The sequence below is a fragment of the Saccharospirillum sp. genome (assembly GCF_040881935.1).
Lineage (GTDB): Bacteria > Pseudomonadota > Gammaproteobacteria > Pseudomonadales > Natronospirillaceae > Saccharospirillum.
Genome location: NZ_JBBECH010000046.1, coordinates 1 through 56872, shown reverse-complemented (window position 1 = coordinate 56872; position 56872 = coordinate 1). Strand labels below are relative to the sequence as shown.

At 56.3% G+C, this 56872-nt stretch carries 56 protein-coding genes and 1 tRNA gene (1 of these 57 cut by a window edge); 22 read left to right on the top strand and 35 right to left on the bottom strand.

The annotated features are described in order from the left end of the window. The 7 genes from WEB54_RS07600 to WEB54_RS07570 all read right to left on the bottom strand — a co-directional run. On the bottom strand, positions 1-375 hold the start of the coding sequence (locus WEB54_RS07600; RefSeq protein WP_368054706.1) for a branched-chain amino acid ABC transporter permease. It extends 681 nt beyond the left edge of the window; the window shows 375 of its 1056 coding nt (coding positions 1-375); the start codon lies at positions 373-375; its stop codon lies off the left edge, out of view. Further along, positions 372-1124 carry an ABC transporter ATP-binding protein gene (locus WEB54_RS07595; RefSeq protein WP_368054704.1) on the bottom strand — a complete coding sequence of 251 codons (753 nt, stop codon included), beginning with the start codon at positions 1122-1124 and terminating at the stop codon, positions 372-374. Before WEB54_RS07595 ends, WEB54_RS07600 begins: the two co-directional genes overlap by 4 nt. After that, the gene (locus tag WEB54_RS07590) at positions 1121-1909 is read right to left on the bottom strand and encodes an ABC transporter ATP-binding protein (protein ID WP_368054702.1); all 789 of its coding nucleotides are present in this window, start codon (positions 1907-1909) and stop codon (positions 1121-1123) included. The genes WEB54_RS07595 and WEB54_RS07590 overlap by 4 nt, the downstream gene beginning before the upstream one ends. Positions 1910-1982: 73 nt before the next feature. Continuing rightward, a complete protein-coding gene (locus WEB54_RS07585; protein WP_368054700.1) occupies positions 1983-3167 on the bottom strand; it encodes a substrate-binding domain-containing protein in 1185 nt (394 codons plus the stop codon). A gap of 87 nt (positions 3168-3254) precedes the next feature. Further along, positions 3255-4763 (bottom strand): class I adenylate-forming enzyme family protein, encoded by a 1509-nt coding sequence (locus WEB54_RS07580; RefSeq protein WP_368054698.1) that lies wholly within the window; start codon positions 4761-4763, stop codon positions 3255-3257. Further along, positions 4760-5362 carry a TetR/AcrR family transcriptional regulator gene (locus WEB54_RS07575; RefSeq protein ID WP_368054696.1) on the bottom strand — a complete coding sequence of 201 codons (603 nt, stop codon included), beginning with the start codon at positions 5360-5362 and terminating at the stop codon, positions 4760-4762. The genes WEB54_RS07580 and WEB54_RS07575 overlap by 4 nt, the downstream gene beginning before the upstream one ends. A gap of 314 nt (positions 5363-5676) precedes the next feature. Beyond that, positions 5677-6453 (bottom strand): ferredoxin--NADP reductase, encoded by a 777-nt coding sequence (locus WEB54_RS07570; RefSeq protein WP_368054694.1) that lies wholly within the window; start codon positions 6451-6453, stop codon positions 5677-5679. A 105-nt stretch (positions 6454-6558) separates the two neighbouring features. On the opposite strand from WEB54_RS07570, the gene WEB54_RS07565 reads away from it, so the two are divergent. Continuing rightward, on the top strand, positions 6559-7449 hold the full coding sequence (locus tag WEB54_RS07565) for a LysR substrate-binding domain-containing protein (RefSeq protein WP_368054692.1): 891 nt from the start codon (positions 6559-6561) through the stop codon (positions 7447-7449). A gap of 26 nt (positions 7450-7475) precedes the next feature. On the opposite strand, the gene WEB54_RS07560 is transcribed toward WEB54_RS07565, so the two are convergent. The 3 genes from WEB54_RS07560 to WEB54_RS07550 are packed head-to-tail and all read right to left on the bottom strand — an operon-like array spanning position 7476 to position 10601. Beyond that, entirely contained in the window at positions 7476-8654 is a 1179-nt protein-coding gene (locus WEB54_RS07560) for an acetyl-CoA C-acyltransferase (protein WP_368054690.1), read from the bottom strand. Positions 8655-8709: 55 nt separating this feature from the next. After that, the gene (locus tag WEB54_RS07555; protein WP_368054689.1) at positions 8710-9480 is read right to left on the bottom strand and encodes an SDR family oxidoreductase; all 771 of its coding nucleotides are present in this window, start codon (positions 9478-9480) and stop codon (positions 8710-8712) included. Positions 9481-9512: 32 nt separating this feature from the next. Next, on the bottom strand, positions 9513-10601 hold the full coding sequence (locus WEB54_RS07550; RefSeq protein ID WP_368054687.1) for an enoyl-CoA hydratase/isomerase family protein: 1089 nt from the start codon (positions 10599-10601) through the stop codon (positions 9513-9515). Positions 10602-11023: 422 nt separating this feature from the next. Here WEB54_RS07550 and WEB54_RS07545 point away from each other — a divergent pair, with 422 nt between their 5' ends. The 3 genes from WEB54_RS07545 (at position 11024) to WEB54_RS07535 (ending at position 14116) form a co-directional block, all read left to right on the top strand. Beyond that, a complete protein-coding gene (locus tag WEB54_RS07545; protein ID WP_368054685.1) occupies positions 11024-12001 on the top strand; it encodes an ABC transporter substrate-binding protein in 978 nt (325 codons plus the stop codon). 73 nt (positions 12002-12074) lie between these two features. Next, positions 12075-12941, top strand: coding sequence for an ABC transporter permease (locus WEB54_RS07540; protein WP_368054683.1), 867 nt, complete (start codon positions 12075-12077; stop codon positions 12939-12941). Next, positions 12941-14116: a glycine betaine/L-proline ABC transporter ATP-binding protein gene (locus WEB54_RS07535; RefSeq protein WP_368054681.1), complete on the top strand. Its 1176-nt coding sequence runs from the start codon at positions 12941-12943 to the stop codon at positions 14114-14116. The genes WEB54_RS07540 and WEB54_RS07535 overlap by 1 nt, the downstream gene beginning before the upstream one ends. 28 nt (positions 14117-14144) lie before the next feature. Here the strand turns inward: WEB54_RS07535 and WEB54_RS07530 are convergent, their stop codons facing one another. Genes WEB54_RS07530 through WEB54_RS07515 form a run of 4 tightly spaced genes read right to left on the bottom strand, consistent with a single transcriptional unit; the run spans position 14145 to position 17433 of the window. Next, the gene (locus tag WEB54_RS07530; RefSeq protein WP_368054680.1) at positions 14145-14636 is read right to left on the bottom strand and encodes an N-acetyltransferase family protein; all 492 of its coding nucleotides are present in this window, start codon (positions 14634-14636) and stop codon (positions 14145-14147) included. Continuing rightward, positions 14633-16456, bottom strand: coding sequence for an ABC transporter ATP-binding protein/permease (locus WEB54_RS07525; protein WP_368054678.1), 1824 nt, complete (start codon positions 16454-16456; stop codon positions 14633-14635). The genes WEB54_RS07530 and WEB54_RS07525 overlap by 4 nt, the downstream gene beginning before the upstream one ends. After that, a complete protein-coding gene (locus WEB54_RS07520; RefSeq protein ID WP_368054676.1) occupies positions 16446-17216 on the bottom strand; it encodes a pseudouridine synthase in 771 nt (256 codons plus the stop codon). The genes WEB54_RS07525 and WEB54_RS07520 overlap by 11 nt, the downstream gene beginning before the upstream one ends. Further along, positions 17209-17433: a hypothetical protein gene (locus WEB54_RS07515; RefSeq protein ID WP_368054674.1), complete on the bottom strand. Its 225-nt coding sequence runs from the start codon at positions 17431-17433 to the stop codon at positions 17209-17211. The genes WEB54_RS07520 and WEB54_RS07515 overlap by 8 nt, the downstream gene beginning before the upstream one ends. Positions 17434-17556: 123 nt before the next feature. On the opposite strand from WEB54_RS07515, the gene WEB54_RS07510 reads away from it, so the two are divergent. After that, the gene (locus WEB54_RS07510) at positions 17557-18117 is read left to right on the top strand and encodes a hypothetical protein (RefSeq protein WP_368054672.1); all 561 of its coding nucleotides are present in this window, start codon (positions 17557-17559) and stop codon (positions 18115-18117) included. 2 nt (positions 18118-18119) lie between these two features. Here WEB54_RS07510 and hda read toward each other — a convergent pair whose 3' ends face one another. Next, positions 18120-18815 (bottom strand): DnaA regulatory inactivator Hda, encoded by a 696-nt coding sequence (hda, locus tag WEB54_RS07505; RefSeq protein WP_368054670.1) that lies wholly within the window; start codon positions 18813-18815, stop codon positions 18120-18122. An 86-nt stretch (positions 18816-18901) separates the two neighbouring features. Continuing rightward, positions 18902-19975, bottom strand: coding sequence for a DUF2066 domain-containing protein (locus WEB54_RS07500; protein ID WP_368054668.1), 1074 nt, complete (start codon positions 19973-19975; stop codon positions 18902-18904). 248 nt (positions 19976-20223) lie between these two features. Here WEB54_RS07500 and purM point away from each other — a divergent pair, with 248 nt between their 5' ends. The 4 genes from purM to WEB54_RS07480 all read left to right on the top strand — a co-directional run bounded on the left by purM (position 20224) and on the right by WEB54_RS07480 (position 23715). Then, positions 20224-21264, top strand: coding sequence for a phosphoribosylformylglycinamidine cyclo-ligase (gene purM / locus WEB54_RS07495; protein WP_368054666.1), 1041 nt, complete (start codon positions 20224-20226; stop codon positions 21262-21264). Positions 21265-21266: 2 nt separating this feature from the next. After that, on the top strand, positions 21267-21917 hold the full coding sequence (gene purN, locus WEB54_RS07490; protein ID WP_368054664.1) for a phosphoribosylglycinamide formyltransferase: 651 nt from the start codon (positions 21267-21269) through the stop codon (positions 21915-21917). Further along, on the top strand, positions 21914-22630 hold the full coding sequence (locus WEB54_RS07485) for a DUF3108 domain-containing protein (protein WP_368054662.1): 717 nt from the start codon (positions 21914-21916) through the stop codon (positions 22628-22630). The genes purN and WEB54_RS07485 overlap by 4 nt, the downstream gene beginning before the upstream one ends. Before the next feature lie 86 nt (positions 22631-22716). Continuing rightward, positions 22717-23715, top strand: a complete 999-nt coding sequence (locus WEB54_RS07480; protein ID WP_368054660.1) for a 2-hydroxyacid dehydrogenase — start codon at positions 22717-22719, stop codon at positions 23713-23715. 105 nt (positions 23716-23820) lie between these two features. Here WEB54_RS07480 and rplT read toward each other — a convergent pair whose 3' ends face one another. The 4 genes from rplT to thrS all read right to left on the bottom strand — a co-directional run bounded on the left by rplT (position 23821) and on the right by thrS (position 27202). Further along, positions 23821-24177 (bottom strand): 50S ribosomal protein L20, encoded by a 357-nt coding sequence (gene rplT / locus WEB54_RS07475; protein WP_368054658.1) that lies wholly within the window; start codon positions 24175-24177, stop codon positions 23821-23823. 99 nt (positions 24178-24276) lie between these two features. Beyond that, on the bottom strand, positions 24277-24471 hold the full coding sequence (rpmI, locus tag WEB54_RS07470; RefSeq protein ID WP_368054657.1) for a 50S ribosomal protein L35: 195 nt from the start codon (positions 24469-24471) through the stop codon (positions 24277-24279). Between the two features lie 254 nt (positions 24472-24725). Beyond that, complete coding sequence (infC, locus tag WEB54_RS07465) at positions 24726-25268, bottom strand: translation initiation factor IF-3 (protein WP_368054784.1); 543 nt, start codon at positions 25266-25268, stop codon at positions 24726-24728. Continuing rightward, entirely contained in the window at positions 25265-27202 is a 1938-nt protein-coding gene (thrS, locus tag WEB54_RS07460; protein ID WP_368054656.1) for a threonine--tRNA ligase, read from the bottom strand. Before thrS ends, infC begins: the two co-directional genes overlap by 4 nt. A gap of 530 nt (positions 27203-27732) precedes the next feature. Here thrS and WEB54_RS07455 point away from each other — a divergent pair. Both WEB54_RS07455 and WEB54_RS07450 read left to right on the top strand, forming a co-directional pair. Next, positions 27733-28998, top strand: a complete 1266-nt coding sequence (locus tag WEB54_RS07455; RefSeq protein WP_368054654.1) for an efflux RND transporter periplasmic adaptor subunit — start codon at positions 27733-27735, stop codon at positions 28996-28998. Continuing rightward, entirely contained in the window at positions 28998-32078 is a 3081-nt protein-coding gene (locus WEB54_RS07450) for an efflux RND transporter permease subunit (RefSeq protein ID WP_368054652.1), read from the top strand. The genes WEB54_RS07455 and WEB54_RS07450 overlap by 1 nt, the downstream gene beginning before the upstream one ends. Before the next feature lie 9 nt (positions 32079-32087). On the opposite strand, the gene WEB54_RS07445 is transcribed toward WEB54_RS07450, so the two are convergent. After that, complete coding sequence (locus WEB54_RS07445; protein WP_368054650.1) at positions 32088-33893, bottom strand: ABC transporter ATP-binding protein; 1806 nt, start codon at positions 33891-33893, stop codon at positions 32088-32090. A 14-nt stretch (positions 33894-33907) separates the two neighbouring features. Further along, positions 33908-35125 (bottom strand): MFS transporter, encoded by a 1218-nt coding sequence (locus WEB54_RS07440; RefSeq protein ID WP_368054648.1) that lies wholly within the window; start codon positions 35123-35125, stop codon positions 33908-33910. 277 nt (positions 35126-35402) lie between these two features. Here WEB54_RS07440 and WEB54_RS07435 point away from each other — a divergent pair, with 277 nt between their 5' ends. Then, positions 35403-36656 carry a sugar MFS transporter gene (locus WEB54_RS07435; RefSeq protein ID WP_368054646.1) on the top strand — a complete coding sequence of 418 codons (1254 nt, stop codon included), beginning with the start codon at positions 35403-35405 and terminating at the stop codon, positions 36654-36656. On the opposite strand, the gene WEB54_RS07430 is transcribed toward WEB54_RS07435, so the two are convergent. Then, complete coding sequence (locus tag WEB54_RS07430) at positions 36594-37148, bottom strand: mechanosensitive ion channel domain-containing protein (protein ID WP_368054644.1); 555 nt, start codon at positions 37146-37148, stop codon at positions 36594-36596. The two genes, WEB54_RS07435 and WEB54_RS07430, sit on opposite strands and share 63 nt — an antisense overlap. A gap of 119 nt (positions 37149-37267) precedes the next feature. Here WEB54_RS07430 and WEB54_RS07425 point away from each other — a divergent pair, with 119 nt between their 5' ends. Continuing rightward, positions 37268-38002, top strand: coding sequence for a VC0807 family protein (locus WEB54_RS07425; protein WP_368054642.1), 735 nt, complete (start codon positions 37268-37270; stop codon positions 38000-38002). 152 nt (positions 38003-38154) lie between these two features. Here the strand turns inward: WEB54_RS07425 and WEB54_RS07420 are convergent, their stop codons facing one another. The 3 genes from WEB54_RS07420 to WEB54_RS07410 all read right to left on the bottom strand — a co-directional run bounded on the left by WEB54_RS07420 (position 38155) and on the right by WEB54_RS07410 (position 40173). Further along, a complete protein-coding gene (locus WEB54_RS07420; RefSeq protein WP_368054640.1) occupies positions 38155-38469 on the bottom strand; it encodes a hypothetical protein in 315 nt (104 codons plus the stop codon). Positions 38470-38627: 158 nt separating this feature from the next. Further along, positions 38628-39296 carry a hypothetical protein gene (locus WEB54_RS07415; RefSeq protein WP_368054638.1) on the bottom strand — a complete coding sequence of 223 codons (669 nt, stop codon included), beginning with the start codon at positions 39294-39296 and terminating at the stop codon, positions 38628-38630. A gap of 127 nt (positions 39297-39423) precedes the next feature. Next, on the bottom strand, positions 39424-40173 hold the full coding sequence (locus WEB54_RS07410) for an FCD domain-containing protein (protein ID WP_368054636.1): 750 nt from the start codon (positions 40171-40173) through the stop codon (positions 39424-39426). Between the two features lie 177 nt (positions 40174-40350). On the opposite strand from WEB54_RS07410, the gene WEB54_RS07405 reads away from it, so the two are divergent. The 6 genes from WEB54_RS07405 to WEB54_RS07380 all read left to right on the top strand — a co-directional run bounded on the left by WEB54_RS07405 (position 40351) and on the right by WEB54_RS07380 (position 45322). After that, the gene (locus tag WEB54_RS07405) at positions 40351-41124 is read left to right on the top strand and encodes a (Fe-S)-binding protein (RefSeq protein ID WP_368054634.1); all 774 of its coding nucleotides are present in this window, start codon (positions 40351-40353) and stop codon (positions 41122-41124) included. Between the two features lie 3 nt (positions 41125-41127). Then, positions 41128-42585 carry a LutB/LldF family L-lactate oxidation iron-sulfur protein gene (locus WEB54_RS07400; protein ID WP_368054632.1) on the top strand — a complete coding sequence of 486 codons (1458 nt, stop codon included), beginning with the start codon at positions 41128-41130 and terminating at the stop codon, positions 42583-42585. Continuing rightward, positions 42582-43238: a lactate utilization protein C gene (locus WEB54_RS07395; protein WP_368054630.1), complete on the top strand. Its 657-nt coding sequence runs from the start codon at positions 42582-42584 to the stop codon at positions 43236-43238. The genes WEB54_RS07400 and WEB54_RS07395 overlap by 4 nt, the downstream gene beginning before the upstream one ends. Before the next feature lie 307 nt (positions 43239-43545). Then, positions 43546-43965: a S24 family peptidase gene (locus tag WEB54_RS07390; protein ID WP_368054628.1), complete on the top strand. Its 420-nt coding sequence runs from the start codon at positions 43546-43548 to the stop codon at positions 43963-43965. A 481-nt stretch (positions 43966-44446) separates the two neighbouring features. Further along, positions 44447-44935 (top strand): hypothetical protein, encoded by a 489-nt coding sequence (locus WEB54_RS07385; RefSeq protein ID WP_368054626.1) that lies wholly within the window; start codon positions 44447-44449, stop codon positions 44933-44935. 310 nt (positions 44936-45245) lie between these two features. Beyond that, a tRNA-Val gene (locus tag WEB54_RS07380) sits at positions 45246-45322 on the top strand. Positions 45323-45414: 92 nt separating this feature from the next. Here WEB54_RS07380 and WEB54_RS07375 read toward each other — a convergent pair. The 8 genes from WEB54_RS07375 to tcdA form a co-directional block, all read right to left on the bottom strand. Continuing rightward, positions 45415-45618, bottom strand: coding sequence for a 2-hydroxymuconate tautomerase family protein (locus tag WEB54_RS07375; RefSeq protein WP_368054624.1), 204 nt, complete (start codon positions 45616-45618; stop codon positions 45415-45417). A 13-nt stretch (positions 45619-45631) separates the two neighbouring features. After that, positions 45632-46423 (bottom strand): alpha/beta fold hydrolase, encoded by a 792-nt coding sequence (locus tag WEB54_RS07370; protein ID WP_368054622.1) that lies wholly within the window; start codon positions 46421-46423, stop codon positions 45632-45634. 192 nt (positions 46424-46615) lie between these two features. Then, on the bottom strand, positions 46616-48634 hold the full coding sequence (uvrB, locus tag WEB54_RS07365) for an excinuclease ABC subunit UvrB (protein WP_368054620.1): 2019 nt from the start codon (positions 48632-48634) through the stop codon (positions 46616-46618). Positions 48635-48727: 93 nt separating this feature from the next. After that, positions 48728-49918: an amino acid aminotransferase gene (locus WEB54_RS07360; protein WP_368054618.1), complete on the bottom strand. Its 1191-nt coding sequence runs from the start codon at positions 49916-49918 to the stop codon at positions 48728-48730. Positions 49919-50030: 112 nt separating this feature from the next. Next, positions 50031-50843: a pseudouridine synthase gene (locus WEB54_RS07355; RefSeq protein ID WP_368054616.1), complete on the bottom strand. Its 813-nt coding sequence runs from the start codon at positions 50841-50843 to the stop codon at positions 50031-50033. A gap of 55 nt (positions 50844-50898) precedes the next feature. After that, positions 50899-52758, bottom strand: a complete 1860-nt coding sequence (locus WEB54_RS07350; protein ID WP_368054614.1) for a TIGR03545 family protein — start codon at positions 52756-52758, stop codon at positions 50899-50901. 12 nt (positions 52759-52770) lie between these two features. Next, positions 52771-53274, bottom strand: a complete 504-nt coding sequence (locus WEB54_RS07345; protein WP_368054612.1) for a TIGR03546 family protein — start codon at positions 53272-53274, stop codon at positions 52771-52773. 86 nt (positions 53275-53360) lie between these two features. Further along, a complete protein-coding gene (tcdA, locus tag WEB54_RS07340; protein WP_368054610.1) occupies positions 53361-54167 on the bottom strand; it encodes a tRNA cyclic N6-threonylcarbamoyladenosine(37) synthase TcdA in 807 nt (268 codons plus the stop codon). A 195-nt stretch (positions 54168-54362) separates the two neighbouring features. Here tcdA and WEB54_RS07335 point away from each other — a divergent pair, with 195 nt between their 5' ends. Continuing rightward, positions 54363-55511, top strand: coding sequence for a MalY/PatB family protein (locus WEB54_RS07335; protein ID WP_368054608.1), 1149 nt, complete (start codon positions 54363-54365; stop codon positions 55509-55511). On the opposite strand, the gene WEB54_RS07330 is transcribed toward WEB54_RS07335, so the two are convergent. Then, a complete protein-coding gene (locus WEB54_RS07330; protein WP_368054606.1) occupies positions 55475-55822 on the bottom strand; it encodes a DUF3024 domain-containing protein in 348 nt (115 codons plus the stop codon). The two genes, WEB54_RS07335 and WEB54_RS07330, sit on opposite strands and share 37 nt — an antisense overlap. Before the next feature lie 3 nt (positions 55823-55825). On the opposite strand from WEB54_RS07330, the gene WEB54_RS07325 reads away from it, so the two are divergent. Further along, positions 55826-56053, top strand: a complete 228-nt coding sequence (locus WEB54_RS07325; RefSeq protein WP_368054605.1) for a DUF3820 family protein — start codon at positions 55826-55828, stop codon at positions 56051-56053. Then, a complete protein-coding gene (locus tag WEB54_RS07320; RefSeq protein WP_368054604.1) occupies positions 56050-56745 on the top strand; it encodes a M48 family metallopeptidase in 696 nt (231 codons plus the stop codon). The genes WEB54_RS07325 and WEB54_RS07320 overlap by 4 nt, the downstream gene beginning before the upstream one ends. Positions 56746-56872: the final 127 nt, after the last annotated feature.

Below are 56872 nucleotides of genomic sequence, written 5' to 3'. Positions count from 1 at the left end.
CGCCGCCCCAAAGGCACCGAGGTTTAACCAGAGGGATTCGGACAAGCGCCAGCCATCCATACTGAGCATGACGCTGAAGCCACAGAAGGCGCCCAGAGAAATAAAAGCCCCATGGCCAAAGTTCAAAACATCCATCAGGCCAAACACCAGGGTAAAGCCCGAGGTCATGATGAACAGCATCATGCCCATGGCGAGCCCGGCCAGGGTAAGCGTCAGCCAGGCATTGAGATCCCCGATTAAAACCGCAGAAACCAGCGCCACCAGGGGTACCAGAGCAGCGGCCTGAACATCGCGCCGCTGGCGCCAGTGGGTTCTGGGTTTTAACGGCTGAGTGGGTGTTTCACTGGCTATGTCAGTCGAATTGTAAGCGGTCATACGCTGGCCTCCATGGACAGCCCCAGCCATTCGGCCTGGCGTTTTGAGTCGGCTGCGAACTCGGCCATGCTACCCTCGTGCAGGGTGCGACCGTCTTCCATTACAACAACGTGATCGCCCAGTCGCCGGGCCATGTGCAAATTCTGTTCGACCATCAGAATGGTCGTCTGTTCTGCTTTCAGGGCTTCAAAGGCCTGCATCAGGTTTTGAATGATGGCCGGTGCCAGCCCTTTACTGGGTTCGTCGACCAGCAGCAGATCGCAGGGCTCAATCACCGCCCGGGCGATGGCCAGCATCTGTTTTTGCCCGCCCGACAAATTACCGGCAGGCCAATGCCAGAAGGTGTGCATAGCCGGAAACAACTGCAGCACCCAATCGAGCCGTTCCCCTTCCAGGCGCTGGCTGCGACAGGCGATGCGCAGGTTCTCACCGACGGTGAGACTGGCAAAAATACCCATATTTTCCGGCACATAGTGCAGGCCTTTACGGGCAATGTTCATGGTGCTCTGGCTCTCAATATTCTCGCCGTCCAACGCAATGGTGCCACGACTCGCACGCCACAAACCCATGATGGTTCTCAGCGTCGAGGTTTTGCCGACACCATTGCGCCCGAGCAACATGGTGACCTGGTGGCGGGGCACCGAGAACGAGACGCCCTGCAAAATGTGATAGCCATCGACCTCGGTGTGCACGTCTTTCAGTGTCAGCATGGGCGGTGCTGCAGCGTCGGTTTGTTTATCGGTATTCATGACGCGACCTCCTCAGTTTCGCCACTTTCACCGAGATATGCCTGTCGCACATTGGCCATGGCCATGACCTCGGCGGGCCCTCCGTCGGCGATCAGGCAACCGTTATTCAGCACGACAATGCGATCGGCCAGTGAGCGGATGACGTCCATCTTGTGTTCCACCAGCAGGATGGTTTTACCACCCTCCTGGCGAATCGACTGAATCAGTTCCAGCACCACCGGTGCTTCATCGGCGCTCATGCCCGCGGTCGGCTCATCGAACATCATGACCTCCGGGTCCAATGCCAGCATGATGCCGACTTCCAACCGGCGCTGACCGCCATGAGACAACTGGCCGGCAGGCTCCCGTGCCCGGTCAGTCAGATCGATGCGCTGCAACAGCTGTTCAACGTCCGCATCCACCTGCGAAAGCTGACTGGCCGGTTGCCAGAACTGGAAGCCGTGGCCATGACGCGCCTGCACCACTAAACGCAGGTTGTCGGCCACGCTCAGCCTGGGGAACAGTTGCGTCAATTGAAACGCCCGGCCAAGCCCGGCCCGGGCTCGCTTCGAAGCGGACCAACCGCGCACCGACTGACCACCGAGCAGCACATCACCAGAGGTCTGCGGTAACTGGCCGGAAATAAGATTGAAGTAGGTCGTTTTGCCGGCGCCGTTGGGGCCGACAATGGCCGTAACGGTGTCACGTTCAAACCGGCAACTGACTTCCTGAACCGCCTGGTGACCGCCAAATTGCACCGACAACCCGACCGTCTCCAGCACGGGAGCCGAATTCTGCGAAAACATAAAGGTAACCCTGATTGGAAATGGCTAAAGACGTGGCGCGCGAACCAACCGCCACGTCATTCGGGAAATACGCTCAGCGACCGAGCGGAATGTCCATTTCATCCATGGTGATTTCACGCACCAGTTCAGGAATAGCCCATTCGACATCGTCTTCAACACGAATCTTGAAGTGATACATCGATTGCATGGCCTGGTGGTCTTCGGCACGGAACATCATTTCACCTTTGGGCGTATCAAAGCGCATGCCTTCCATGGTGCTGATCAGGTCTTCCGTATCGGTAGAGCCAGCCCGGCGGATCGCTTCAACGGCAGCAATACCGGCTGCCATACCACCAGCGGTGAAAAAGTCCGGTGGTGTGCCAAAGCGTTCGAGGTGCTGCTCTACCAGCCATTTGTTGATGTCGTTACTCGGATTTTCATAGTAGTAATAGGTGGCCCCTTCCATACCGACAAAGGGCTTGTAGCCAACCAAAGCCGACAGAATATTGCCGCCGGTCGCAAACTCGATGTCGTATCGCTCGGGGTTCATCGCCTGCAGTTTACCCATGGGGTTGCCACCACCGGCCCAGTAGAAAAACAGGATGCGCTCGCCTTCGGCGTCTTGCAATTCATCGAAAATACGCTGACCGGCTGCTGTGAAATCGGTGGTATCGGTCGCTACATATTCTTCATGCACAATCTCGGCACCGGTTCCGGCCAACGCATTGCGAAAGGCGGTTATGCCATCGCGACCGAATGCATAATCCTGTGCCAGGGTAGCGATTTTCACGCCCGGGCGACCAATGGCCACGGCGTTGGCGACTGCATCCTGTGACGAGTTGCGGCCGGTTCTGAAAATGTAGCGATTGCCGTTTTCACCGGTAATGGAGTCAGCAACGGCAGGCTCCACCAGCAGAATTTTTTCGTACTCTTCGGCAACCGGCAACATGGCCAAAGCAACCCCGGAGGACACCGGCCCGATCGCCAAATCCACATTGTCGTCGGCATAGGCTTCTTCGAGCAGTGAGCGACCATTGGCCGGGTCCAGCTGGGTGTCTTTTTCGATCACTTCGATGGCCCGGCCATCGATTTCGAAGGTACCGTTTGTGGCGTATTCGAGCCCCAGCATCAGGCCATCGTGGCTCTGCTTGGCGTATGCTTCGAGCGGCCCGGTTTTGCCGTAAACATGGGCGATTCTAATCGGTTCGGCCTGAACAGCGGCGCTGAGCATCAGTGGCAGTGCGGCCAGAGCCCAGCGGGCTAGTGTTAAAGGTCTCATGAGTCTCTCCTGTTCCTAAGAACGTTGTTATTGTCGTTATTGTCGTTATTGTCGTTATTGTCGTTATTGTCGTTATTGTCGTTATTGTTACAGGGTTGGTATGGCGTTCGGTGTCCGCAACCAGGATCGAATCCGGGTGCGGCGAACCTTGCCGGTGGGTGTTTTCGGCAATGCCTCCAGAAACACCCAGCGATGCGGTACTTTGTAGGGCGCCAGACGCTGACGTGCAAAGTGCCGCAGATCTTCCTGCGTTGTCCGGTCGCCCTGTTTCAGCACAATAAAAGCGACGCCAGTCTCGCCCCAGGTAGGGTCGTATTCTCCGGCAACGGCCACATCCTGAACGCCACGATGCTGCAGCAAGGCTTGCTCGACATCGGCCGGGAAGACATTTTCACCGCCGCAGATGTACATATCCGTTACCCGGTCGACAATGCGATATTGCCCGCTTTGCAGCTCACGCAGCGCCAGGTCGCCACTGCGGTACCAGCCATCGCTGAACGCCAATTGATTGGCGGACTCGTTGCACCAGTAGCCCGGTGTGACTGCCTGGCCGCGCACCCAAACCTCGCCGGTCTGACCATCGGCTACCGCATCTCCGTGCGGGCCGACCAGGCGGACCTCAGAAAGTGGCATGGGTAAACCGACACTACCTGACGCTTCACGGGCCTCTGCGTCGGTTTGGAAGAACAGCGTCGGGCCCGATTCCGTCATGCCGCAACCATTGCGTACCACCACGCCCTTCCCGGCCCAAGTGTCCAGCACCTGCCGGTCAATTGGCCCGCCACCGGAGGCAAGCACCCGGGCACACCCTTCCAGCGACGATTTTTCACTAAAACCACGCGTTTCCGTAAGGCGACGAAACTGGGTTGGCACCAGCAACAGCACCGACAACCGCTGCGTGATGATATCGGCCATAAAGGCTTCGGGGTCGAAGCGGGCATAAACCCGCACTGAACCACCCTGCATCAGCAGCGGCAAAGCAAACAGGTTGATGCCCGCGGTGTGGTATTGCGGCAATACCGATGCAGTAACCTCACCCGTGGCCGGTGATATTGCCGCCCGCACATTAGCTGCATTGGCTAATGCCATGGTTGGGGTGTAGATAACAGCCTTGGGAATACCCGTAGTGCCACTGGTAAACAACAGATACCAGGGCTGGTCTGCATTGGTTTCGCAGGCGTCCGGCACCGCTTCGTGGCCCAATTCGGGCCTGGAGGACAGCTCAAGCCGACCGGCTGAAGCCTCACGCTGCAGGCTGATCGCCACCGACTCGAATGCTGCTTCAAACACAACCAGCCGGGGGTTGATCACCTGATTTTGCTGGTGAAGCACTTCTATCGTTTCGCGCCAGTTCATCGGTACCAGCACCCACCCCTGACGATGGCAGGCCATCAGGATGGCGAAAAAATCGATGCGATTACGGGCCAGCCATAGAACCCGGTCACCGCGCTGAACACCCTGCTGTGACAGCCAGGCTACCCAGCTTAAAACCTGCTCGTGCAGTTCCTGAAAACCCCAGACTTCACCACTGTCGACGTCTTTCAACGCGGGTTGCCGGTCAAACTGTTCAGCCCACTGCTCCGTTGAGAGTGTCATGAGCCGGGCGCCTTCATGCCGTTAATCATCAGATCCATAACGGCATCGACAATATCGTCCCGTGGCCGGTCGTCGCTCCACAGAACATACCGCTGACCCACAAAATGCATGATGCCCATAATCGACCAGGCCCAGACTTCATAGTCTCCGTCACGAATCGTTTGCTGGAACCCGGCCTGGCTCAAAGCCGACTGATACCCTTCGGCAAAGGCATCGTAATAGGCGCGGTGAACCGCCGCATCAACAAACTGGCTTTCCTGCACGATGCGGTACAAATTCGGGTGTTCGGCGATGTAGTCCAGAAAAGCACGAAAACCGACTCGCTCGGCTTCAAGCCTGTCGTCGATATCAATCACCTGTTCAGACAAAAAGCGTCGCAATTGCCTGCTGGTGTACAGCACCAGTGAGCGCAACACATCTTCCTTGCTCTTGAAATACAGATAAAACGTACCCTGCCCGATGCCCGCACGCTGGGTAATACCCACAATCGACCCGTCGTGGTAACCACGTTCACCGAATTCGGCCTCGGCCGCTCTGAGAATGCGTTCCTGGGTCCGCGCGCCGCGGGCTGTTTTGGGGGTCAAATCGGGCTGTGTCATGGCGTACTTCAAACCTGAGACTTGATTCAGGTTCAATGTACGCGCTGTTCAAACATCGGGCAAGCGACTGGCTTCCTACTTTGGGAGGAGAGCCAAGTACGGAGGTCACTTTAAAAAAGTGTTGTCAGGAAGCCGTGCCGGATGTTGGGTAACAACCCTTTCTGAGTCGGGCGGGATGCGCCTACTCTACCCATCCATGTGGCCTGGACCGCAGCCGAGACGTCGGACCGATCCATACTGCGGACTCCCCCGGATAGGGTTCCCAACACCCAGCACTCAGCATGTGGTTATTACTAACACCTGAAGGTAATAAATTACTTCTCTACAAAAGCCCGCTCAATAACATACTCGCCAATGTGTCCGGCACGGGTCTCAAAGAAGCCCATCTCGTCCAGAATGGCGGTGGTGTCTTTCAACATGGCCGGGCTGCCGCAGAGCATGAACCGATCGTCTTCTTTGTTGGGTGCTGGCAGGCCCAAGTCGGAAAACAGCTTGCCACTTTGCATCAGGTCGGTCAGGCGGCCCTGGTTGCGGAAAGGTTCACGCGTTACCGTTGGGTAATAGAGCAACTTTTCCTGAATCACTTCGCCGAAGAATTCATGCTCGTGCAGTTCCTGTTCGATCATGTCGCGATAGGCCAACTCTGACACGTGGCGCACACCGTGTGTCAGAATGACCCGGTCAAACTGCTCGTATATTTCCGGGTCTTTGATGATGCTCAGGAACGGGGCCAGGCCGGTTCCGGTCGACAGCAACCAGAGGTTCTTTCCTGGCAGCAAATGGTCTGTTACCAGGGTTCCGGTCGGCTTGCGGCCTACATAGATCTGGTCGCCGGGTTTAATGTTCTGCAGTTGGGAGGTCAGCGGGCCGTCGGGCACCTTGATGCTGAAAAACTCGAGTTCTTCTTCATAGTTGGCGCTGGCAATTGAATAGGCACGCAGCAGTGGGCGGCCGGTATCCTGTTCCAGGCCGATCATGGTGAAATACCCATTTTTGAAGCGGAAGCCCGGGTCGCGGCTGGTCTTAAAGCTGAACAGAGTGTCGTTCCAGTGCTGAACGCTGGTAACCGTCTCTATATTCAAATTTGACATATCAACCTCTTAAAAAAGAATAATAAGTTATATAAGGTTACTATACCGGGCTCCTACTTATCGGCAAAATGCCTATTACCAATAAGCTTAATCGGTTTAACCAATATGAAATTTACCCTACGCCAGCTACAGGTATTTTTGGCCACTGCCCATCATGAAAATATCAGCAAGGCCGCGACCAGCCTGAACATGTCTCAATCCGCGGCTTCGGGTTCATTAAAAGAACTGGAGTCGCTGTATTCTGTCCGGTTGTTTGAACGGGCTGGCAAACGTTTAAAGCTGAATGAACTGGGCCGACAGCTTTGGCCTCAGGCCGAAGCCTTACTCGCCCAGGCGCTGGAGATGGACCAGGCACTGGCACATCATCAGGATCTCGGCTTGCTAAAGGTCGGGGCGACGCTGACCATTGGCAATTACCTGGCTGTGGGGTTGATGGCGCAATTCAAGGCCCGCCAATCTTCAGCGCGGGTACAACTCAAGGTCGCCAATACGCAGGCCATTGTCGACCAGGTACTGAACTTTGAGCTTGATCTGGGCATGATCGAGGGCGAAATCAACCACCCCGATTTGGATATCCAGCGCTGGCGCAGCGATACCCTGATCGCGTTTTGCGCGCCAGATCACCCGCTCGCCCGTGTTCAAGCCCTGAACGACCAACACCTGCTAGACGCACACTGGATCGTGCGGGAAACCGGTTCCGGTACTCGCCAGACTTTCGAACGCGGCATGCATGGGCTCTGGTCGGATCTGGCCATTGAACTGGAACTGGAACACACCGAAGCGATCAAGCGTGCGGTTGAAGCAGGGTTGGGTGTCAGTTGCCTGTCGTACGTCTCGCTGCAGGAGGCGTTCAAACGCGGCACTCTGGTACCGCTGTCGATACCCCATCGGGATTTCAGCCGGGACTTCTATCTGGTATTGCACCGTCAGAAGTACCGAAGCCCGGGCATTCAGGCCTGGGTCGAACTGTGCCAGAAGGGAAATGACCGGGGATAATACCGCACCCGGTCAATAACGCCTGATTAAGGCCGCTCAAGGCACATGGCTGTGCCTTCCCCGCCACCGATGCACAGCGCGGCCATACCCTTCTTCCGATCCAGCCGGATCATGTTGTGCAGCAACGTCACCAAAATCCGGGCGCCAGAGCAACCCAGTGGATGGCCCAACGCACAGGCACCGCCGGTGACGTTGGTGATCTCCGGGCTCAGGCCAACCTCCTGCATGCCCAGCATGGTAACCATGGCAAAGGCTTCGTTGATTTCGGCTACTTCTATGTCTTCTGCTTTCCAGCCAGCCTGTTCCAACGCCTTGTTCATTGCACCTATCGGGGCGCAGGTGAAGGTGCTGGGTGCCTGGGCGTGGCTGGCGTAGCTTCGAATTACGGCCAGCGGTTTCAGACCCAACTGCTCGGCCTTGCTGCGGCTCATCAGCGTCAGTGCAGCGGCGCCATCGCTGATCGAGCTTGAATTGGCAGCGGTAATGGTGCCGTCTTTGGCAAAGGCCGGGCGCAATTGCGGAATTTTATCCGGGCGGGCCTGGCCGGGTTGTTCATCGTGCTCCACCAGGGTGTCGCCCTTACGTGAGCTGACGGTTACCGGCACGACTTCGGCTTTAAAGTAGCCCTGTTCTATCGCCGTCCGGGCCCGGCTTAAGCTGCGCAGGGCAAACTCGTCCATCGCTTCACGACTGATCTTGAATTCGTTCGCCGTGGTTTGGGCATGCACGCCCATGGCGTTACCGTCGTAGGCGTCTTCCAGTCCATCCAGAAACATATGGTCGTATACTTTTTGGTGGCCCATGCGATAGCCAGAACGCGCCTTGTCCATCAAATAAGGCGCATTGGTCATCGATTCCATGCCGCCGGCGATGGCGATCTCGATCTGGCCGGTGCGAATCTGGTCGGCGGCCATCATCACGGTTTTCATACCCGAACCACAGACCTTGTTGACGGTGGTCGCCGGTACCGACTCCGGCAAGCCGCCACCGAGGGCAGCCTGGCGCGCTGGTGCCTGGCCGAGGCCGGCGGGCAACACACAACCCATCAGCAATTCCTGGACCTGATCTGGCGTAACACCGGTGTCGCTCAGGTTGGCGGCGATGACAGCAGCACCCAACTTGGTGGCTGACAGGCCACTCAGTGCGCCCTGGAAGCCGCCCATTGGGGTGCGTTTGGCGGCGACGATTACAATTTCTGTGGTCATAGCGGAAATCCTCTTGTGGCGCGACGTTCGGTACCGGGTAAGAACAAGGGATTAATCAAATGCGCAGCCCCCCGTCCACTTCCAGAATTCGACCCGAATAGTAATCGTTCGTCAGAATAAATGTGACTGCCTGAGCGATATTGTCCGGCTGCCCTACCCGGTTCAGGGGTACAGACTGCTTGACACGCTCCAGCGCCTCCGGCTTCATGCTGCCGGTCATTTCGGTCTCGATGAAGCCTGGTGCAATGCCCGCAACCCGAATCCCATAACGCGCCAGCTCCTTGGCCCAGGTGACGGTCATCGCCGAGACACCGGCCTTGGCCGCACTGTAATTGGTTTGCCCCGTGTTACCGGCCTGCGAGATTGAGCTGATGTTAATGATGACCCCTTCCGTTTGCTCAGCCACCATCCAGGCGGCCGCCTCCCGTCCACATAAAAAGACACCTGTCAGGTTGACGTCTATCACCGCCTGCCACTGAGCCAGGCTCAGCGTCTGCACTTCTCCATCCTTTACCTTGACCAGCAAGCCGTCACGCAATATTCCGGCATTGTTTACCAGACCATCCAGCTGCGGTTCGTCCTGTTTCAGCTGTGAGAACAGAGCTTGCACCGAGGCTTCATCCGCGACATTGCAGGTGTAGCCGCGCGCGCTATAGCCCTGCGCTTTCAGATCTGCCGCTGCTTGCTCAACCAACGCCTGATCAATGTCGATCAGCGCCACCCGGGCGCCTGCTTGTGCCAGCGAGGTGGCCATTTGCAAGCCAAGGCCGCGGCCACCGCCAGTGATAGCCAGGTGTTTGCCCGCCAGAGTTTGAAGTGTCGTCATGGTAAATTCCTGTCAGTCATTAAACGTCGTGTTTATTGGGTATCCGCTGATGCCTGACCTGGGTCGGCCGTAATCAGCGGCGCCCCCGGCATCGGCCGGTAAAAGCGATCGATCAGATTCATCGGCACCGAGATCACACTGGGGTACAACCAGGCTGGCGATTTGTCTTTGTCGACCAGCAAGGCGCGTACGCCTTCCAGAAATTCTCGCTCGGCAACCGCATGGGCACCTACCATCAAGTCCTGATTCAGTACCTCTACCCGGCTGGCACCGCGCAACCGCCTGAAATGATGCCAGGTCAGGGCGACGCTCAGTGACGAGCCGGTTTGCCACTGGGAAGCAGCCTGTTTAAACGGGTCGAACTCAGCCTGTGCTATATGCTGCATCCAGTCGCTCACACTGGGCTCGGGCAAGGCATTCAGTGCCGTCCGCCAATCGTCGCGACGCCGGGTCACCGCATCGGCGGGTGCTGGGACGGTCCAGTCATCGGGTTCGCCGCCCGCCGCCAGCCAGTCTCTCAGTACCCCGGCCGCAGCCTCATCCAGACAAGCATCCGCATAACCCAGCGCTACGGCGTCATCGGCGGTTAAATGGATACCCGAACAACCAATCACCGTCCCAGCTCGCCAGTCTGGCTGTTGCAGGAAATGGGCGGCGCCGACATCGGGAAACAGACCAATCTGCAATTCGGGCATCGCTAAACGGGCGCTGGCATCGACCAGCCTGAGATTGCCACCGGCAAACAAGCCCCAGCCGCCACCCATGATAAGACCACGCCCCCACATCACGATCGGCTTGGGGCTGTGTTCGATCTTTGCATCTAACTGATATTCTGCCGAAAAATACCGGGTTGCCTCGGCACGCTGGACATCGGCCCGCTGATTCACCGCAGCCTGGTACAGGGCTTTAACATCCCCGCCAGCACAAAAAGCCCTGGATTCAGTACTTTGCAGCCAGATACTGGCCACCGCATCGTCGGCGAAGGCATCAGACAGGGCCTTATCCAGTGCCTCTATCAGATTCAGGTCCAGCGCATTCAGTGCTCTGGGCCGATGCAGGCTGATCACTCTCAGAGCGCCCTGTTGTTCTATTTGCAGGGGTGGAATGGGGGTCTCGTTCATCGGGTTACCTTAGCAATTGACGCTGTTGACCCGCCATCGTGCATTGGTACGACGTGCTTCTCAAGCTTCGGAGTTCGGATCGGCTGGCTGCATTGGTCCGCGCCAGCTACCGGGTGTGCTCCTGTGGGGTCGGCGTAGATCCTTCCATGGAGCCTAGACCGCAGCATCCCTGCTGCGGACTTCCCCACAGGAGCACACCCGATAGCCGCCGCTTGTCTCCTCAGCGAACTCCGACACTTGAGTTCTTTAAATCGCGCGCGTCCGAACGCCATGAATCCGCGTAATCTGTTACTCCCGGTCACTGATGTCGGCCTCAGGGGTTGGAAAAACAGAGTTGGCTGGTCAATACTGTGCGCTCCTGATGTTGACTGGCTTCCTGACGACACGGCATTTACCTAATAACCTAGAATAAGGAAACATCCATGAAATACCTCACTTGGTTGGGGCTTGCGATTGTGAGCCTGATTGGAACGGCCCAGGCCTGTGAACTGGATCGAAATGTGCGGCTCGCAGGCATGAGCTGGATGTCGAATCTGATGATGGTCGAGATTGAAAAAGCCATTCTGGAAGACGGTTACGGCTGCGAGGTTGTCGTTGAATCCGGTGACACCGTGCCGATGATCGCCGCTGTGGTGCGAGGAGATGTCGACCTGTACAACGAGCTATGGATCGACTCAGCCCCCCAGGACTGGGTTGACGCCAGCGAAGCTGGCAAGGTTGTGTCTCTGGGCGATGTTTATTCCGGCGGCGTCGAAAGCTGGTGGATTCCCCGCTACGTCGCAGACGCCAACCCGGGCCTGACATCGGTTTATGATCTGCCGGACTACAAAGAGCTATTCGAAGATCGTGAAGAACCGGGCATGGGCCGAATCTACAATTGCCCCGAGGGCTGGGTTTGTGGCGCCATCAACAATAACCTGCTGCAAGCGTTCGGCCTGGCGGACGACTACATTATGTTCTCACCGGGCAGCGGAGCGGCTCTGGACGCTGCCATCGCCTCATCCTATGCGCGGCAGCAGCCCTTTGTGACCTATTACTGGTCACCCACCGCGGTGCTGGGGAAATACGACATGGTCGAGCTTGAAATGCCCGCCTACAACCCGGAAGGCCACCGTTGCAACATGGATCCTGAGTGCGAATCACCGGTCGCCGGTGCCTTTCCCAAGGCCAGTATTCAAAAAACCATACCCACTGCGTTGCAGAACGATGCACCCGAAATCGCCGCCTTTTTCTCAGAAATCAACATCCCGACCAATGAGGTTAACAATCTGCTGGCCTGGGCTGATGAACAGGATGCCGAGCCCGATCAGGTCGCTGAGTATTTTCTGGCCAATTACGAATCGCTATGGACCCAATGGGTACCGGCGGACGTTGCTGATAAAGTAAAAGCAGCCCGTTAATCGCACACCACTGAGCGGCTTTTAGAACACCGGCCGCTCATATCCCTTCCCGCTGTAATCAAAGGACGCTTTCGTGGCCTTTCCCGAGATACTTGATGCACGTGCCCTGCGCCAGGGCATCGACGGTTTTGTTAATCAACTGGTGATCAATTACGCCGATGCACTGGAACGACTGAGCCAGCCACTGTTGGACTTCCTGGTTTTTGTGGAACAATTACTAAGGAATTCACCCTGGTATCTGGTGATCGCCGTCCTGGCGGTAATCGCCTGGTATGGCAGCCGTCGCTGGACGCTGGCTATCGGCGTCGTTTTGCTGATGCTGTTTATCGGTGTTATTGGACAGTGGGATCGCGGCATGCAAACCCTGGCACTGATGATCGTTGCCCTGATCATGTGTCTGATCGTGGGGCTGCCAGTAGGCGTGCTGATGTCACTGTCGGAGCGGTTCCGCAAAGTAGCACTGCCCATTCTGGATGTTATGCAGACCATGCCCAGCTTTGTTTACCTCATTCCAGTGGTGATGCTGTTTGGCCTCGGAAAAGTTCCCGCGCTGATCGCCACCATCGTTTATGCGGTGCCACCACTTATTCGTCTAACCGATCTGGGTATCCGCCTGGTTGATCATTCCGTCATGGAGGCGGCAACGGCCTTCGGTGCGACCCGACGCCAGAAACTGCTGGGTATTCAATTACCGCTGGCACTACCCAATATCATGGCCGGTATCAACCAGACCACCATGATGGCATTGTCGATGGTGGTCGTGGCATCGATGATTGGTGCACGCGGCCTTGGCCAGGAAGTTCTGGCTGGCATCAACCGGCTGGAAGTCGGTCGCGGGTTGCTGGCGGGTCTCGCCATTGTCGCCCTGGCCATTCTGTTTGATCGCGTTACCCAGGCGTATGGCAAACGTCTGCAATATCCTAAGCAGGGAGACCAATAATGGCCAAGATCGAAATTTCGGGTATCTACAAGATTTTTGGTCCACACCCGAAGCGTCATCTTGAGGCCGTCAGAAAGGGGTTGGCAAAAGAAGACTTGCTGGCCGACAACGGCCACACCCTGGGGTTGCAGGACGTCAACTTATCTATTGAAGAAGGCGAACTCTTTGTCATCATGGGGTTGTCGGGCTCCGGCAAGTCGACGCTGATCCGGCACATCAATCGCCTGATTGACCCGACCGCGGGCAGCATTCGCATCGACGGTGAGAACGTACTGAATCTGCGACAGGATGAACTGATTCAGTTACGCCGGCACAAGATGTCGATGGTGTTTCAACGCTTTGCCCTGTTCCCGCACAAAACCGTACTCGACAATGTGGCTTATGGTTTAACGGTGCAAGGCATCGACAAAAAGAATGCCCGAATTATTGCCACCGACTGGTTGGAGCAAGTTGGCTTGCAGGGTTTTGGTGACAAGCACCCCCATGAATTGTCGGGCGGTATGCAACAACGCGTCGGCCTGGCACGGGCACTGGCAACCAACCCGGATATCCTGTTGATGGACGAAGCATTTTCTGCACTCGACCCGCTGATTCGTAAAGAAATGCAGGATCTGCTGATGAAACTGCAGCAGCAGCTACACAAAACCATCGTATTTATCACCCACGATCTCGACGAAGCGTTGCGCCTGGGCAATCGTATCGCCATTCTTAAAGATGGCGCGCTGATCCAACAGGGAAACCCACAGGATATTCTGTTAACACCCCAGGATGAGTATGTCGCCGACTTTGTCAAAGACGTAAACCGGGGCAAGGTTCTCAATGCGCATCAGGTGTTGGCCAAACCAGTGGTGTCACTGACCATCGGTACGACCGTCGCCAAAGCACGGGAATGGATGATGCACCACGGTCATGATTATGCCACGGTGTTGGACGGTAAATTTCTGCAAGGCATTGTCACACTGAATGGCCTGCAATCGGCAACCGAAGAAACCATCGGTGAACGGGTGTCCCCGGTGACCAGCGTGCTGGAATCGGCCGATCTGGAAAGTCTGATGCCACAAATGATTCGCGACACAGCGCCCATTGCAGTCACCACGACCAAAGGTGAGTTTGTTGGCTGGATATCACGCAGCAAAGTAGTCCGACTGATCAGCCCTGCGCAACCAAGGCTCTGAATAAGCCACAACGAAACCTGGGGTCACGTCAATCCGCGAGCCATTTATACATTACGAACGAATCAATATAGCCATGCTCGGGATGTTTAAAGCCTCGTGGTAATACTCCGACTTTCCGGAAGCCCATTTTTTCCCACAGGGTTACGGCTACCCGGTTGGTAGACACTACCGAGTTGAATTGCATCGCCTTGTAACCCAGTTCAACAGCGCGTTGCTGGGAATGCTCGCACATCATCCTGGCCAGACCCTGCCCCCGTGCCGATAAACTAACCATGTACCCACAGTTACACACGTGGTTGCCCGGGCCTGCAGCATTGGCTTTAAGGTAATAAATCGCTTTGATCTTACCCTCCTGCTCCACCACCCAGGATTCATGCGGCGTTTCCACCCAGTCGCGCAGGCCTTGCTCCAAGGTCATGCCGGGGTCGAGCGCATAGGTTTCGCGGCGTTGCAGGATTTTGGAAAATACGGGCCAGAAAGCTTTAAAATCAGCTTCCTGCATGGGTCTGAGTACGCTCACGGCACATCCTCTTCACGGGCTTGAGAGTCGAGTTGAGTTCGCCATAGGCTCGCATAAACGCCATCGGCCGCCAAGAGTTTCGCATGGGTTCCACTTTCCACCACCTGCCCGCCCTGCATCACCACGATCACATCGGCATCGATCACCGTCGACAATCGATGCGCAATGACAATGCTGGTGCGGTTGCGCGACACCTCGTTCATCGCCGTCAGAATCGCCTGTTCGGCATGGGAATCCAGCGCCGAGGTGGCTTCATCGAACACCAGAATCGGCGGGTTTTTAAGCAACACCCGTGCTATGGCAATACGCTGCTTTTCACCACCCGATACCTTTAGCCCGCGCTCTCCGACCTGGGTTTGTTCCCGTTCTGGCAAGCTGTTAATGAAATCTTCCAGATGCGCCATGCGAATGGCTTGCCACACCGCCTCGTCCGGGGCATCGGGCTTGCCGTAGCGAACGTTATTGATCAAAGAATCGTTAAACAAGACGGTGTCTTGTGGGACCACACCAATTGCCTGGCGCAAACTGAATTGTGTGACCGAACGAATCGACTGCCCGTCAATGCGAATATCACCCGCCGACGGATCGTAAAACCGAAATAGCAGTCGACCGACGGTCGACTTACCCGCTCCACTACTGCCCACCAGGGCCACTTTCTGGCCAGCATCAATTTGCAGGCTAAAATCCTGGAGTATGGTGCGTCCGGCATGATAACCAAACGCCACGCGATCAAATACAATACGCCCCTCTGGTACAACCAACTCGGTTGCATCCGGCCGGTCGACGATGGCCGCCGGTCGCTTCAACAAACTGAACAGTTTTTCAATGTCAGTCAGTGCACGCCGAATCTCCCGGTATACGAAGCCGAGAAAATTCAATGGAATAAAGAGTTGAATCACATAGGCATTAACCATCACCAGATCGCCCAGGGTGATGGTACCGCTGACGACGTCCCGGGCAGCCAACCACATCATCATGGTTAGCGAGGCTGACACAATCAACGCCTGTCCGGTATTGAGCATCAACAGTGACATCCGGTTTTTAAGGCGGGCGTCTTCCCATTGTTTCAGGTTTTGGTCGTAATATTGGGCTTCCCAGGCTTCATTGCCAAAGTATTTAACCGTTTCATAATTCAACAGCGAATCAATGGCGCGAGTATTGGTCTGGCTGTCGAGCGTATTGGCCTCACGTACGAAACGGTTACGCCATTCGGTTATCACAACCGTGAAAAGCACAAAGACAACAACTGCAAATAAGGTAATCAGTGCAAACCAAACGTTAAAATTGATGATCAGGATGGCGGCAACCATCGACAGTTCCAGAATCGTCGGAACAATATTGAACACCAGAAAACGCAATAAGAAGTGGATGCCACTGGTGCCGCGTTCAATGTCCCGGCTTAACCCTCCGGTTTGACGACTCAGGTGATAGTCGAGCTCGAGTTGATGCAAGTGTTCAAACACTTCCAGCGAGGCGCGACGCATGGCCCGCTCAGTTACGCGCGAAAAGATGGCATCACGCAACTCACCAAAAGCCACCGAGGTAAACCGGAAAAATCCGTAAGCGAGCAAAAAAGCCAGCGGCACAGCAACGACTTGCGCCTGTTGCGAATCCAACCCATCGACAATGTGCTTCAACGCCCAGGGCATGGCAACGGCCACCCCTTTGGCAGCCACCAGAAACACCAGGGCGATCGCAACCCGGCCGCGATAGGCCCACAAGTAAGGCCAGATAGAACGCCCGATAAACCCAAGATCAAGATCAGAAACGGACTTGGGCGGAGTTTCCGCTGAACGCTTCTGCTTTTTACTAGACGCCATCTGACGATTTCCCTGTCGATCGTGTAGTTAACAGGCCATACCAGCCGAGTTGTTGCAGCAGCAGTGTCCAGTCGTCATTCAGGCCTGCGCTTAAGCACAGCCGTTCGCCCGACACCGGGTGTTCAACGGTTAATGACATGGCGCGTAACGCCAGCGATGCCATCACCAGATGCTGCTGTGCCCAATGATTGTGATGCCGGTCGCCGTAGCGCGTATCGCCTAAAATTGGGTGCCGCAGTGTTTTCAGATGACGCCGAATCTGATGCTTGCGACCGGTATCGGGCCTGCACTCAAGCAGACTTACCCGGGTTTTGGGATACCGGCTGACGGCCTGCCCGATCTCGGCAATCGCGAGACGGTCGAACCGGGTTTCGGCGGACTGTGCGGTTTTGTTTTGCTGTACCTTACGGTCAGACACGGCATCGGGCTCTTCAACCAGCGCCCGGGTACAATCGAAATGCTCAGCGGTAAAACCGCGTGCCAGCGCCCAGTACAGCTTCTCGATAGAACGGTTGGCAAACTGATTGGCCAAGTCGCGTGCCACGCCGGTTGTTTTACCAATCAACACCACACCCGAGGTGGGCCGATCCAGACGGTGAACGGTATGGACCGCCGCCCCGTCAAGATACTGTTTCACCCGGCCTGCCAGCGTATCGGTAGCCGAGCGATCAATCCAACTTGGGTGCATCAGCAGCCCGGCGGGTTTGTCGACCGCCAGCAGCCAGTTATCCTCATAGAGAATGCGCAATCGCTCAGCCATCTACATCATCGTCTTCAACCAACTCGGTCGTCACCGCCTCGCCACACACCCGACACTTACCTTCAATGAACAGTCGACCGTTCAGCGTATATTCAACCGGATCGGACATGCCCAGATCCACTTGCTGACAGCGATTACACCAGGTGTTCTCAAGGAATGCGCTTTGCTCTTCTGGGTCACGGTCGTAAAAATCGCGGAGTTGGCGTTCATCACTCATCAATCAGACTACCTTTGTTCGGTGCAAATGCGCCAGTATAGGGGATGCTCTGCCCGGTGTCCTGTGCCTCGGGCGCTGTGACCGTTATACTGCGCGCATTCACTGATAACGGAATCGAACCCGATGCATTTACCGGTTTTTATAGCCTTTGAAGTTACCGACGAAGACCAGGGTTACCCCTACGCGGTCGCCTGGAGCCTGAACAATGGCCAGTATAAAAGCGTCCTGTTAAAGCCTGAGGACGCCTGGCTGATCGATTGGGACAGTGGCCAGAACGCGGCCGGTGCCCCACCCCTGCAAGATCTGCTCGATCGTGGCGAAACCGTGCTGGATGTCATCAAGGAGTGGGCTGAAGACCTGAACGACGGTGAAGTCTACAGCGAAGATCCGGCACTGGCTGAATACTGCTTCAATATGATGTACGACGCTTATGACAAAGAGGTCGCAGCGGAGATTATTCCAGTCAATGAGCTGTTCACCGACATCGACCCGATGGATCTGGACGATCAGCGTCGCTGGATCATGGACACCGAAGGCTTGATGGCAGTGCAAGCGGAAGACGCGGTACAGACCTTTATCCACCTTTATGCACAGGTGAACGGCATCGAGCCAGAGCCCGAAGACGACGAGTCACAGTCCGACGATGACACGTCGCACCCGGCCAATGATGACGAAGAGCTCTGAGGTCAGAGACCCAGTTCAGATTTCACAAACGGAATCGTGAGCCGCCGTTGCTGCGCGAGTGAACCCTGGTCGAGCCGCTCGAACGCCTCGACCAGGGAGGTCATGGAGCGCGCCGTCCGGTTAATCAGAAAAGCCGCAACGTCAGTTTCCATGGTTAGCCCCCGGCGCCGCGCCTTCCAGATCAGCCAGTCGGTTTTCTGCTCGTCGGTCAGCGGCTGTATGTGAAAGGTTAACCCCCAACTAAGCCGTGACGCCAGATCGGGCAAGGTGATGGCCGGTTTCAATGGGCTGGTGTGACTGGTGACCAGCAGCACGCGGCCACTGTCGCGCATCCGGTTGAATAGATGAAACAGAGCTTCTTCCCATTCGGGGTGTCCGGCAATGCTGTCGATATCATCCAGCGCCAACACGGCCATTTGATCCAGCCCCTCCAGCGCCTCGGGACCGTGGTCCACACAGTCGGCCAAGGGCAGATAGAGGCTCTCCAGCCCCTGTGTTTGCAGATCGTGGACACTGGCCTGCAGCAGATGCGTCAGGCCTGAGCCGCTGGCGCCCCACAGGTAGATCAGAGTTTCGTCCAGTCGTGCCAGCGCATGACGCAGGGCGCCCAGGGTTTGAGCATTGTCACCGGGCAGGTAATCGTCGAAAACAGCGTCTTCCCGAAAGGTCACGCTCAGGGGCAGTTGTTGAATCGCCACTTAGGGTCTCCTGGCGGCCGACAAGGCGCAGGCCCTTGCCGGGGTATTAACATCAGTTAGGGATGGCAGAGCTCTGACCAGGTTCATCATTGCCAGCGATACACCAGCTCGTTATCCAGCTGGGTTTCCAGCGTTAACTCTTCAACCGGCACAATACGGCGGTCCAACGCCAGTACGTCGCGCAGTTGATTGCGGTCACCGCTGATCTCGAGATCAAATTGCACCGAATCGGCCGCGACCTGGCGCAACGTAACCTGGGTGACGACGTTCAGTGATTCCAGGTACCGCTCCACCGCGGCCAGCGTCGACAACTCAATTATGTTGTTCACCCGCAGGGCCAGTTGCCCGACCATGGCCGGGTCTCGCAAGACCGCATACTGATCCGCTATCCGATCCGATAATTCATCGGCTAAGCGTTGCATCAGTTCCGCTTCGGTTGCCCCGACGACCTGCAGCCGCTCCCGGGTGTCGCGCATCAGAAACACCACGTCTGCCTGGTACCCGTTGCCCTGCTGTGCCAGTCGGCCGACGGCGATGGCATCACTCGGGTAGCGTTCCGAGGCGGCTTCTATATCGCCGGTAAACAAGCCATACACATCGGTAAAGGAAACATTCAGCGTATCGGTCAGATCCATAATCGGCAGTACGACCGGAAGACCCCGATTATCCAGCCGGTTATTCAGCGCCACGGCCAGAGTGTGATTATCACCATCAGTCAGTATTCGATCTCGCCCTTGCAGGCGATCGGCCAGCCACAACAACACCTCCGGTCGGCGTGTCCCCCAGACCGGCAGGCGCTGATTGACCAGCCACTGCTCAATGGACTGCTGGTCAAACTGCATCACCATGCGTTTGGTCGGCACCGACTCTCCGAGGACATTGGTCAGCAGGGCGTCGCTCGTCTGGAAGCGAAATGTCGACAGATAGTCGGAGGCATTGCGCAGTAGGGGTTCTGTCCGCTCCTGGCTCACAATGTCCGCTTCGCCGGTTGCCCGGATCAGCACCCGCAGCAGGGCTTCGCGAACCGCTTCATTCTGATCCTGGTCGGAGGCATTCTGGGCAAGAATGGCCGAATCGGCGTAGACATCCACCGTCCGGGCCGCCCAGACAGGCAGTGACAGCAACAACAGACACGCAAGAGAGACAGTTCGAAAAAGCATAAGTCCGGCTTCTATTATGTGATGATCGACTATTGTGACAGAGCCCGCCGCGAAAATCAGGTCGCCGCACCGATATTATTGTGCAAAGCCACGGTCATTTCCTGACCGAACAGACAAGCTGATTCCCGGCACAGCTCCTGCTATAATCCGCGCGCCCAAGAAGGCTCTGGCCATGATCGTGTCGTCCCCCGCCGCAAGGTAATGGCCAGATCCTTCTTTCTATCCGAATTGTCGCTATGGAGCCAGTGATGTCAGACGCGCCCAAACCCCTGAGTTACAAAGACGCCGGTGTTGATATCAACGCTGGCAATGAATTGGTGGACCGCATCAAAGACACCGTCAAGCGCACCCGACGCCCAGAAGTCATGGGCGGGCTGGGCGGCTTTGGCGCCCTGTGTCGCATTCCCAGCCACTATAAAAAGCCCGTGCTGGTCTCCGGCACCGACGGGGTGGGCACCAAGCTGAAACTGGCCATGGAACTGAACCGTCACGATACCATCGGCATCGATCTGGTCGCCATGTGCGTGAACGACCTGATCGTCTGCGGTGCAGAACCGCTGTTCTTTCTCGATTACTACGCCACTGGCAAACTGTCGGTCGATATCGCGACCCGTGTGGTTCAGGGCATTGGTGAAGGGTGTCACCAGGCGAACTGCTCACTGGTCGGTGGCGAGACCGCTGAGATGCCCGGCATGTACCAAGGCGATGATTACGACCTGGCTGGCTTTTGCACCGGCGTTGTTGAGGAAGACAACATTATTGATGGCATCCGGGTACGCGTTGGTGACAGCGTCATTGGCCTGCCCTCCTCCGGCCCACATTCCAACGGTTATTCGCTGATCCGTAAAGTCATCGAAGTTTCCGATGCGGATTTGCAACAACCCATGGGTGACACCACCCTGGCTGATGCCCTGATGGCCCCAACCCGGATATACGTAAAATCGGTTCTGCGGTTGCTGGCCAACCAGTCCGTGCACGCCATCTCACACATCACCGGCGGTGGTTTTTATGAAAACCTGCCAAGGGTGGTACCCGACTCGCTGGCGATTCGCCTGAATGCCCACAGCTGGACCCAGCCACCGGTATTCAACTGGCTGAAAAAAGCCGGCAACATCGATGCTCATGAAATGTACCGCACCTTCAACTGTGGCATCGGTCTGGTGCTGGTCGTACCTGCCAGTGAACAGGAAGATATCCTCAGTCAGCTGAAAGCCAGCGGCGAAAACCCGGTGGTTATGGGGCAGGTTGAACAGCGTACTGGCGACGCTGTCATTATCGACGGAGTCTAGGCGTGTCCCGCATCGTTGTACTGATCAGTGGTGGTGGCTCCAATCTGCAATCACTGCTTGATCAGTGCCAGTCCGGAACACTGAATGCCGAGATTGTCGCGGTGATATCAAACCGCCCCGACGCCTTTGGTCTGTCAAGAGCGCGTCAGGCTGGCGTAAAAGCACTGACCCTGGATCACAAAGGCTTTGCCAATCGTGCGGACTTCGACCGCTCTCTGGCCGACCTGATTGACGATCAGCGGCCCGATCTCGTCGTGCTGGCCGGGTTCATGCGCATTCTCACCGACGATTTCGTCAACCGCTTCCTCGGCCGCATGATCAACATCCACCCGTCATTGCTGCCCCGGTATCCAGGTCTGAATACCCATCAGCGCGCACTGGATGCAGGCGACCCGGCGGGCGGGGCAACGGTGCATTTTGTGACCACCCAACTCGATGGTGGCCCGGCCATAGCCCAGGTTGAAGTGCCCATAGACGCTGCAGATGACGCCGTCTCCCTCGCCAAAAAGGTACTGACCCAGGAACACAAGCTTTACCCGGTGGTTGTCGACTGGTTTGTAAGCGGGCGACTCCAACTTGACCGGAACCAGGCGGTATTCGACGGCACACCTCTTCCCAAAAGCGGTCGTCTGCTGGATACTGCCACGCTATGAATCGATTGCTCACCCATCTAATCCTGTTAATTCTGTCCTCAGCCGCATTCGCCGAGGGCATGACGCCGTTCACCGCCGAAATGGAAGCGATTCGCCATGGTGCCATCGACATTAAGGCACAGGGTACGTTGCAATTGCGGGAAACCGCGACCGATCAATGGCACTACCGCCTCAGCACAGACGGCAGAACCTTATCGTTGCGCGAAGAAAGCTGGCTGACGGTTACAGACAACCAGATCCGACCCACGCGTTACGAATTCGAAAGTAAATTATTCTGGGTTAAAACCACCAAATCGCTGCGTTTCGACCACGACAACAGACGTGTGACCGGGCGCGTGGAAAAAGACCGTGTCGACGAACGTTTTGCGGCCCCCATCTACGATGCCCTGGGCTATCAACTCGCGTTGCAACAGGCTCTGGCTAACGGTGAAGAATCGATCACCCTGAACGTTTTGCGTCACAAGCAACCGGATGACATGTCCTTCCGCATCATTGGCGAAGAAATGCTGCGACTGCCCCAGGGTGCAATTTACACCTGGATCATCGAGCAAACCGAGCCGGTCAGCCGCGATGAACGCAAGCTGATCTGGATCGCTCCCGGCCTGGCCTACACACCGATGCGATTCGGCCGTTACGAAGACGGTGACCTGAAAGAGGAAATCCGGGTATTATCATTGCAGCTGGATGGCCAGCCGGTTGATTTCAGCCAGTAGTGACCCTGGCTGGCATCGCTGCGTTGGTGCTACAGCACGCCCGGTATGGAGGGTTACCCACTGACCGGCACAGGGAGGCTTGTACCATGAAAGTAGCTGTATTCAGCAGTAAACCCTACGACATTCAATTCTTCACTCGAGCCACACAATCCCATCACCAGTTCACCTTTCTTGAGCCTCATCTGAACGCCCGGACAGCAGCACTCAGTCAGGGCCACGATGCAGTCTGTTGCTTTGTTAATGACACGGTCGACCGGCCAACACTTGAACAGCTGCACCAGCACGGCATATCCCTGGTCGCCTTGCGCTGTGCCGGCTTTAACAATGTGGATCTGGCGGCCGCCGTTGAACTGGGAATCACCGTTGCCCGAGTGCCCGAGTATTCTCCCTTCGCCGTGGCCGAACACGCCGTAGCACTGATCCTGGGACTCAACCGTAATTCCCACCGTGCTTACAACCGGGTTAGGGAAAACGACTACAGCCTGCACGGTCTGCTCGGCTTCGATGTGCATGGAAAAACGGTCGGCGTTATTGGCACCGGTAAGATCGGCCAGGCGTTCATTCGCATCATGCGCGGCTTCGGCTGCCGGGTTATCTGCTATGATCCCTACCCTAGTGAGGCTGCGGTGACCGCCGGCGCTGAATATGTCGAGCTGGATGATCTCTGGGCGCACAGCGATATCATTTCCCTGCACTGCCCGCTGGTTGGCTCGACCCGGCACATCATCAACAAAGACACTCTGGCGAAAATGAAGCATGGGGTGATGGTCATCAACACCAGCCGGGGCGCATTGATCAACACCAGCGATGTGATCACCTCACTCAAAACCGGCGCTGTTGGCTACCTGGGGCTGGATGTTTACGAAGAAGAAGCCGACCTCTTCTTTGAAGATAATTCCGATGACATTCTGCGCGACGATGTGTTCGCCCGCCTGCTGACCTTTCGCAATGTGTTAATCACCGGCCACCAGGCGTTCTTCACCAAAGAAGCTCTGGAAGCCATTACTGCTGTCACGCTGGCCAACCTGGATGCCTTTGAGCGCTCGGACCTGGAAGCGCTGCATCAGGTATTGCCGCTGGCCTGAGCCAGTATAAACATGAAACTGTTTTCGCGGTGGACATGATCCAAACCTAAACGTTCAGACATAAAAAAACCCGTCATTTGACGGGTTTTTTTTAACCGTTCAGTCTTAAGCCAGTTTGGCTTTAGCCTGTTCGGTCAGTGCAGCAAAAGCGACTTTATCGTGAACCGCCAGATCCGCCAGGATCTTACGATCAATTTCGATGGTTGCTTTCTTCAAGCCATTGATGAATTTGCTGTAAGACAGACCATTCACCCGAGCTTCGGCATTGATACGAGCGATCCACAAGGCGCGGAACTGACGCTTACGCTGACGACGGTCGCGATACGCGTATTGACCTGCCTTGATGACCGCTTGCTTGGCAACCCGGAAGACTCGTGAACGAGCACCGTAATAGCCTTTAGCCTGGTCCAATACCTTCTTGTGGCGACGACGGGCCACTACACCACGTTTAACACGTGCCATATTTCTTTCCTCCTAATCCTGTTTTTCAGCCTGCTGCTTTTCAACGAGTTGCTATTCAACCAGTTACTATTCAACCAGATGTAACAGCAAGGCCAGACCTTAAATGTAGGGCAGCATGCGCTTGACCAGCGCTACATCGGACTCAGCAATAAGCTGGGTGCCGCGCAGGTGACGCTTACGCTTGGTGCTCTTCTTGGTCAGGATGTGGCTGCGGAAAGACTGCTTGTGCTTAAAGCCGTTTGCCGTCTTCTTAAAGCGCTTGGCAGCGCCAGAATTGCTCTTGATCTTAGGCATTTTCAATCTCCCGATCTACTTCCAATAACCGTGTCACATCCCGTCTGATGTCTGGTAACCCCGACATCGGGAGCTAACGGTTGCCATGTCGCTCAGTGATGCCTAGACACCCCGAACCCCTTTAACGATGGTCTAACCGGCCAAAAGCCATTCAACCCACCATAAAAAACGACGGCTCTAAGCCGTCGCCGCGCGCAGGATACCAGACCCTGCCGGAATAACCAGCCGTAAAGCTGATTATTCCTTAAAACGCCTTATTTCTTCTTGATCGGCGCCATAACCATGGTCAGCTGACGGCCTTCCATCTTGGGGCGCTGCTCAACGGTCGCCAGATATTCAAGATCTGTTGCGACGCGGGCCAGTAGCTCCATACCGAGTTCCTGGTGAGCCATTTCACGACCCCGGAAGCGCAACGTGACCTTGGTCTTGTCGCCATGCTCCAGAAAACGAGTCAGATTACGCAGCTTGACGTTGTAGTCACCAATGTCGGTGTTCGGCCGGAATTTGACTTCCTTGACTTGCACCTGAACCTGGTTTTTCTTGGCGACTGCCTTGGCTTTTTTCTCTTCATAGAGTTTTTTGCCAAGATCCATGATCTTACAGACCACAGGATCGCCGTTTGAAATCTGCACCAGCTCAAGGCCTTCCTGCTCCGCTTTCTGCAGAGCCTCTTGCAAGGGAACTACTCCGATTTGCTCACCGCCGGAACCGATTAGCCGGACTTCGTCCGCCTTGATCTGCTCATTTACGACATGACGGTTAGCCGCCGCTTTTGCACCTTTCGCGTTGCGTTTTATAACTCACTCTCCATTTCTACCAGACGGCCTTTTCGGGCGTTATCCGCGCTGAGTATCTCGATGAACGCGTCAATTGACATGACACCAAGATCTTTGCCCTCTCGGGTGCGGACCGCTACGGCCTCGTTTTCGACTTCCTTATCACCAATAACCAGTAAATAAGGAACTCGCTGAATTGTATGCTCGCGGATTTTAAAGCCGATCTTCTCATTTCTCAAGTCGGCTTTGGCTCTAAACCCTTCAGAAATCAAGCGATTTTGCACTTTTTGTACGAAATCGGCCTGAGCATCGGTGATGTTACACACCATCGCCTGAACCGGTGCCAACCAGGGCGGCATCGCTCCGGCGTGCTGCTCGATCAGAATTCCGATAAAACGTTCAAAGCTGCCAAGTGTCGCCCGATGCAACATCACCGGGGTCTGACGGTCGCCATGCTCATCCACGTATTGAGCGTCCAGGCGTCCCGGCATTGAGAAATCGACCTGAATGGTACCACACTGCCACATCCGACCGAGACTGTCTTTCAACGTAAACTCTACTTTCGGGCCGTAAAAGGCGCCCTCGCCCGGCAACAGCGACCAGGGTTTGCCGTAGGCATCGAGTGCCGATGCCAGCGCCTGTTCCGCGCGATCCCAGTCTTCATCGTTACCGACACGCTTTTCAGGGCGGGTCGACAATTTAAGAATGACGTCGTCGAAGCCGAAGTCGTAATACACTTCGTTCAGCATCTCGATGAACTTGGCCACTTCTGATTGAATCTGGGATTCGGCGCAGAAGATGTGGCCGTCGTCCTGGGTAAACCCGCGCACGCGCATGATGCCGTGCAAGGCGCCCGAGGCCTCGTTACGGTGGCAACTGCCAAATTCGGCCAGCCGCAGAGGCAAGTCACGATAGCTTTTCAGTCCCTGATTGAACACCTGAATGTGGCAGGGGCAGTTCATCGGTTTAACCGCGTTGTCCCGTGCTTCACTGTGGGTGGTGAACATATCGTCACCAAACTTGTCCCAATGGCCCGACTTTTCCCACAGAGACCGGTCGACGATCTGCGGCGTCTTGATCTCCTGATAACCGTGCTCGCGCTGCTTCTCGCGCATGTACTGCTCAATCACCTGATACAGGGTCCAGCCGTTAGCGTGCCAGAACACCATGCCCGGTGCTTCTTCCTGCAAATGAAACAGGTCAAGCTTTTTGCCAATTTTACGGTGATCGCGCTTGGCCGCTTCTTCGAGAAAATGCAGGTGGGCTTTCAGTTGCTTCTTGTCTGCCCAGGCGGTGCCGTAAATGCGCTGCAGCTGGGCGTTGTTGCTGTCGCCACGCCAATAAGCACCGGAGACACGCATCAGTTTGAAATGGTGGCAAAACTTCATATTCGGCACGTGCGGACCGCGACACATGTCGATGTATTCTTCATGGTGGTACAAGCCTGGTTTGTCATCCCGGGCAACGTTCTGCTCCAGAATTTCCAGTTTGTAGGGCTCATTGCGCGCCTTGAACGCGTCCACCGCTTCCTGCCAGCTCACTTTGTGACGCACCACCTGATAATTGGTTTTGGCCAGATCCAGCATGCGCTTTTCCAGTGCGCCCAGATCTTCCTCGGTCAGGCGGTGCTCCATGTCTATGTCGTAGTAAAAGCCGTTTTCAATGGTCGGGCCAATCGCCATACGAGCATCCGGCCACAGTTGTTTGACCGCATGACCGAGCAAGTGCGCACAGGAGTGACGAATAATTTCCAGACCGTCTTCATCTTTCGGTGTGATAATCTCAACCGCTGCATCCTGGCTGACGACATCAACCAAATCCACGCGGGCACCGTCGATGCGACCGGCAACGGCATTCTTGGCCAGACCAGGGCCAATGTCTTCGGCGATTTGCAAAATACTGACGGGCTGCTCAAACGAACGTTGGGAACCGTCTGGAAGGGTAATAACAGGCATTGCGGTGCTCCTTCAGTGGTGACCCCTACCATGGGCCACGTGTTGGATGTCGATGCCACCCGGAGGGTGATCAGGACACATTACTTGGAACTCAAGTCTCGGAGTTCATACTAACTGAGTGCCAGGTGCCGGGTGTGTGTGTCTATCCGGGGGAGTCCGCAACATGGATGTTGCGGTCTAGGCCCCATGGACGGGTATACGCCGACCCCGGATGGGCACACCCGGTGCCTGGCACGGACTCCTGGCAATACAATGGAACTTGAGTTGGTTGAACCTGTTAACAGGCATCACACCCGGACCTACCCCTACCAAGGGACCGTATCCGAACAGGCGGCACGCGCCGCCAACCTGCCAACAGAGCGCGGCAGTTTACCGTAAAGCGAGAGCAGGTTCATACCTTTCAGTGCGCGACGCCCTGGGATCCGTCTGCCGGGTTTACCGAACATTGACCGGGAAGTGCACATTTACTTCACGATTCATGCGTAAAATTCGAGTCAATATCACCAATTACACGAAGTGGGATTTTGGGCATGTGGAAAAAAGCCGTGGTCGTAGTGACCCTGTTAGCCATTGGTCTCACCGGCTATCGCTGGATGAATGCGCCGCAGGAGACGGCGGCGAACGAGCAACGCCGTGGAAATGCGGCCATGTCGATGCGCGCGGGCATTACCGGATCGCGCTGGGGGCGCGCCGGTGTCGACAGTTCAGCCATTCAGGTGGAAGCCCTGGACGTCGCCAGAGTACTCAATGCACCCCAGATTCCGTTGCTCGGCACCGTCCAGGCCAAGCGTCAGGAAACCGTTACCGCGCCCCAGGCAGGTCGTGTCACCGATATTCTGGTCCGCTCTGGCGACTCCGTGGCGGCTGGTGAGCCCCTGCTACGCCTGGAAGCAGAGGCCGTCAACTGGGCGCTGCGTCAGCAGCAGGCCACCATTGAGCAACAACAGGCTGGTATCCGCATTGCCGAGCGACAACACGAACTCAATCAGGAAGCGCTGGTTATTGCCGAACGGGATCTGGCGCGGGAACAAAACCTGCTGCAGCAAGGCTTCTCCAATGAAACCAATGTCGCCGCCGCCCGTCAGACCTGGCGCAATGCACAACTGGCGGTGGCCAATTACGACGATGAAGCCGCCCAGCGACAATCGCAACTGGAGCAGGCGCTGATTGAACTGGAACAGGTACGCGACCAGCAACAGGACCTGACCCCGACCGCGCCATTCAGTGCCGACGTGGTCTCGATCGATACCGCCGCCCAGGTTCGGGTGGATGCCGGAGAAAATCTGTTAAGCCTGGTCGACCGGTCCTCCCTCTTTGTACGCACCCAGGTACCCTTGCGCATTTACAGAAGCATTGTCGGCACCGACATCGAAGCCAGCGCCTGGCTGAACGGCACCGCCTACCCGGTTACGCTGGACAACCTGGCGGCAACATCCAATACCGGATCGGTGGATCTGACGCTGAACCTCCCTCAGGACATACCGGTACTGATCAATGAAACGCTGGAACTCAGCCTGACTCTGCCTGCGGTGGAGAGTTTTGCCATCCCTCAGGATGCGGTCTACTACGGTGACCAGGTTTACCAGATCAGCGAAGGCGTGCTGCAGGCCCTACCCATCACCATTCTTGGCTACCAGCAGCGCGACGGCGAACAATGGGCACTGATTGACAGTGAGGAGCTGGGGCCGGAAGCGACCATACTGACCACGCGACTGTCGCAACCCACCAATGGCACGCCGGTCAGGGTGCTTAACGCCGGCACCTCAGCAGCGATCACCACCGGAGCAAATAACTGATGAATGGCTTCTACGCGAAACTGCTGGACCATCGTCTGGCGGCCAATCTGCTGATGATGGTGGTCATCGGCGCGGGTATCTGGGGCCTGCAACAGGTTCGCTCACAGTTGTTCCCCGATACGGAATTGCCCCTGGTACGGGCCAGCATCGACTGGCCAAATGCCGATGCCGACGCCGTGCGCACCGGCATCGCGGAACCGCTCGATCGCGCCATACAGGATTCCCGGCGTTTTGATTTCGTGCGCTCCACCGCCCGCGAAGGCGGCGTCAGTCTGTTCGCCCGAGTCTCCGACAACTACAGCGCCAATGAAGGGCTTACCGCTCTGGAAGAAGCCATCGAGGGGCTCGATTTACCCGATGGCGCCGAAGTCAGAGACGTCGAAGCCATCGAACTCACCGAGCCCGTTGCCAGTGTTCTGATATACGGCGATGTGCAACGCAGTGAACTTACCGCCCTCGGCTATAAAGCGCGTCAGTCGTTACTGAACCGCGGAATGGCCACCGTTGAACTCGATGGTGTCCCGGGCCGGGAGCGGGTCATTACCATTGATCTGGCCGCTCTGAACTCACTGGGCATTACCCTTAATACGCTGGCCAGCCGCCTCAGTACCCAGTTTTCAGTCTCAACCGCAGGCTCGGTCACGGTCGGTGAGAACACCACGGCCCTGGTGACCGACGCACCGGACTGGACGGTGTCGGCCTTGCAGGATGCCATCGTGGCGCAGAATGCCGACGGCGGTGTGGTAAGGCTGTCGCAGGTCGCCACCGTGGAAGAACGTTTCGATTCAGCTGATATTTTACGTTACCAGGGGTTGCCCGCCATCAAGCTCGAGATCGAACGTGTCGCTGGCGAAGACACACTGGAGAACGCAGCAATACTGGACCAGTGGATGGACGATTTTGCGCTTGAACTGCCCTACGGTGTTGGCTTTCATGCCTACAACGAAGTCTGGCGGGTGGTCGAGGCCCAGTTGAACCTGGTGCTGACCAATGGCATCGGCGGCATGATTCTGGTCATTCTGGTGTTGTTTATCTTCTTGCGTACGCGCCTGGCCGTCTGGGTGGCCGCCGGTATTCCCATTTCGTTTATGGGCACCCTGGCCTTCATGGGGTATACCGACACCACCATCAACACCATCAGCCTGTTCGGCTTCATCATTGCCATTGGTATCATCGTCGACGACGCCATTGTCGTGGCCGAAGACACCGCCGCTCTGGAATCCGAAGGGTTGGCCCCGCGCGAAGCCGCCAAGACGGCCGCGCTGCGCATGATGCCGGCCGTCGTTGCATCGAGCCTGACCACCATTGCAGCCTTCTTACCGCTAATGCTCATTGGCGGCACCTTCGGCAACTTTCTAATCGACATTCCCATCGTCGTCACCGCCGCCATCGTGGCCTCACTGGTCGAATGCTTCATCATTTTGCCCGGACACCTGGGCCACCACAAACGCATGCGCAAGCCCAGCGCCTGGCGGGCGGGTTTTGACAATGGCTTCGGGCGGTTTCGCGACGGGCCCTTTCGCTCCCTGGTCGCGTTGTCTATTCGCAATGGTGCGATCTTTATCGCCGCGCTGGCGATGATCAGTCTGATCGCTCTGGGCGCGGTCACCAGTGGAAAAATCGCGTTCGAGGCGTCGCCGTCTCTGGATCAGCCGACCATGAGCGTCTCGCTCGACCTGCTCGATGGCACCAGTCTCGCCCAGGCCGAACAGGCACTGGATGAACTCGAAGCCGTGGTTCAGGCCATCGACTCAGACGTCGGTGGCGGCCTGATCGACACCATAGTGCATGAATACAACCAACTGGATGAACCGAGTCGTGTGGAGTTGAACATTTCGCTTACCAGCGACACCGACCGTGCCCTGTCCAACGCCGAAATTCTGCAACGGGTTCAGCAGAACTATGAACTGCCAAGCATCGTGCGCAGTTTTTCAACCGGCCGCTCGTTTCGCGGCCCGGGTGGTGGTGGTGACCTGTCAATCAGACTGGAAGGCAACGACATCGACCAGCTCAAAGAGGCGTCCCTGTTACTGCAGGCACAACTGCAAACCCTGCCTGACCTGACCGATGTAACCGATGACCTACCCTTCGATGCCCAGCAATACCAGCTGACACGCACCCGCGCCGCTGAAGCAGCGGCGATCGAAATCAGCGATGTGGCACGCCAGGTATCGTCACAGCTATCCGGGCTTGAGCTGTACACTGTGGAAACCGGTTTTGAACAAATTCCGGTTCGGCTGCAACTGGAAGACCGACAGCGTGAAAGTGAAAGCTGGTTGCAGTCATTGCCGATTCAGTTGAGCGATGGTACCAGCCTCCCCCTCGGCAGCCTGGTCGACTTTTCCTATCAGAAGGGCCTCGACCGAATCAGTGCGCGCAATGGCGTGTTGTCAGTCACCGTCTCTGGAAGCTACAGCGGCGATCAGCTATCGGATCTGTACGCGGTGCTGGAATCTGACATTATGCCGATCGTGACCTCTCAGTTTCCGGTCGATTACGCCATCGAAGGCCAGGCTGAGGAGCTGGAGGCTTTCTTCAGTGACACCCTGATGTCGGTGCTGATTTCGATCATCCTGATCTACTTCATTCTGGCCTGGGTATTCGAATCCTGGCTGTGGCCTTTCGCCGTGCTGATCACCGTCCCGTTCGGGCTGATCGGCGCGGTGGCCGGTCACTGGATCATGGACATGCCGCTCTCGACGATATCCATATTCGGATTGATTGGCCTGTCCGGCATTGTCATTAACGATTCGATTATTCTGGTGGCTGTATTCCGCCGCCTGCACGCCCAGGGCCAGTCGCTGTACGACGCGACACTGGCCGCGGCAACATCGCGCCTGCGTCCGGTAATTCTGACTTCAGTCACCACCATGGCCGGCCTGTCACCGCTGCTGTTTGAAACCAGCATCGATGCCGCCCTGCTCAAACCCATCGCTGTGGGGCTGGTGTTCGGCCTCGGCTTTGGCACTCTGCTGATACTACTAATGGTGCCCGTTCTACTCTACAAGATTGGCCAACTGACCGACTGGGCCAGTCGCCGCAGCGACGACCCAACAACAACCCGGGCGATAGAGGTTTGATGCTGGCGGCTACCGATCCAGCTCCGCCTGCGCCAACTGCCCGGTTTGCACCTGCCACTGGGACCAGTAAGCGCCCTGGCCGGTCAACAGGCTGGCGTGGGTGCCCTGCTCTACAATGCGGCCATGTTCGAGCACCACGATTTGGTCGGCATGCACGATGGTCGACAGGCGGTGCGCTATCATAATAACGGTGCGGTCTTCCGCGATGTGGGCGAGTGACCGTTGGATCGCGGCCTCGGTTTCGTTGTCGACGGCACTGGTCGCTTCATCCAGCACCAGTACCGCCGGGTCTTTTAACAGAGCCCGTGCCAGCGATAAACGCTGGCGCTGACCGCCGGACAATTTGACGCCACGCTCGCCCACCTGGGTATTGAACCGGTCGGGAAGTCGTTCAATGAACTCAAGCGCTTCGGCCGTTTTTGCCGCGGCCTGAATGTCTTCCTGACTTGCATCGGGACGGCCGTAGGCAATGTTGTCGGCTATGGTGCCATCGAACAAAAACACATCCTGACTGACCAGGCCGATATGAGTGCGCAGATCACGCAGTGACAACTGACTAATGGGAATATCGTCCAGTTCGATCTGTCCTTTCCGGGGTTCGTAAAACCGCAGCAGGAGTTTCATCAATGTCGATTTGCCCGACCCGGTCGCCCCGACCAGTGCAAGGGTTTTACCCGCGGGTACGTCGATGCTGACGTCATGTACGCCGGCACCGCTCTGGCCATACTCAAACGACACCTGCTTGAACTGAACCCGGCCCGCGACCGGCCCGGTAAACAGCTGATCGCCATCATCCGGTACCGTAACCGGGGTGTGGATCAACACCAGAATGCGCCGCGTGCTGGCCATCGCTCGTTCAAACAGATCAATCGTTTGGGCCAGTTCAGTCAACGGCCACAACAGACGCTGCGTCAGAAATACCAGCACGCCGTAGGCACCTACGCCGAGCACGCCATTCAATACTTGAAAACCACCGACGACAAAGGTAAACAGGAAGCCGGTCAAAATGGCCATACGGATGACCGGAATAAAGGCCGAACTGATGGCAATGGCGCGCCGGTTTGCTTCAGCGTAGGCATCGCTGTCTGCCCGAATTTGTTTCGCTTCCCGCTCTTCAGCGGTAAAGGATTTAATGGTCGCCATACCGCCGATATTGTTGCTCAACCGGGTGGCCAGTACACCCACCCGTTCACGTACGTCGGCATAGAGTGGCATAGCTCTTTTCTGGAAATAAAATGCGCCCCAGATGATTAGCGGGATGGGCGTAAACGCCAGAAAGGCAATGAGCGGCGACAGCACAAAGAAAACCGCACCCACCGCGACCACAGTCACCAGTACCTGAATAATGTCGTTGGCACCGCCGTCGAGAAACCGCTCCAGCTGATTCACGTCATCGTTCAAAACGGAAATTAGCTGACCACTGCTGCGCGACTCGAAAAAACTCATGTCCTGGCGTTGAATGTGTTCGTAAGCATCTTGCCGAATATCCGCTTGCAGATGCTGCGCCAGATTACGCCACAGAATCATGTACAGATATTCAAACAGGGATTCGCCCGCCCAGATAACAAAGGTCAGCACCGCCAGCGCAATGATTTGCGACTGTGGCGTTTCCAGCCCGAGTTGGGCAACAAAACTCGCCTCCTGATTGACCACGACATCAATGGCAATGCCGATTAAAATTTCCGGTGCGATATCAAAGAGTTTATTCAGGGCCGAACATACCGTCGCTGCAATAATGCGGCGCCGGTATCCACGAGCGTATTTCAAAAGCCGAATCAGTGACTGAAAGCTGGTTGCGGGGGCAATAAACGACATGTCCTTCCTTTTATCTAAGTGCTTGCCTGCTGAATGCGGGCGATGGAATTTTTTTCTTCAATCGGCCAGTGCAGCCAGGCAGCAATGAGGCCCAAAACGATACCGGCAATCCAGATGCCGTCGTAACTCTGATAATTTTTGTACAACCACCCACCCAGCCAGACACCACTAAAACTGCCGACCTGATGGCTGAAAAACACAAAACCATAGAGGAACGTCATATAACGGGTACCAAACAGCACGGCGACCAGACCCGAGGTCGGCGGCACCGTCGCCAGCCACAAAAAGCCCATGATGGCACTGAACACCAGAATGGTCACCAGCGATACCGGAATCAACAAAAAGGCGGTGATGGCAACCACACGCCCCAGGTAAATGAAGGCCAGAATGGTTCGCTTCGGGCGCAGGCTGCTTTGTACGCCGGCAATATAGGCACCAAACACATTGCACAGCCCGATCAGACTGATACTCCAGGCACCCACCTTGGCATCAAACCCCAAGTCGACCACATAGCCCGGCATGTGGACGGTGATAAACGCAACGTGAAAGCCACAGACAAAAAAGCCCAGCACCAACAGGGTATAGGAACGCACTTTCAAAGCCCGTTTGAGAATGGTCCAGAGCGACGCATCAATTTTGGGGCTGGAGGTGTCGTTAGCACCACCGTAAGGGGCCAGTGGTAACGCCAGCACCGCCATAATAAAGGCCGACGCACTGAGCCACTGCAACGCACGGAACCACCCTGCGAGGTCCACCAATTCCTGCATCAGCGGCACGATCAGAAACTGACCAAAACTGCCCGCTGCCGTTCCGACACCCAGAGCCCAGCCACGACGATCCTCCGGTACCGCACGCGCCAGCGCTGGCAACACAATACCAAAGGCAGTGCCCGCTACTCCGGCACCAACCAGCAGCCCTGCGGTGGAAACCATGGCCAGCTCGGTTGTCGAGTAAGACATACCCCACATCCCAGCGGCGTAACACAGCACCCCGGCCAGCAGGACCTTTAAATTACCAAACCGATCTGCCAGGCCGCCGGCAAAAATAGCGATAACACCCCAGGCGAGGTTCTGCACCGCCAGGGCCAGCGACAGCACATCCCGGCCCCAGCCTCGGGCCTCGGATATCGGCTGCATAAATAGCCCGAAGCCAGCCCGATACCCGAATGACAACATCAACAGCAAACACGCACTGATAAGTACCGGCAACACCGGCATCAAGCGACCTTTCATGGCACGTCTCCGATTAACAACAGACCGGCAGATGGAAACAAAACAGGCTCGGAACAATACTCTGACCGGGGTACAAGAACAACGTTCAAAACGCTTCGTCCCACAGTTCCATCATTCCTGACAATGGGCTCTCAGGGCCTTTGCCGCCGGTTAGGGGGCATTACACCCTTCGCTAATGGCTACCTTGATGAGGGCTATCTTAATCGTTATAGTCACTGCCGGTCATCGCCTCGGAAGCGGCGGACAACCAACCTCTCCTCTTACACTGGAGCACACCATGACTGACCGTCGCCGCTTGATACTGATCTGCCTGTGCTTCATTGCCTTTATTTCACTGGGTCTGCCCGACGGCTTGCTCGGTGTGGCCTGGCCCGGTATCCGTGCCGATTTCAACCAGCCACTGGATGCTTTGGGCTGGCTGCTAGTCGCCACGACCTCCGGTTATATGATCAGTAGTTTTTTCAGCGGCGCGGTCAGCCGGTATTTCGGCATCGGCCGTTTGTTGGCGATCAGTTGCATCGCGACCGGCCTGGCACTGATCGGGTTTACTCTGGTACCCGCCTGGGTCGCATTTGTGGTGCTGGGCACTCTCGTGGGCATAGGAGCGGGGGCCATCGATGCCAGCCTTAACACTTACGTTGCCGAGCACTACAGCGAACGCTTGATGCAATGGCTGCATGCCAGTTTTGGCGTCGGCATCACCCTCGGCCCGCTGATCATGACCGCCACGCTGAACCTGACAGGCCAGTGGTCACCCGGTTATTGGCTGGTCGGCAGCGCCCAGGTTTTTCTGGGGCTGTGCTTCTTCTTCTCTGCGAAACTCTGGGAAGCACCGGCATCGGCCAGCGCCGAACCCACCCTGACTGAAGATGCCGGTAAAGTTGCGCGCTCCCACCCAGACACGGTTTCCGCTTCGGATACGACCTCGGCCAGTATGCTGACCTCACTGAAAACTCCGGCGGTCTGGCTAAGCATGGGCCTGTTTTTCTCCTATACCGGCTTGGAATTAACGCTGGGGCTTTGGGGGTATTCGTTGCTGACGGAGTCACGCGGAGTCGACACCGCGGCCGCGGGCTTGTGGATCGCCATTTACTGGGGGATGTTCACTCTGGGCCGTATGGTCGCCGGTGTGTTTGCCAATCGCATGGGCAATCACCGTCTGGTTACCGGCAGTCTGATTCTCGCCTTGGTTGGCGCGGTTCTGCTGGCCTGGAACCCGGTGGCCTGGGTGGGTTTACTGTCCATCGGCCTGGTCGGGTTCGCCTTCGCTCCGGTTTTTCCCGGGCTGGTGTCTGGCACGAGATTGCGCGTTGGCAAAGCCCACCTGGCGAACACCATGGGCATGCAGATCGCCGCTGCGGGCATTGGTGCCGCCAGCCTGCCCGCCCTGGCCGGTGTTCTGGCCGAGCGGATATCGCTGGAAATTGTGCCGGGTTTTCTGATTGTCTTTAGTGCCGTACTTAGCGTCCTATACGGCGTTTCCCGGCGTCTCGGGCGGCGCCAGGTCAACATCGACCCGGTTGATCACTGACGTCTTGGTCCCGGCCAGCTTTATGACCGGCGTTTGCAACATAAGTGTGTTGGGAAAAGTCATCAAATCGCCTTTGTCATGGCGAATCATGACGTGAAATGAGGAAATCTCCTCGATCTCACCGGTCAGGTCAAAATCCGCATTGAGAATCCGGACCCGGTCGCCAATCCGGTAAGGAAACTGGAAAAAGATGATCATGCTGGCGGTCAGATTGCTAAGAATGGACCACTGCGCAAACATCGCGATACCGATGACAGCAAACAGCGACGACAGAAACACCGTTAGCTCCCCGTATTCGATACCAAAGGTCAGCCCCAACGCAATCAGGTAACCGACGGCATGCACAGTTCGCAACAGCTTGCGCACCAGCGCTTTGCGCTGCACGGGCACCTCTTTGGTATTAACCCAGCGCCGAATGAAGTAACTAAGGAATTTGTGGGTAATGAAAAAGGCGACCAAAAGCGCCAGAAATACTATGTATTGCCAGGACACCTGCACACTCCCGTCCAATAATCAGGTGTTTACGCCCTTCAGACCCGATATCGGGTGCCTCGGGCTCGTGAATTGCTTACACTTTACCGTAAATCACCCAGACGTCGAGAGTTCCGATTTTGAGTCAGCAACCACAACGCGGCGGATTCTTCAGCAATCTGCTATTCAACATCATTATCCCCGTCGTGATCCTCAGCAAATTCAGTGGACCTGATCGGTTGGGACCGGCTTGGAGCATTGTCATCGCTCTGGCCTTCCCAATTGGCTATGGCCTTTGGGAAATGCGGCGAACCGGTAAAGTGAATGCCATGTCGGTGATCGGTGTCATCAGCGTATTTCTGACCGGTGGTATCAGTTTGTTGCAACTGGACCCAAAATACATCGCTATTAAGGAAGCAGCCATTCCCGGCTTGCTGGGTCTGGCCGTACTGATCAGCCAAAAAACTCGCTGGCCGCTGGTACGGACCCTAATATTCAATGCCCAGCTGATTGCCATCGATCGGGTCAATCAGGCATTGGACCAGCGCGGCACCCACCGGCAACTGGAGCAGAGTCTGTCGCTGGTTTCCTATATCATTGCGGCCTCATTCTTTCTGTCATCGGTACTAAATTTTGTGCTGGCCAGGGTGATTATGGTGAGCCCAGCCGGAACAACCGCTTTCAATGAAGAACTTGCCAAAATGACGGCATTGAGCTATCCGGTTATCGCTCTGCCCAGCACCATCGTGTTAATGGGGGCCATCTTTTTCCTGTTGCACCGCCTTAAAAAACTGACCGGGCTGGAACTGGAATCCCTGCTGGTTGAACAAAACGCAGCCAAAGACAGCAGCAAAGAAGCTGCGGATACCAAATAGCCGATACCAAAAAAAGACCAGATATAAAAAAGGCGGGGAAACCCCGCCTTAACCGTATCGATTGTGTGAGTGGCTCAACGGTAACTGTCTACTCGTTAAAAGAGCCTCCTGACTCACCATCCTAACTGGATAACCCCCCCGATACAGATCTATCAGTGTAAGGTCGCACTGCCAATAACGCCGGCGTGACCATACTCCTGGGTTGCTTCCTCGACGGCACGGAATCGCTCAATTTCGAGGTCAGCCGGACCACCATTCTGCAAATGAAAATCGTACAGAGTGCTGATCAACGTTGATAAGACATCATTGTTTTTCAACAGCCCTTCTTCAATGCCCGATGCCGACAGGATATCGGCAATTGGCTCCAGGTTAGCTTGCAATTCGCCCTCATCATCACGACTTATTTCCAGGGCGCCGAAATCAAACGATTCAGAAACGATCAGCTCGAACTGTCTTACATCATTCATAGCCTTACCTCGCTCTTTAGAGCCTCAATCGGAAGCAGCATGCACCACCACCCGAGGCTCACAGGGTGGTTGCGTGGACAGATCAATTGCGAACGCAATCCCTGCAACCATACTAGAAAAGCGCCGCAGACGCCAAAAAACAGGGGTTCCAACAGGCATCAAAACTGACAAGATGCTCGCATGGGTCGAATGACATCGGTAAAACCGGTCATATCGAACACAGCGGTGATGGCGGTGTAGTTATAGGGTGTAGTGCGGAACACCAGGGTCGCATTTCCCGCTTCTGCCTCGGCTTCAAGTTGATTGATCAGCTCAACTTTGGAAAAGCCGGATTCAACACCCGGGAAGATGGTACGTTCGCGAAACCGGTCGGCTTGCCAGGTACCGGTAACCGAAGTTCCCTGACCGATGCGGGTAGTGACTTCCGGCCGGGAACTGGGCAGAAATTCGCCCCAATTGAGCACCAGCTGGTAATCTTCGGGCTGGGTTGAATCACAGGTGAGCTCCAGCTCGATCGGGTTACGCCGACGATTGAGACCACGGTCTGAACGGAGGAATACAGCGTGCTCGGTTTGCCCGGTAATGGGGTCCGTCGTCGACTCGTAATCGAATTTGCCGACGTCTCGCGTGACACTCTGCGGTTCAGCCAACGCCTGTTCAGCGTTATCGTAACACTGGTAGCGTTGCTCCCGGTCCGTCACAGAACGGCATTCCTGAATGGATTCGACAAAGGTTTCGGCCCGGCTACCGGCTGCGGTCAGTAAGGCCGCTGCGGCAAGCCCAAATATAACGATGGTTTTGTTCGAAAGTGATACACCAACGGTCATGAGTGCGTGGTACTCCTGTAACTGGAACCTGTGTTCCCGGAACCATGGTTTGTGTGCGGTGGCGACCAGAATAATAAACAGCCTGATCCACATCATGCCCGACGCTTGCCGAAAGAGAAACCGCCGCTTAGCCGGGCATGACCGTAAACGCCTGCAAACCCCGCTGACGCTGACGTCCGAGTCGATGCGACTCGTTCAGACAAGATTCGACAAACCCCAGGTGGGTCTGGGAGGCACGCTGGGCCGCCGCCGCATCGCCACTCAGAATAGCCTCAAGCAAGCTCCGGTGCTGCTCCAGCAACCGATCCGCCGTGTCTCCTTGCCCCGCTATCTGAAACACACTCTCGGCAATTGATGAAGCCAGCACCCTGAACAGGGCCTTCATATTGTGCAACAACACTGCATTATGGCTCGCCTCGGCAATGGCCAGATGAAAATCTGCGTCTGCCCCGGCCTGCTCGGCCGGGTCACCCGCATTATGAGTTCGTTCCAACTCGGCAACGCAGGCCTGCAGACGCTGACGGTCCGCATCCGTTGCACGTAACGCGGCGTACCAGGCGGCCATTCCTTCCAGCGCATTGCGGTATTCAAGAATATCGTATTGATAGTCTTTATCAGTACTGAGCAACGCCAACAACGGATCACTGAACCCGTCCCCCAGGTGCTGACACACCCGATGCCCACCACCCTGACGGCTCTCCAGCCAGCCCCGGGCCGCCAGCGTGGTCAGCGCCTGGCGCAAGGTCGGACGGGAAACTCCCAGCTGTAGCGCCAGTTCACGCTCGGGCGGTAACTGGCTGCCCACCGGATAGTGCCCCTCAGTTATGGCTTTTTCCAGTAACCGCGCGACCTGATCAGACATTCGCACTGTTTTCACGGCTGTCTCCTGAAGCATCTTTCATACGGGTGCACCCAAGGCGGATTGACAGTCCCCTCCTGTGTGCTTATTCTCGATAAAAACAAATGGTAAATTGGTATTACCAATTAATAACGCATCGTACCTCAGCCCTATTGGACGATGCAACCGTGCACACCCTTCTTTGCCGAGGTTCACATGTCACAGCCTGTCCTGCTTTACCCGAGTAAGCCTGAAAAGGTGTATTTGTTTGGCACCTGCCTGGTCGATCTGTTTTACCCCGAAGCGGGACTTGCCGGTGTCGATCTGCTGGAACGGGAAGGCATCGACGTGATCTACCCGCAAGATCAAACTTGCTGCGGGCAACCGGCCTACACCTCAGGCCGCAGCGACGAGGCCCGCGCGGTGGCTCAAACCCAATTGGATCTGTTTCCCGAAAACTGGCCGGTCGTGGTGCCGTCCGGCTCTTGCGCAGGCATGATGCGACACCAGTACCCCAAGTTGTTTGCCGGCACAGAAGACGCCGCACGTGCCGAAAAGCTGGCGGCCAGGGTGTGGGATCTGGCTGATTTTCTGGTCAATGTCTGCCACGTCAAACTGGCTGATACGGGCGAGCCGATCACCGTTGCGCTGCACACCTCGTGCTCGTCGCGCCGGGAGATGGGCGTCGCAGACAGCGGCCCGGCGCTGTTGCAGCAACTGAACAATGTCACCCTGGTTGAACCTGCCAAGGTCACCGAGTGCTGTGGATTTGGCGGCTCCTTTGCGGTGCGTCATGCCGATATTTCCGGTGCCATGGCGCAGGACAAAGTGTCGGCGCTGGCGCAAACCGGCTGTGATCGTTTTCTCAGTACTGACTGCGGCTGCCTGATGAACCTGACGGGCTGCGCCGAAAAGCAAAAGACCGCCCTGCCCGGTGAGCATCTGCTCAGTTTTCTCTGGCAACGCACTCAGCCGAATCGGGAGTTCTGACCGATGAGCGAGAATCAACACAAAACGACGTACCAGGGCCACAACAGCGCTATAAATTTTCAGCCGCAGGTAAAATCTGCACTGGCCAATACCCAACTGCGTGGCAATTTCGACCGTGCCATGACCGGCCTGATGCACAAACGAAGCGCCGCCTTTGCCGACTGGGACCTGGAAGCCCTGCGCGATCTGGGCCAAGCCATTCGCCAACAGGCACTGCGGCAATTGCCAGACCTGCTGGAACAACTGGAACGCCAGTGTCAGGCCAACGGTATTCAGGTGCACTGGGCGCGCGACGGTGAAGAAGCCTGCCGGGTTATCACCGAAATCTGCCAGCAACGTCAGGCCAAATCGGTGATCAAGGGCAAGTCGATGGTTACGGAAGAGATGGAACTGAATGCGCATCTGGAGCAGCGCGGTTACACCGTGCTGGAATCGGACCTCGGTGAATACATCGTGCAAATGGCCAAAGAGACGCCATCGCACATCATCATGCCTGCAATTCACAAGAACACTGCCGAAATTGCTGAATTAATGCACACCATGACCGGTGTCGAGCAACGAGAAGACGCCCACTACCTCACCGATCAGGCACGCCAGCAATTGCGTGAGAAGTTCATGCAGGCCGATGTTGGCATTTCCGGTGTCAATTTCGCGGTTGCCGACAGCGGTACCCTCTGTCTGGTTGAAAACGAGGGCAATGGGCGACTGACTACAACTACCCCACCCTGCCACATCGCCGTGACCGGGATCGAAAAGGTCGTCCCCAGCCTGACTGACGTCGCGCCCTTGTTGAGTTTGTTGACCCGTTCTGCCACTGGCCAGTCGATTACCACCTACGTCAATATGATATCCCGCCCGCGTCAGCCCGATGAAAAAGACGGACCGGAAGCGGTACATCTGGTGCTGGTCGACAACGGCCGCTCCGATATCTATCAGGACGACGAACTGGCCCAGACCCTCCAGTGCATTCGCTGCGGTGCCTGCATGAACCACTGCCCGGTTTATACCCGCATTGGTGGCCATGCCTATGGCACTACCTACCCGGGGCCTATTGGTCAGGTACTGATGCCCCAATTACTGGGGCTGGAGCACACCCCGGATTTCGCCAGCGCCTCTTCACTGTGCGGTTCCTGTGGTGAGGTTTGCCCGGTCCGCATTCCGCTGCCCAGCCTGTTGCTGCGCCTGCGCCGCGAGGCCGTCGATGGTGATCAGACCCGGCCTGCAACTGTTCCCGGCCATGGCAGCAAACGGTCTGGCCTGGAATCGCTGATCTGGACATTCTGGCGTGTGGTGCATCGCCACCCCGGCCTCTACCGGCAGACTACCCGCCTCGCCAGTCAGCTAAGGGCTCTAAGCCCCAAACGACTGGGCGGCTGGACACGGTATCGCACCGCGCCAAAACTGGCCAAAACGACGTTGCACAGTGCTATGAATGCCCGTTCAAGGAGACAACAGCCATGACCCCTTCTGCCCGCCAGACCATTTTAAACCGATTGCGTGAGCGGACACCGCTACCTGCGTCCACCCAACCCGACTTCAGTGTCATGGAAAGCCGTCGCTGGTCGCTTAAAAACGGCATTGAGCGGTTTATCGCCCAGCAAGCCTCGGTACATGGCGAGGTTCTTCGGGTAAGCCAAGCTGGCCTGACCGCTGCTGTACTGGAGCAACTGCAACAGGCGAATGCCCGACGGGTGCTGATCGCACCCGGCCAGCCACTGCGCGATGACCTAGTGGCCAGCGCTCCCGACATCGACTTTCACGGCTATGACCAGCCGATAGAAGCCTGGCAAAGCGAGCTGTTTCACCAGACTGACGCCGCCATTACCGGTTGCCACGCAGGCCTGGCCGACACCGGCTCCCTGGTGGTAATTCCCGGCAGCGAGGAACCCAGGCTAATGACTCTGGCACCGCCGCTGCACATCGCTGTATTACCGGTCAGCCGACTGTTCAGCAGCTGGTACCAACTGATCACAGAAGAAGACTGGACAGGCCCGATGCCGACCAATACCTTGCTGATTTCCGGCCCGTCCAAGACCGCAGACATTGAGCAAACGCTCGTCTACGGCGCCCACGGCCCCAAGACATTAACGGTTTTTCTGGTTGATGACCGATGATAAACGGTCAAATAACCCGGTGTACCTGATGCCTCCCACCAGGAGCACTGGGATCAGGCTTATTGATCGGTGATCAAATCCACACTTTGGTTTCGTGAGCCCTGGCCGATAACGCATGATATCAGCAGTGCTTGACAGTCCGGGCGCTGCCAATGAAGCCCTAACCAAATTCGATGCTGAAGAGCTGGTCAGGGCCATGCTCCGGGGGGCCGAATCGGTTCAGTCTTCATAAAATATAGCCCGATAGTTGGCAAAACCACACGCTTCCACCATACTGTATGTATAAACAGTATTTGGAGGAGTCGTTATGTCGGTACAACTACTCGGTCGCTGCGAAACAGGTCCACAACTTAATCTGCCACTCTTTGTTGAAGGCCAGTCTGTAGAGGATGACGAAGGCCTGGACCACGATATCCCGGGTATCGATCTCGCCAGCCTGTGTATCCGCAACCCGCAAACCAGCATCCTGGTATCGGTGCACAGCATGGCCATGGCTGAGGCTGGCATCATCGCCGGAGACACCCTGATCGTCGACCGAAGTGCCAGAGCCAGCCAGGGAGACATCGTACTGGCAGGCTACAACGGCGAACTGATGGTGCGGGAGCTGCAGTTGGCCCCCAGCCCAAGATTATTACCACGACACCCGGATTTTGACATCCTGGTCATTCCCGAACACGAAACCCTAAGTCTCATCGGGAAAATCAGTCATATTATTCGCTCCCTGTAATCGGGTTATTCCATAACAGCAATTGAAAGCCTGGTCGATATCGACTAATATTTTCCTGGCTATTCAAATACTGATTTTTTACCATTTTGGTCAGGTTGCGTGCTGCTTTACGTTGGTAGCCATAACGTGGCCATTCTGAAACTCGTGACGTAGCCGTAACAGGCATAATCGCTAATAAGGGTTGGTGCTCCCGCACCATTACCCTAAAACGTTTCAGTAGCCCAAACAGCTTTATAAGAAGTAGTGATCCAATCTGGCTCTGGCAACGGATACTTTCAGCCATTCCAATGATTGCGAAAAGACCCGTGACTGACCGAACACAGCAGTGCTATGCCAGATACCGCTGACAATGCGGCCGTGGGCTACTGCTCGACCGTTATGGGTTTAAACGACAAGACGACCCATGACGTTAGCTGAATACTGTTCAGATAACCCATAACACTGTCACTTTCTTAATGACAACCGTGAACACTGGAAGCTTATGACACAAACACACTCTGCTGTTCGCATCGACGCCTTAAGCATTGATGCTGAAATTCAGAAATACGAATCTGAACTCGAAAATCTGATTCGACTAAAAGAAAGCGCTTTAAAAAAAGAAGCCGGATTCAATGCCTATATGGAATACCTGGCGACACTGGAACGCGAATACGGCATTACCGAAGAAGATTTATTCTCCCGGCGCAGCGTAAAAATTGGTGACTGGATTACCAAAACCCTGGTTCGCCAAAAACAATCGGCCCTACTGAAACGTCTGGCTGTTTTTTTTGAAGAATACGCCAAAAAACAACCTAAAAAAGTGATTGGCCGGGGTCGGCCCCAGCCAGCAAAGGCATTGGAGCCCGGCGTTTACCGCCACCCGATGAGCCTGGAAACGGTAGAAAAGAAAACCCGCGCGCCCAAATTGCTAAACACCTGGATACTCGAAAATGGGCTGGAAAAAGTCCAGAGCTGGCGCGTCACCGCCTAAGTTCAGAGCCTAAACAGGCGAGCTGGTCCGGATCACGGCCGCCTATATCGGGCGGTTCCGGGTCTTCCAGCGTAATGCCATACGAACGCGTCTGCCAATCTCTTGATTTCGGTCAGTAAAATTCTGAATTTTTACTGACCGCCTACCCGTATAACGGGCACCGCGCCTAAGACCCGGCGTTCGCCCGGCCAGGGATGCCTATTGACCTCAACGGATTCGGTAAAGCCCGGTAACTGGTTGAATCCGTTATCTTTTTGCCAAAAAAGGCTTGCACTGAAACTCGGTACAGGTATCATACGCCTCGTTCTTCAGGACTATAGCTCAGTTGGTTAGAGCGCTACCTTGACATGGTAGAGGTCTCCAGTTCGAATCTGGATAGTCCTACCAGATTACATAACGAAAGAAGCCACCCTCGGGTGGCTTCTTTCGTTATGTCAGCCGGGAAACCGGCTGCGAACTGTAGGTTCGACCCGAAGGTTCTACTCCCCGCGTGCCCGTCGTACCGTGACGGACTCGCCACCAATGCCCCAATTGTCGGTCTCCACCTCGTCGATAACAACAACGGTCGTAGCGGGGTTCTTACCCAGTACATCCCGTAATAGCTCAGTGGCACCCTGAATAAGCTTCGCTTTCTGCTCGGCTGTGGCGCCTTCGCGGGTAATCTTGATGTTCACATAGGGCATGGGGTGTCCTCGGTTAGTTGTTCAGGTACAAGCACTGTTCAATCAGCGTATTCACCGCTGTCTCATGAGTCAGCGGTGCCATATGCCCGCCGGCTGTGTTCACTACACGAACCTCGGGCAGCCAGCGTTGCAATTGTTGTATCAGGGATCGAGCGCTGACTCGAGTTTGTTCGCCGTGCAGCAGCGTCAGACGATCGGTCAGCGGTGTCAAGGCTTCGGCATTGAAAGCCGGGTGCATCAGCGCCTGAAAGTCGAGGCCGACTTTCTTAACCTGATGGGAGAACAACTGCTGCAGGCGTTCGGGCATGGCATCAAAGGCACCAGGGCCATTCCAGTATTCGATAAAGCGCCTGGCCTGTGCTGTCGGGTCCAAGTAAACTGTCGCTTCGTCAAACACATGCATTACCGAAGCAAGATCGTGCAGCCCGGCATCTCCCTCTTTCAGAATGGAAAAACACACCGGCTCAAACAACACCAGCCGCTCTACCTTTTCAGGATGCTTTTGCGCAAAGGCCAGTGCGACGGCAGCGCCGTAGGAATGCCCCACCAGTCTTAGACTTCCCTGAATCTGCTCTTGTTCAAGCAAGGCTTCCAGCAGCGCCACTTCGTGCCAGAGCGTAAATTCCTTCTCTGATTCCAACACCGGCATCGGTGTCTCGCCATAACCGTATAAATCCATAACCAGGCATTGTGCTTGCCCGCGCAGCCGGCGAATCAGGTCCCGCCACTGGCCGGATGAACTCAGCGAACTGTGCAACATCACAACCGTGGGGCCATGCCCCACATTCAAATAACCCGGTACCATGAAAACCCTTATCACTTAAGTTTCGAAGTTCGTACAGTACAAGCGGCGGATGCCGGTGATGCCTCTGCGGGGGAGTCCGCAACATGGATGTTGCGGTCTAGGCTCCATGGACGGATTCACGCCGACCCCGTAGAGGTACCACCGGTAACCGACGCGGACCATAGCCACGCATCGAACGCTGAAATTTGAGTTTCAGACTGATTTCAAATGTTCTTTGGCTTCCATCATCTCATCGCGCAACGCAGCGGCTTTTTCAAACGCCATATCCTTGGCTGCGCGGTGCATGTCATCTTCCAACCGAACGATCACTTTCGACAGTTCAGCAACGGTCATTGTGGCGTAATCCCGCGCTTCTGCGTCTATGCGCTCTACTTTCTTGCGGTTACGTGCAATCTTGCCCTTGCGACCCGGTGCTACCGCCCCTTCGAGAATATCCTGCACATCCTTAACCAACGCCTGTGGCGTTATGCCTTCGGCCAGATTGTGGGCGACCTGCTTTTCACGCCGACGATCGGTTTCACCAATAGCTCGCTCCATGGAGCCGGTCATCCGATCGGCATAGAGAATCGCCTTGCCGTTAAGGTTACGCGCCGCCCGTCCTATGGTCTGTATCAGAGAACGCTCACTGCGCAAAAAGCCCTCTTTGTCAGCGTCCAGAATCGCCACCAGTGAGACTTCAGGCATGTCGAGACCTTCGCGCAACAGGTTAATACCGACCAGAACATCAAACTCGCCCAGCCGCAAATCGCGAATGATTTCAACCCGTTCCACGGTGTCGATATCCGAATGCAGGTACCGCACCTTGACGCCGTTTTCGCTCAGGTAGTCAGTTAAATCTTCAGCCATACGTTTGGTCAGGGTAGTTACCAAAACCCTCTCGCCAACCGTTACTCGCAGATTAATCTCGTGCAACAAGTCATCCACCTGCGTCGTCGCCGGGCGGATTTCAATGATCGGGTCAACCAGGCCTGTGGGTCGAACCAGTTGTTCAACTACCTGCTGGGCATGTTGCTCTTCATATTTACCCGGGGTTGCCGACACATAAATGCCCTGGGGTGCCAGTCGCTCCCATTCCTCAAACCGCATCGGCCGGTTGTCCAGTGCTGAGGGCAACCGGAAACCATATTCGACCAGGGTTTCCTTGCGCGAACGGTCGCCTTTATACATCGCACCCAATTGCGGCAAAGTCGCGTGAGATTCGTCGATGAACATCAGCGCGTCGTTGGGCAGGTACTCGTACAGCGTGGGGGGCGGATCACCCGGGTTGCGACCCGACAAATATCGCGAGTAGTTTTCAATGCCATTGCAGTAGCCCAGCTCGCGCATCATTTCCAAATCGTACTTGGTGCGCTGCTCCAGCCGCTGGGCTTCGACCAGACGGCGATTTTCTTCAAGCACGTCCAGGCGCTCTTTCAGTTCAACGTCGATCTTGTCGACCGCCGCCAGTATGGTTTCCCGAGGCGTGACATAGTGCGTTTTCGGATAAACCGTATAACGCGAGAGCTTCTGCAGTAACTCGCCAGTGAGCGGGTCGAACAGACTGAGGTTTTCAACCTCATCATCGAACAATTCAATGCGCAAAGCTTCCAGTTCAGATTCAGCCGGAAAGACATCAATAATATCGCCCCGCACCCGATAGGTACCCCGACCAAACTCAATGTCATTGCGGCTGTATTGCAGCTCGGCCAGACGACGCAGAACCTGGCGCTGGTCGACCGCATCGCCGCGTTTTAAATGCAAAATCATTTTCAGATAGGATTCGGGCGAACCCAAGCCATAAATGGCAGAGACCGTCGCGACGATCAGAACATCGCGACGCTCAAGCAAGGCTTTGGTAGCCGACAACCGCATTTGTTCAATGTGTTCGTTGACCGACGCATCTTTGTCGATAAAGGTATCGGATGACGGCACATAAGCTTCGGGCTGATAATAATCGTAATAGGAGACAAAATATTCGACCGCGTTATCAGGAAAAAACTCACGAAATTCGGAGTACAGTTGCGCAGCCAGAGTTTTATTGTGCGCCAGCACAATGGTCGGGCGCTGCACCGCTTCAATGACCTTGGCCATGGTGTAGGTTTTGCCAGATCCGGTTACCCCAAGCAATGTCTGGGCGGTAAGGCCGGCATTCAAACCGGTCACCAGTTGTTCGATCGCCTTGGGTTGATCCCCCGCTGGCTGGTACCTGGAATGGACTTTAAAGGGTTTCATCGGCATCACTGGGCTGGGTGCGTGGGACTACTGGTTTAGAACTTCGACTTCGGGTAACAGACCCTATCAGGCCTGCTACCCTGTTTGGCTAAATTACAGCACGTCGACGATGGCGTCACAGACGGCATCTATGTTCGATTTGGACATACCCGCGACATTGATACGACCACTGCCCACCATGTAGATGCCATATTCCTCGCGCAACCGGGTCACCTGATCACCGGTTAACCCGGAAAACGAAAACATGCCGTTCTGGCGCTGGATAAAACTGAAATCGCGTTTGGCACCCTTGGCTTTCAGCGTTGACACCAAAGCATCGCGCAGTTCATGAATGTGATCGCGCATGTCGGTCACTTCCTGAATCCATTCAGCTCGCAGCGTGTCATCTTTGAGAATGGCCGCAACCACCTTGGCACCGTGCGCCGGCGGATTGGAATAGTTACCACGAATAATGGATTTAACCTGGCTGAACGCACTGTCGGCGGTTTTTGCAGAGCTGGCAACCAAGGTCATGGCACCGACACGCTCGTTGTAGAGGCCGAAATTTTTTGAAAAGGAGTTGGCAACAATCAGCTCCGGAATACGCTCGACAAAAGCACGCAAGCCAGCTGCATCTTCGTCCATACCCTTGCCAAAACCCTGGTAGGCGAAATCGAACAGTACAACAAACCCTTTGCGCTTGGCCTGTTCCGCCAACTGCAGCCATTGTTCACCGGTCGGGTCGATGCCCGTCGGGTTGTGGCAGCAACCATGATAAAGCACCGCTTCGCCAGCTGGCACCTGCTCCAGATCCGCCAGCATACCGTCGAAGTCGAGCCCTTGCTGATCGGCATCGTAATAGCGGTACTGACGGATGGCGAGGCCCGCGCTTTCAAATATATTGCCGTGGTTGGCCCAGGTCGGGTTGGAGACATGTATGCCGGTAACGCCCAACTGACGCTTCATAAACTCAGCAGCGGTGCGCAGCGCACCGGTACCGCCCGGCGACTGAGCAGTCCGGGCGCGGTTTTCTTCAATAACCTTGCTCTCGGCCCCAAACAAAAGCGCCTGCACCTGGCGACCGTATTCAACATCGCCCGATATGGCCAGGTAGCTTTTAGTGGTTTCTGAATGAACCAGTTCGGCTTCTGCCTTTTTTACCGTGTTCAGAATCGGCGTCTGTCCTGCGTCGTTCATGTACACCCCGACACCCAGGTTCACCTTATTAGGGCGATTGTCGGCGGCGAAAGCGTCGTTTAACCCGAGAATGGGGTCGGCCGGGGCTGCTTGAACTCGTTCGAACATGACGGTCAGGATCCTTTTGTTGATTCGGTCGTGAGGGTTTGGCTCGGTCACCCTAAAGCGGCAACCGATTATAACGCGGTGTCACGACCCCAGCCATGAAAAAACCGGAGCGCTACAACAATGAAAACACCTGCGTCTCTTTAGTAATTGGGCAGTCGAAACGCATTTCAACCGCTTTCAGTTTGAGGTTTTCGTGGCTTTCGTTGTTTTTGCCATAGCGGGGGTCCCCCATTACCGGGTGGCCAACGCTGTCGAGGTGACGCCGGATCTGGTGCTTGTTCCGGGTCTTTGGCCAGACATCCAGAATCGACCGGTTCGGATGCGCCTCATAGCGCTGTTTGCGGAACTGAGTCAGGGCTGGTTTGCTATCCAACGGAGTCTCAATCACGCCCTCTTCTGGCGCATCACCAGCCACTTCCACCCGAAATTGCTGAGTCACGGCGTTGGGTGTATCGAACACCTCGGTCAGCAGTGCAGCAGCCTTACGGCTATGGGCGACAATGACCAGACCCGAAGCGGCGCTGTCCAGGCGTTGCACCACAAAGACGTCCCGGCGCGGTTTGAAGTAAAGCTCGACCAGCCGAATCAGCGACGCATGATCTCCCCAGTCGGTGCCTTCAATCAGCAAGCCCGGCCCCTTGTCCCACACGCTGTAGTGCGTCAGGTCCTGAACCAGGCGGGGCAAGGGCGGCCTAAGCGACAGCATGTCTTCATCGTAAAACACCTCAAGACGGTCTCCAATCTTCAGATCGGTCATCGCCCGACGCAATCGCTGCCGGTGTTCTTTGGCATCCACGTGCCAGACTGCACCCTTGTTCATCATGTCCTTCAAGCGGGACTTCGACAGCTCAATGTTATCGACCAGAAAATCGATGGCGATCAGCGAGTCGGTTGCGTCCACCTCGAGTACTACATCTATGCGCATGTGCCGTTCCCGTTGTCAGATCAGACCGACCTCTGGCCGGTTCTGACCTCAGATATTAAAAACTGGGTAATTCCAGATCATCCAGTGCGTCTTCCGCGCGCCGGCGGGCTTCCTCTTCAGCGCGACGGCGTTCTGCGTCGACCGCATTACTCAAACGGTCACGCTCATCCAGCAGTTCCTGTTCAAGCGCCGCCAATCGGTCCGTAACCTGCTGCTGGAACGCATCGGCCTGATCCCGGACAGCTTCGCCCTGCTGTTCGATGTCATCGAAACGCGCTTGCAGCGGTGCCGCCAGGGCCTCCACCTCGGCGTCCAGATGCGCCTTCGTGGTCTCCAGCCAACGGTTGTACTCGGCCCGCAGTGCGGCGGTAAGAGCCGACTGGATTTGATTATCCAAGTCCGACGTCAGCGCCAGCTCCGGCGCACTGATGTCACCGGTTACCCGGATGCCAATGTCAAATTCGCTAATGCCTTCCAGTGCATTGCCGAGCGCCGTTGCAACCTGCACTTCGCCTTCGGCTTCAAATACAGAGCCACTGAAGCTCAGTTCGATCAGACCATCGACCTGGTCGCCGGTTACCGTAACTTCACCACCCAGATCGACGGTACCGGGGGCCCAGTCGACATCGACCCCGCCCAGATCCAGCGACCGGGGTGCAAAGGCCAGATCCCGACCTATGACGTCAAAGCGGTCAACGGTGGTCGATTGGCGGCGATCCAGCACGGCGTCAATGCGCATAGCCTCGTCACTGGTTTCGCCCCGCATCAGTTGCAATCGCACCGGCTCACCGGTCAGATGTTGCTGGCCAGTAACCCCGGTCAATGTCAGCAACCAGGGCCAGCCATCGGCCTCAAAGCTGATCAGCCCCTGGCGCAACAAAAAGTCGGGGGTTGGATTGGGTGTATCAAACCGGACATAACGGCCATCCAGCCGAGCCGGACCTTCGTCTTCTGAATCACTGGACTCGGGCACCAGCCGACGCAGCCAGGGCGCGGCCTGGGTGTAGTATTTACGAGCCTGATCATAGCGGTCAAAAATGGCGTCACCCAGCAACAACCGACCAGCCCGCACGGCGGAGGCCTGATTTAATGGGTAGGCTTCCCGCAAGGCGGCCCAGTCAGCGGCAGGCGCAGCCAGTGCCGCTTCCAGTGCTTCCCGGCTGTCGCTAACGGCTGAGTCTGCTGCCTGACGGGCCGCGGCAACCGACAACTGATCTTCCTGTGCCTGGCGTTGCAGTTCGGTCAGGTCTGCCTGAGCAGAACGAATCGCATCCAGAGAATCCAGTGAACGGCCGCGCAGGGCTTCAATCCGCTCGTCGTATTGTGCGATAGAGGCATCGTCCGGCAGATTGCTCAGGGCATTGCCCACCCCGGAGCGCGAGCCTTCAAAGGTGGTTCTGGCCTGGTCGGTTGCTGCCCGGGTCTGCGTCAGAGCCTGTTCGACCGCTTCAGCGGGTTCCGGTAGCGCAGCACGGACAGACTCGGCCCGGTTAGCCGCAGCTTCCCGGGCTCTGTCTTCAACTCCGGGTTCACCGGTATCGGTATCAACCGGCACAATACGACCCGGTTCACTGCGTTCCGTACCAGTGCTCATGCCGGAAACGGTGAGATCATCAATACTGGTCTTGCCCAGAAACAACTTGGGCAGGTCCATGGCCAGGCGTGCGGTGTCCAGTTCGAACAGATTTCTGGCGGGGTTTTCCTTGTCCGTCACTTGAACCCCACGCACTTCAAACCCAAGCGGACTGAGCGTTAAATCCACCAAGGCCACGTTCACTTCCGCCCCATGGACCCGGGTGCCACCGGCCTCCAGGCCTGCTCTTGCCCAATTGTCGAGAAACAGGACGCCGATCACGATCAGCAACGTCAACACAACCACAAAAGCAATCAGGCCACTCCACCGAAATAGCGTCATCTATGGCGCTCCTTAGCCCACTCGTTCGTACAGGGAATAGACTTTGCTGGCTTTAACGATCTGCACCAGTTTCAGCCGGTTGGCCCAAGGCATCAACCGGGCACGATATTGCACCACGCCATAGCGCATGATCAGCACCATCGGCACAAACAGCAGTACAGAGACCACAAAACTGGCCAGCGTAATAGTGTGATTGAATTTCATAATCTGCCAGGCATCGCTCTGATACAGAGCCGTCCAGGTCGCCGTCAGCCCTGGATTTGTCAGCCAGGCGTATCCCCAGGCATCAAACACCGGATCGAGCAGATAGGAAAAGCCGGTAAACACCACCCAGAAGACCAGAAAGGTGCCAAAATGCACCCGCAGAATGCAGGCCAGCAGGATGATCACCAGATTATGCACCGACCACAGTGGCGTCAGCCCGATGACCAGTGCCAGCCCCAGCGCAAAAGACAATTGCCAGGGGCCTGCATCCGAATTGAGTGCTTTAAAGAATTTTAGAAGCTGTGTCAGCATGGTGTCCCTCACGCATGATGTCTGGTTGCCAGTGTATATCCCGGACAGTGTTAGCAACAGCCGCCCGTTTCAGACTGCCAATGGCATCAACCAGCTTGGCCTGCCGGGTTTTCCAGGCGGTGTTTAACTTTCAGTACTTTATCGATCAGCCGGCTCGCGGCCACCATGCCAAAACTGGCCGTCACCATGACCGATGCGCCAAAGCCGGTGGCGCAATCCAGACGTCGGCTGCCATCGTCTCCGGGCTTGGTGGCACAGACCTCACCGGTGGCCTGGGGGTAAAGCAATTGCTGGGTCGAATAAACGCAGTCTACGCCAAATTTTCGTTTCGGATTGCGACTGAATCCATATTCCCGACGCAGCAGTTGCCGGGTACGCGCTGCCAGGGGGTCTTGCTCGGTTCGAGACAGGTCGGTGACCTGAATTTGCAACGGGTCGGTCTGGCCACCGGCGCCACCAGTCGTGACCAGAGGGATTTTCTGTCGCTGACAATGATTGATTAACGCCGCCTTGACCCGCACGCTGTCAATCGCGTCCAACACGGCACTGGGTCGGGGCGTCAAATGCGCCACGAGATTATCCGGTGTCAGAAAGTCATGCCGGGTCTCGACTTCGCATTCGGGGTTTATATCTCGTAAGCGTTGAGCCAGCACATCCACCTTCATCTGGCCCAGGGTGCTGCTCATGGCATGGGATTGACGATTGGTGTTGGACACACAAACATCATCCAGATCAATCAGCGTAATACGCCCTATGGCTGTACGCACCAGCGCCTCGGCGGCCCAGCTACCCACGCCACCCACCCCGACTACGATCACATGCTGCTCACCGAGCCAGCGAGTCTCGTCGATGCCATATAACCGCTCGGTGCCACCAAATCGTTCCGACGTCATACCCTAAAAAGCCCTCATCATTTTCGTCACTCTCGGCAGGCATTGCCCACCTGCCGCCCCACAATGGGGATGGGCGCGGAGTATAACAAGACCGCAGCCAGGCTGCCCTACCTTGCTCCCGTCGACTTGCCAGCCGGCGGAACATCGGGCAGCATTCTGAGGCTAGAAACCAATCATCAGGATCACCACCCAGCCATGCCGTTTAACTTTGACACCATCGACCGACACCACACCCACGCCATCAAACACGAGCTCTACCGCAACCAGCCGGTACTGCCGATGTGGGTCGCCGATATGGATCTGGCCTCACCGCCGTGTGTACAGGATGCCCTGCAGTCCAGGTCCGCCCACCCGGTGTATGGCTACACCCACCCCTGGCCGGGCCTGAACAATGCGGTGGTCAACTGGTGCCAGCAGCAGTATCAGTGGGCTATTGATCCTAGCTGGATCGTCTGGTTACCGGGTGTGGTGCCCAGCTTTAATCTGGCCATAGACGCTTTTGCACGCGGCGGTCGGGTTCTGGTGCAGGAACCAAACTACCCGCCACTGCGTAAAGCCGCGGCCTTTCGGGGTGCAACGGTCATTAAGCTAGCGGTGACCACCTCGAACCCAGCAGGCTGGGACTGGTCAACCCTGGAGCAGGAACTGGCACACCCGGACTGCCACCTGATGATTCTGTGCAACCCGATGAATCCGCACGGCCTTATGCTTGGGCAAAATGAGCTGCAACGCCTGGCGGCCCTGTGCCGTGAACACCAGGTACTGCTTTGTTCGGACGAAATACATTGCGATCTGATTCTGGAATCTGCTCTGCGCCATTGCCCGGCAGGTTCCCTGCCCGACATCGCCGACCACAGCATCACGCTGATGGCTGCCAGCAAGACGTTCAATGTTGCGGGTCTCGGCTGCTCTTTTGCCATTATTCCCAACGGCGATCTGCGCAGACAACTGCAGAGTAACGGCCAGGATCTGATGCCCCACCCCAACGTTATGGGCTTGCTTGCTGCCGAAGCAGCCTTCAATGACGGCCTCGACTGGCTGTTAGCGTTGCGGGCACATCTGAAAAGCAACCGGGACCAGGTTGCGTCTGTGATCGGCGAGTTGGACGGATTGCGTTACTTGCCCGCCCCCGCCACCTTCCTGGCCTGGGTAGAAAGCGACCTGGCACCGGGCGAAGCCATGACCCGCTTCACCGAAGCCGGTATCATGCCCAGCGATGGCAAAGATTTCGGTGATCCGTATAGTGTGCGCCTGAATTTTGGCACCGGCCGGGAAACGCTCGACCAGGCTCTGGAGCAGTTACAATCCTACTGGCGCCAGAACAGGCCCAATTCATCCCGATAAACCAGATTCAACAAAGGGGTGGGGCTGACACTCGGCTCAACCTCTGGGTAACGCTGCCAGCGACCCCGGCTGCCGCGAAAATACAGACGCCAGGTCGCGTCTCTCCAGTGTAACAACGCCATGGGTAAAAGAACGGTTTCACCGGTAATTGGGTGCGGTTGTTGCTCCTGAATCAGCAAAGCTGTTTTCTGGAATCGCCCGCGAAACGTCGCGGCAGACGCAGACTCCTGCAAAAAGCGTCCAAGCGCAACTTGCGCTTGGCGGTGCACGAATTCGGGAAGCGAGTCACTGACGACTAACGAGGTTTCCACACAATGTCCTTTCAACACGAAGATTTGCTGGCACTGGCGCGAACAGAAATGCCATTTGGTAAATATAGCGGAAAACCGCTGATCCGCCTGCCAGAGGAATACCTGCTCTGGTTTCAGAACAAAGGCTTCCCACCCGGAAAACTGGGCGAATTGATGGCACTGGCCTTACTTATTCGCTCCGAAGGGCTCGAACCCCTGATCGAGCCGCTGATGTCAGACCAGCGCCGATGACCGAGTCGCTGAACTGGTCCGGTGGCACCATTCCGGTACGACGCTCGCGCCGCAAAACCGTGGCGCTGCATGTACGAGACGGTACACCCGAATTGCGTGCACCCTGGCATCTGTCAGAATCTGCCCTGAAACGTTTTCTGACCGAGCGTCAGGACTGGTTGAACAAGGCACTGCACAGCCAGGCTGAAAAAAAATCACAAAAACCCGACTTCAGCCAGCAAGAACAGTGCCCGCTTATGAATGAACGGCTTACCCTGACGCTGCAGCGGGGGGCGCGCTCACAATGGCGTCGCGATCAGGACCGGCTGACTCTGGTTGCACCACGACTGGACAAACCACATGTCCATCACGTGCTGGCGGACTTCTACAAAAACCAGGCAAAGTACTTTCTATTTAATAAGACCCGGGAACGAGTGTTGGCCGAAGGCTGGGAAGATCGCCTAACTGATGTGCGCCTGCGGCGAACCAAAACCAAATGGGGGCACTGCACTGCTACCGGTCGTATCCAGTATAACTGGCTGATCATGATGGCGCCGGAACGCATTGTCGACTATCTGGTCGCCCACGAAACCGCGCATTTGCTGCACCCGCATCATGGTGCACAATTCTGGGCCGAGGTTGGAAGAATTCATCCGCACTGGCGGGAAGACCGGCGCTGGCTGCACGACCATGGACATCGGCTCTGGCTCTGATCGATACCTGTTTACTCAAGTTTCGCAGTTCGGGTCGGCTGAGTGCCTTTGGTCCGCACCGGCTACCGGGGTTGCCCCTGTGGGGTCGGCGTAAATCCATCCATGGAGCCTAGGCCGCAGCATCCCT

Coding starts and splice junctions, on each gene's coding strand:
- WEB54_RS07335 (WP_368054608.1), top strand. CDS start 54,363: ATGCCGTTTAACTTTGACACCATCGACCGACACCACACCCACGCCATC.
- WEB54_RS07590 (WP_368054702.1), bottom strand. CDS start 1,909: ATGTTTTCGCAGAATTCGGCTCCCGTGCTGGAGACGGTCGGGTTGTCG.
- WEB54_RS07390 (WP_368054628.1), top strand. CDS start 43,546: ATGTCGGTACAACTACTCGGTCGCTGCGAAACAGGTCCACAACTTAAT.
- WEB54_RS07445 (WP_368054650.1), bottom strand. CDS start 33,893: ATGTCGTTTATTGCCCCCGCAACCAGCTTTCAGTCACTGATTCGGCTT.
- WEB54_RS07585 (WP_368054700.1), bottom strand. CDS start 3,167: ATGAGACCTTTAACACTAGCCCGCTGGGCTCTGGCCGCACTGCCACTG.
- WEB54_RS07580 (WP_368054698.1), bottom strand. CDS start 4,763: ATGACACTCTCAACGGAGCAGTGGGCTGAACAGTTTGACCGGCAACCC.
- WEB54_RS07535 (WP_368054681.1), top strand. CDS start 12,941: ATGGCCAAGATCGAAATTTCGGGTATCTACAAGATTTTTGGTCCACAC.
- uvrB (WP_368054620.1), bottom strand. CDS start 48,634: ATGAAACCCTTTAAAGTCCATTCCAGGTACCAGCCAGCGGGGGATCAA.
- WEB54_RS07345 (WP_368054612.1), bottom strand. CDS start 53,274: ATGCTGACACAGCTTCTAAAATTCTTTAAAGCACTCAATTCGGATGCA.
- WEB54_RS07360 (WP_368054618.1), bottom strand. CDS start 49,918: ATGTTCGAACGAGTTCAAGCAGCCCCGGCCGACCCCATTCTCGGGTTA.
- purM (WP_368054666.1), top strand. CDS start 20,224: ATGTCAGACGCGCCCAAACCCCTGAGTTACAAAGACGCCGGTGTTGAT.
- WEB54_RS07555 (WP_368054689.1), bottom strand. CDS start 9,480: ATGACGACACTTCAAACTCTGGCGGGCAAACACCTGGCTATCACTGGC.
- WEB54_RS07515 (WP_368054674.1), bottom strand. CDS start 17,433: ATGAGTGATGAACGCCAACTCCGCGATTTTTACGACCGTGACCCAGAA.
- WEB54_RS07480 (WP_368054660.1), top strand. CDS start 22,717: ATGAAAGTAGCTGTATTCAGCAGTAAACCCTACGACATTCAATTCTTC.
- WEB54_RS07405 (WP_368054634.1), top strand. CDS start 40,351: ATGTCACAGCCTGTCCTGCTTTACCCGAGTAAGCCTGAAAAGGTGTAT.
- WEB54_RS07415 (WP_368054638.1), bottom strand. CDS start 39,296: ATGACCGTTGGTGTATCACTTTCGAACAAAACCATCGTTATATTTGGG.
- WEB54_RS07570 (WP_368054694.1), bottom strand. CDS start 6,453: ATGTCAAATTTGAATATAGAGACGGTTACCAGCGTTCAGCACTGGAAC.
- rpmI (WP_368054657.1), bottom strand. CDS start 24,471: ATGCCTAAGATCAAGAGCAATTCTGGCGCTGCCAAGCGCTTTAAGAAG.
- WEB54_RS07545 (WP_368054685.1), top strand. CDS start 11,024: ATGAAATACCTCACTTGGTTGGGGCTTGCGATTGTGAGCCTGATTGGA.
- WEB54_RS07560 (WP_368054690.1), bottom strand. CDS start 8,654: ATGACCACAGAAATTGTAATCGTCGCCGCCAAACGCACCCCAATGGGC.
- WEB54_RS07595 (WP_368054704.1), bottom strand. CDS start 1,124: ATGAATACCGATAAACAAACCGACGCTGCAGCACCGCCCATGCTGACA.
- WEB54_RS07440 (WP_368054648.1), bottom strand. CDS start 35,125: ATGAAAGGTCGCTTGATGCCGGTGTTGCCGGTACTTATCAGTGCGTGT.
- WEB54_RS07450 (WP_368054652.1), top strand. CDS start 28,998: ATGAATGGCTTCTACGCGAAACTGCTGGACCATCGTCTGGCGGCCAAT.
- WEB54_RS07575 (WP_368054696.1), bottom strand. CDS start 5,362: ATGACACAGCCCGATTTGACCCCCAAAACAGCCCGCGGCGCGCGGACC.
- WEB54_RS07355 (WP_368054616.1), bottom strand. CDS start 50,843: ATGCGCATAGATGTAGTACTCGAGGTGGACGCAACCGACTCGCTGATC.
- tcdA (WP_368054610.1), bottom strand. CDS start 54,167: ATGACGTCGGAACGATTTGGTGGCACCGAGCGGTTATATGGCATCGAC.
- thrS (WP_368054656.1), bottom strand. CDS start 27,202: ATGCCTGTTATTACCCTTCCAGACGGTTCCCAACGTTCGTTTGAGCAG.
- WEB54_RS07500 (WP_368054668.1), bottom strand. CDS start 19,975: ATGCTTTTTCGAACTGTCTCTCTTGCGTGTCTGTTGTTGCTGTCACTG.
- WEB54_RS07420 (WP_368054640.1), bottom strand. CDS start 38,469: ATGAATGATGTAAGACAGTTCGAGCTGATCGTTTCTGAATCGTTTGAT.
- WEB54_RS07525 (WP_368054678.1), bottom strand. CDS start 16,456: ATGGCGTCTAGTAAAAAGCAGAAGCGTTCAGCGGAAACTCCGCCCAAG.
- WEB54_RS07550 (WP_368054687.1), bottom strand. CDS start 10,601: ATGAACGAGACCCCCATTCCACCCCTGCAAATAGAACAACAGGGCGCT.
- WEB54_RS07520 (WP_368054676.1), bottom strand. CDS start 17,216: ATGGCTGAGCGATTGCGCATTCTCTATGAGGATAACTGGCTGCTGGCG.
- WEB54_RS07400 (WP_368054632.1), top strand. CDS start 41,128: ATGAGCGAGAATCAACACAAAACGACGTACCAGGGCCACAACAGCGCT.
- WEB54_RS07385 (WP_368054626.1), top strand. CDS start 44,447: ATGACACAAACACACTCTGCTGTTCGCATCGACGCCTTAAGCATTGAT.
- WEB54_RS07485 (WP_368054662.1), top strand. CDS start 21,914: ATGAATCGATTGCTCACCCATCTAATCCTGTTAATTCTGTCCTCAGCC.
- WEB54_RS07435 (WP_368054646.1), top strand. CDS start 35,403: ATGACTGACCGTCGCCGCTTGATACTGATCTGCCTGTGCTTCATTGCC.
- rplT (WP_368054658.1), bottom strand. CDS start 24,177: ATGGCACGTGTTAAACGTGGTGTAGTGGCCCGTCGTCGCCACAAGAAG.
- WEB54_RS07325 (WP_368054605.1), top strand. CDS start 55,826: ATGTCCTTTCAACACGAAGATTTGCTGGCACTGGCGCGAACAGAAATG.
- WEB54_RS07350 (WP_368054614.1), bottom strand. CDS start 52,758: ATGACGCTATTTCGGTGGAGTGGCCTGATTGCTTTTGTGGTTGTGTTG.
- WEB54_RS07565 (WP_368054692.1), top strand. CDS start 6,559: ATGAAATTTACCCTACGCCAGCTACAGGTATTTTTGGCCACTGCCCAT.
- WEB54_RS07370 (WP_368054622.1), bottom strand. CDS start 46,423: ATGGTACCGGGTTATTTGAATGTGGGGCATGGCCCCACGGTTGTGATG.
- WEB54_RS07455 (WP_368054654.1), top strand. CDS start 27,733: ATGTGGAAAAAAGCCGTGGTCGTAGTGACCCTGTTAGCCATTGGTCTC.
- WEB54_RS07375 (WP_368054624.1), bottom strand. CDS start 45,618: ATGCCCTATGTGAACATCAAGATTACCCGCGAAGGCGCCACAGCCGAG.
- WEB54_RS07510 (WP_368054672.1), top strand. CDS start 17,557: ATGCATTTACCGGTTTTTATAGCCTTTGAAGTTACCGACGAAGACCAG.
- WEB54_RS07395 (WP_368054630.1), top strand. CDS start 42,582: ATGACCCCTTCTGCCCGCCAGACCATTTTAAACCGATTGCGTGAGCGG.
- WEB54_RS07320 (WP_368054604.1), top strand. CDS start 56,050: ATGACCGAGTCGCTGAACTGGTCCGGTGGCACCATTCCGGTACGACGC.